Origin of the sequence: Micromonospora sp. Mcm103 (genome assembly GCF_024519755.1) — a bacterium.
GTDB lineage: Bacteria > Actinomycetota > Actinomycetes > Mycobacteriales > Micromonosporaceae > Micromonospora > Micromonospora aurantiaca.
Genome location: NZ_JALJRJ010000003.1, coordinates 370,641 through 428,311, shown reverse-complemented (window position 1 = coordinate 428,311; position 57,671 = coordinate 370,641). Strand labels below are relative to the sequence as shown.

Here is a 57,671-nt window from a genome sequence, read left to right as displayed (position 1 = left end):
AAGGTGAGCAGGTCGACGGCGGTCATGACGCGGTGCCCGGGTGGCCGCCGGCGCGCGGGTGCGCGGCGGACGGGCGGGTGTCGCGCGGGTGGGCGACGGGAAGGCCGGCGGTGCTCATGCGACGGCGGCGAGGTAGGCGCGGGCGCGCTGGCGCAGGGCGTCGAGGTCGCCGCCGGAGGCGGCGTCACCGACCAGCGGGCCGCCGAGGCCGACGGCGATCGCGCCGGCGGCGAAGTAGCCGGGCAGGTCGGCCAGGCCGACACCGCCGACCGCCACGAAGGGGATGTCGGGGAACGGGTCGCGCACCGCCTTCAGGTACGCGGGGCCACCCACCGACGCCGGGAACAGCTTGATCGCCGACGCGCCCAGCCGCATCGCCGTGTACGCCTCGGTCGGGGTGAACGCCCCGGCGGCGACGGGCAGGCCGCGCCGCGCCGCCTCGGCGATCGACTCGACCACCGCGGGCGTCACCACGAACTGCGCGCCGGCCGCCGCCACCTCGGCGACGTCCGCGACGGTGAGCACCGTGCCGGCGCCGACCAGGGAGCCGGCCGGTGCGACCGCGCGCAGGGCCTCGACGGCCCGCGCCGCGTCCGGCGTGGTCAGGGCCACCTCCACGATCCGTACGCCCTCCTCCAGCAGGGCGGTGCCGGCGGCGATCGCGCCGGCCGTGTCGGTGCCCCGGATGACCGCGAGCATCCGGGCGGCGGCGAGTTCGGCGACGAGATTGACAGTCATGTTTTCACCATTCCGCATAGGAGCCGTCGGCGTGCCGCCAGGTGGGGCTGCGCCAGGCGTGTCCGCGCTTGTCCGCCGTCCGCACCGCGTGTTCGTCGATCTCGATGCCGAGGCCCGGCGCGGTGAGCCGCTCGACGTAGCCGTCGACGAAGGTCAGCGGGGTCTTGTCGAGGCAGTAGTCGAGCACCTCGGCGCCGAGGTTGTAGTGGATGCCGATGCTCTGTTCCTGGATCAGGTAGTTGGGCGTGGCGAAGCCGACCTGCAGGCAGGACGCCAGGGCGATCGGGCCGAGCGGGCAGTGCGGGGCGAGCTGGACGTCGTACACGTCGGCCAGCGCGGCGATCTTGCGGACCTCGGTGATGCCGCCGGCGTGCGACAGGTCCGGCTGGGCGACCGCGATGCCGGCCTGCAGAACCGGCAGGAACTCCTGCCGGTTGTAGAGCCGTTCCCCGGTGGACACCGGGGTGGTCGTGGTGCGTACGAACTCGCCGATCAGGTGCGAGTTCTCCGGCACCACCGGCTCCTCCAGGAAGAACGGCCGGTACGGCTCGAGTAGCGGGGCGACCCGCCGGGCGGTGGCCAGGCTGAACCGGCCGTGGAAGTCGACGGCGACGTCCCGCTCGTCGCCGAGCACCTCCCGGGCGGCGGCCACCCGCTGGACCACGCCGTCGAGCTCGGCGACCGAGGCGACCGGGCTCATCCGCCCGGACGCGTTCATCTTCACGGCGGTCAACCCAGTCTCGACGGCGGCGCTGATCTGGTCGCGTACCTCGGCGGGCTCGTCGCCGCCGACCCAGCCGTAGACCCGGATCCGGTCGCGGACCGGGCCGCCGAGCAGCTGGTGCACCGGGGCGCCGAAGTGCTTGCCGGCGATGTCCCACAGTGCCTGGTCGAGCCCGGCGACGGCGCTGGCCAGGATCGGCCCGCCCCGGTAGAACGAGGCCTTCGTCAGCACCTGCCAGTGGTCCTCGATCCGCAGCGCGTCCCGGCCGACCAGCAGCTCGCTGAGCTGCTCGACGGCGGTGCGGACGGTCTCGGAGCGGCCCTCGCAGGTCGCCTCGCCCCAGCCGACGATCCCGTCGACGGTCTCGACCCGGACGAACAGCCACCGTGGCGCGACGAGGAACGTCTCCACCCGTGCGATCGTTGTCATGGCGTCCTCAGCCCTTCGTGGCGCCGGCGGTGAGCCCGGAGACGATGTACTTCTGCACGAACAGGGCGATCACCATGATCGGCAGAGTGACCACGGTGGCCGCGGCCATCAGGCCGCCCCAGTCGATGCTGGCGTAGCCGACGAAGTCGAAGATCGCCACGGGCAGGGTCTTCGTGTCCGCGCCGGAGAGCACCAGGGCGAACATGAAGTTGTTCCAGGAGAAGATGAAGGACAGGATGCCGGCGGTCGCCACGCCGGGCACGGACAGCGGCAGGGTGATCCGCCGGAACGCGCCGATGTGGGTCAGTCCGTCGACCAGCGCCGCCTCTTCCAGGTCCTCCGGCAGGCTGTCGAAGAAGCCCATCATGATGTAGACGATCAGCGGCAGCGACACGAACATGTGGCTGAGGATCAGCACGGTGTACCCGCCGACCATCTGCAGGTTCGAGAAGACGTAGTACCAGGGCACCAGGAGCGACACGCCCGGGATGATCCGGGCCATGAGCACCACGAGCGCTGACTTCTTCATGCTGAACCGGCTCATCGAGTAGGCGGCCGGTACCCCGAGGATGAGCGAGAAGAGCGTGGCGGCGAACGCCACCCACAGGCTGTTGCCGATGAACTGGACGTAGTTGGCTTGCTGGAGCACGTTGCCGTAGTTGTCCAGGGTGGGCGAGAAGACGAAGGCCTTGCCGGTGTCGTAGATGTCGACGTTGGTCTTGAACGACGCGGCGATCATCCACAGCAGCGGCGCGATCAGCGCCAGCACCACGACGGCCAGGGCCACCGCCCGGAAGACCTTGAACGGCTTGCCCGGCTTCATCGGTCCAGCCCCTTCTTGCGGTAGGTCAGGGCCCACATCACCCCGATGATGATCAGGAAGAAGATGATCAGGACCGTCGATGAGACGCCGTAGTCGTTGTAGTCGAAGCTCAGCCCGTACGCGTAGACGTTGAGCGTCTCGACCTCGTGGAACGACCCTCCGCCGCGACCCTTCGTGGCGTAGAGGATGTCGAAGGTCTTCAGCGCATCGATGCCGCGCAGCAGGATCGCGACGATCACCGTGGGCATCAGCAGCGGCAGCGTGACGTGCCGGAACCGCTGCCAGGTGCTGGCGCCGTCGATGAGGGCGGCCTCCTGCGGCTCGTCCGACAGCGACGTGAGGCCGGCGAGCAGGATCAGCACGACCATCGGGGTCCACTGCCAGATGTCGATGAACATCGTCGTCGGCAGGGCGCTGTTCTGGCCGGACAGCCAGGGCTGCGGACCGATGCCGACCCAGCTGAGCACCTGGTTGGCCATGCCGATGGTGGGGTCGAAGATCAGCCGCCACATCATGCCGACCGCCACCGGGGTGGCGACCAGCGGAAGCAGGATGGCGACCCGGACCCAGCGCTCACCGCGGAACGGCCGCCACAGCAGCAGGGCGATCGCCATGCCGAGCGCCACCTCGACGGCGAGCACGACGCCGGTGAACAGAACGGTTCGCCACACCGCCGGCCAGAACCGGTCGGTGTCGGCGAGCACGTCGAGGTAGTTCTGGAACCCGATGAACTCGCTCTCGGCGCGGACCGAACCCTCGGCGTCGGTGAGGCTGAGGTATCCGGTCCACGCCACCGGAAAGATGATCAGCACGGCGACGAACGCCATGGCGGGGGCCGCGAAGAGCCATTTGCGGTGCGCGTTGGCCCAGCGCGACCAGCCCGACTCCGCCGGGGCCGGGCCGGCCTGCGACGGTCTGGTGACTGGTGTGGTGACGGCTGACATGAGGTCTCCGAGTGGTCAGGGCCGGGACCCGGTGCGGGGACGGCGGGGCCGGTCGGCCCCGCCGTCCCGCGGTCGGGTTACTTCGCCTCGTCGTCGAGGAACTTCTGGAACGCCTCGTTCGCCGCGTCCGCCGAGGCGGCCGGGTCCTTGCCGGTGATCGCGTCGACGATCGGCTGGCCGACGATCTCGCGCGCCTGGGCGACCTTCACGACCAGCGGGCGGTCGTGACCGACGCCGTTGGCGGTGCTGGCCGTGGTGGCCTCGGCGAGGTCCTTCGGGTAGGTGGCGATTGCCTGCGGGTTGGCCCAGACCGAGGCGCGTGCGCCGGGGACGCCGGCCTCCTGCTGCGCCAGCGACTGCTCCTTGCCGGCCGCCCACTGGATGAACTTCCAGGCGTTGTCCTTGTTCTTCGACTGGTCGTTGATGCCCAGCGCCCAGGACGGGATGTTGTAGGGCTTCGAGCCGGCCGGGCCGGCCGGGAAGGGCGCGAAGCCGACGGTGTCGGAGACCTTCGACTTGGCCGGGTCGGTGGCGTTCTTGTAGAGCGAGTTGGCCTCGGTGTAGAAGGCCGCCTTGCCCTGGGTGAAGATCGCCATGGCCTCGGACCAGCTCATGTCGGTGCTGACGTTGTTCGGGCCGTGCTCGCGCAGCAGCCCGCCGTAGTAGGCGTACGCCTGCTTGGCCTGTTCGGTGTTGACCGCGGCCTTGCCGTTGGCGTCGACGAAGTCACCGCCGAAGCTGAACAGGAAGCTGGAGAACTGGGTGACGGCGGCGGCCTTGCCGGTGCGGGAGACGAAGCCCGCGACGCCCGGGTTGTCGGCCTCGACCTTCGCGGCCTGCGCCTTGAGCTCGTCCAGGCTCTTCGGCGGGGCGTCGAAGCCGGACTTCTTCAGCAGGTCCTTGCGGTAGTACAGCACCTCCGACTCGGTGATGATCGGCACGCCGACCACCTTGTCGTCGTACGTGGTGGCCTGCACCGGGGCGGCCTGGAAGTCGCTGAAGTCGAAGGCACTGTCCGACTTGGACCGCTCGGTCAGGTCGGCCAGGTACTTGTTCTTGCCGAACTGCTTGCCCTCCTGCAGGGGCCGGTACATCATCACGTCGAGGTCGCTGGATCCCGCGTTCAGCTTGACGTTGTACTGATCGGACAGCTGGTCCTCACCGAGCTGGGTGACCTCGACCTTCAGGCCCGTCTGCTTCTCGAACTCCGGCAGCGCCTTCTTGACGTTCTCCGTCCAGACGTGGTTCACCAGCGTCACGCGCACGGTCTTCGACCCGCCGCTGTCCTCTCCACCGCCGCACGCGGCCAAGCCCATGGCGACCACCACGGCCAGAGACGTACCGATTATCGATCGACGTTGCACGTCATCTCTCCATTTCTCGTGGTCGCCGCCCCGGGGGAAGAGCGCCACAACGCTGTAACGTCCGCTTAACCACGGGATGCTAGGTCGAAAAAGCTGATTTATTCAAGGGGTTGACCGAACTGATATGATCCTTAGCGTGGAATCGCACTCCTCCGGGGGCGTCGGCACCCAGCCCGCTCCGCCCGAGGTCGGGCTGCACGCCCGCGTCCTCGAGCACCTCGGCACCGCCATCTGCGGCGGAGAGTTCGCCCCCGGGGCGGTCCTCAACATCGACGACCTGGTCGACCGGTACGAGGTCTCCCGCTCGGTGGTGCGCGAGGTGCTGCGTGTCCTGGCGTCGATCGGGTTCATCGAGACCCGCCGACGGGTCGGGGTGACGATCCGGTCCGCGCACGACTGGAACGTCTTCGATCCGCAGGTGATCCGGTGGCGGCTGGCCTCGGCCAGCCGGCTCGCCCAGCTCCGGTCCATCACCGAGCTGCGCACCGCCATCGAGCCGCACGCCGCCCTGCTGGCCGCCGACCGGGCCGGTCACGACGAGGCCAGCGACCTCGTCGGCCTGGCGGCGAAGATGTGGGCCGCCGGCAAGGCCGGCGACGAGGAGCGCTTCCTGCGCCTGGACATCGAGTTCCACCGCCGGGTGCTGCTCGCCTCCGGCAACGAGATGTTCGTCCGGCTGCAGGACCTGGTCGCCGAGGTGCTGACCGGCCGGCACAAGCACCACCTCATGCCGCACCATCCGCACGAGGAGGCGCTGCGCCTGCACGCCGAGGTGGCCCAGGCGATCCAGCGGCACGAGGGCGAGCGCGCCCGGCTGGCGATGGTGCAGCTCATGGAGCAGGCGTTCGAGGAGATGCGTTCCCTCTGGGAGCGGACCGCCGAGCCCGTGCGATCGAGCTGATCGGTCGCTCGCCCACCCCGCTGGCCTGGTGGAGCGCGGACGTGCGGTGGCGGGGCGTCAGCGGCGTTCTACCCCGGGGTAACGGCGTGGAGCGGGTCCGCCGTCAATAGGCGGCCGTGCATTGTATTCGGGGCGAACGCATTCCTGATCGTCCCTGTCGGTGGAGGTATGACATCGACAGCGATGCAACCATGAGGCGCGTAACACCTGTTGCCCCCTCGCGCGGCATCGTCGCCGCGTACCTCTGGAGCTTCCGTCGTGACCCCGCCCGTCCTGCCCGGCGGCCACCCTGCCGAGGCGGACCACCCCGCCACCGTTCCCGCCGCCGTACTGCGCCGCGCCGAGGAGGACCCCGACCGGCCGGCGCTGACCGACCGGCACGGGACCATGACGTACGGCCGGCTGGTCACCGCCGCCCGGGAGCTGGCGGCGGTCCTGCGACCGCGGTTGACCGGGGCGGAACCGGTGGTCGCCGTGCTGCAGCCGCGCACCTCGGCGGCACCGGTGGCCCAGTTCGCAACCTGGCTGGCCGGGGCCGCCTTCCTGCCGCTCGACCCGGCCCTGCCGGCCGCCCGGATCGCCCAGGTGCTCGCCGAGGCGGACTGCCGGCTGGCCGTCGCGGCCGACGACCTGGCCGACCGGCTGCCGCCGGAACTCACCGTCGTCCGGTCCCGAGCGACCGAACCAGGCGGGGAACTGCTGACGCCGCCGGACGACCCGACGCGGCTCGCGTACCTGGTCTCCACCTCCGGCTCCACCGGCCGGCCGCGCCAGGTCGAAGTCGAACACGGGTCGCTGCGCGCCGTCCTCGACTGGTACGGCGAGTTCTTCCGCCTCGGTCCCGGCGTGCGCACCGCAGCCTTCGCCGGCCTGGCCTTCGACGCCAGCCTGCTCGACCTCTGGGCGCCGCTGTCGCACGGTGCGACGGTGCTGCTCGCCGACGAGACGGTGCTGCGCGAACCGGAGCGGATCGTCGACGTCCTGCGCCGGGCCGACCACGCCTTCCTCGCCACCCCGCTGGCCGAACAGCTGCTCCGCGCGGACCCGCCCACCGGCCGGCTGCGCAGTCTCGCCACCGGCGGTGACCGGCTGCGGGTGTGGCCGCCGGCGGACTTCGGCGCGGCGGTGCACAACCTGTACGGCCCGACCGAGGCGACCATCCTGGTCACCGCCACCGACGACCTGCGCCGGCACGTCGAGCGCACCGGGCCGCCCCCGATCGGCCGGCCCGTCGCCGGCGCCCGGCTCAGCCTCGCCCCCGTCGACGGCGGAGATGAGTTGCTCGTCGCCGGGCCGCTGCTGGCCCGCGGCTACCGCAACGCGCCGGAGAGCACTGCAGCCGTCTTCCGCTCCACTCCGGGCGGACGCCACTACCGCACCGGAGACCTGTGCCGCTCCGACGGCACCGGGCAGCTGCACTTCGTCGGGCGTAGCGACGGGCAGGTCAAGATCAGAGGCAACCGGATCGAGTTGCGTGAGGTGGAGTTCGCGCTGCTCGCGGTGCCCGGGGTGACCCAGGCCGTAGCCGACGTGCTGGACCGGGCCGGTGAGGCGGTCCTCGCCGCCTGGGTGGTCGGCCCGGTCGACGCGGACGCCGTACGGGCCGGGCTGCGCGAGCGGCTGCCGGCGTCGATGGTGCCGCACCTGGTCGAGGTCCGGCCCGAGCTGCCACTGACCGTCAACGGCAAACTCGACCGCCGGGCCCTGCGGGACAGCGCCACGGACGACGTGCCGACGGCGCCGCAGGCCGAGGACGGTACGGTCGCGTCCACTGTGGCCGCTGCCTGGCAGGCGGTGCTGGGCCGCGCGGCCGAACCGGACGACGACTTCTTCGGCGCGGGCGGGGACTCCCTGCTGGCGGTCCGGTTCAGCGCCGAGGTGCGACGCGGCTCGGGACTCGACGTCCGGGCGGCCCTGCTCTACGAGCACCGCCGGTTCGCCGACTACCTGCGCGCCGTCGAGGCCCTGGACCCGGACCGGATGGGAGCCACGCGGTGAGCGGCACCCTCCTCGCCGCCGTCCTCGCCGCCGCCGCACACCATCCGGAGCGCACCGCAGTACGGGCCGACGACGCCACCCTCAGCTGGGCCGGCCTGCTCGCCCTCGCCGGTCGCTACCTCACCGGCTACCGCGAACACGGGGTGACCGCCGGGGACCGGGTCGCGGTGCTCCGGGAGCCGGGCGCGCACGCCGTCGCCGCGGCGCTCGCCGCCTTCGCGCTGCGTGCCGCGTACGTGCCGCTGGACCCACGCCAGCCGGCGGCCCGGATCGCCACCCTGCTCGCCGCGGCCGACCCGCGCCTGGTCACCGGTGACGACCCCGCCGGCCCGCACCGTCGCCATCTGGCAGCCGACGCCGTCGCGCTGCGGCCGGTCGCGTCGCTGGACGACACCGGCGAGCCGACCGACGTGGCGTACGTGGTGCACACCTCCGGCTCGACCGGCACGCCCAAGGCGGTGCAGGTGGAGCACCGGAATCTGGGCAACCTCCTGGCCGACCTGGACGAGTTGGCGCCGGTGCCGCGGTCGCCGGTCGGCACCTGGTGGACCCGCCCCTCCTTCGACGTGGCGGTCTGGGAGTGCTTCGCTCCGCTGCACCGCGGCGGGACGCTGGTGGTGGTGCCCGAGGCGGCCCGGCACGACGGCGCCGCGCTGGCCGCCTTCCTCGACCGCTCGGGGGCGCACAGCGGGTACGTGCCACCGGCCTTCCTGCCCGACCTGCTGGCGCTGCTGCGCGCCGACCCCGCGGCCCTGGCCGGGCTGCGCCGGCTTCTGGTCGGCGTCGAGCCGATCCCGCGCACCCTGCTCGAGGACATCGCCCGCAGCCGCCCCGAGCTGAACGTGGTCAACGGGTACGGGCCGGCCGAGGCGACCGTCTGCTGCACCCGATACGTGGTGCCGCGCGACGGCGCCGTGCCGGGGGAGCGGACCCCGATCGGCACCCCGGTCCGGGGCACCCGGATCCACCTGCGCCGCACCGACGGCACGTACGCCACCACCGGTGCCGGGGAGCTGGTCGTCTCGGGCGCTGCGGTTGCCCGGGGCTACCTTCGCCCGCCCGCCGGGCCGTCCCCGTTCATGCCGATGGCCGACGGCGAGCCCGGCTACGCCACCGGGGACCTGGTCCGTGCCCTGCCCGACGGCAACCTGCTCTTCCTCGGCCGGGTGGACCGGCAACTCAAGGTACGCGGCTTCCGGATCGAACCGGCCGAGGTGGAGGCGGTGCTGGGCGAGCTGCCCGGCGTACACGACGTGGTGGTGGGCGGGCGGACCGTCGACGGGCTGGGACAGGTGGTCGCCGCGTACGTCGTCCCCACGCCCGGCGCGGAGCTGACCGAGCGGACGGTCCGCGAGCACGCCGCGCGGCGGCTGCCCGGCCACGCGGTGCCCGCTGTCGTGACGCTCCTGCCCGAGCTGCCGCTGACCCCGCACGGCAAGTACGACCACGACCACCTGGCCGCCCTGCCGCTGCCCGTGGCCACGACCACCGAGGACGACTCCGACCTGGTGCGGACGGCCTGGCGGCGGGTGCTTCCGGTCGCCGACATCCGCGACGGCGACGACTTCGTCTCCCTGGGCGGCACCTCGCTCGCCGCCGCCCGCGCCGCCGCCTGGCTGCGTGAACGCACCGGGGTGCCGCTGACCGGCGCCGACATTCTCCAGGCGCCCTCCGTGGCGGCGCTCGCCGGCCGGATCGCCGCCGCCGGTCCCGGCACCACGCCGGCCGGGGACGAGCGGTCCACCGGTGCCCGCCGCGCACCCCTCACCGACGAGCAGCTGGGCCTCTGGCTGCACGACGAGATGCAGCCCGGCTCGCCCCTGTACGTCGAGCCGGTCTGCTTCGGCACCGACGACCCGGTCGACCACCGTCGGCTGGTCGACGCGCTGCGCCGGGCGATCGCCGGCCACCCGGCCTTCGGCGCGGGACTGGACTCGGCCGACGGGCTGCCGGAACTGGTCCTCTACCGGCACGACCCACCGGTGGAGCTGGTCGAGCTGCCCGACGGCGCGGCCCTCGACGCGGCGGTGGCGGCGCGGGCGTACCGGCCCTTCGACACCGCCGCCGAGCCGCTGCTACGGGCCACGGTGCTGCACGCCGGCCCGCGTACCGAGCTGCTGCTGGTCTGGCACCACCTGGTGGTGGACGCCTGGTCGGTGCGGCTGCTGCTCGACGACCTCGACCGGACCTGGACCGACCCGGCCTGGTCGCCGTCGCCCGCACCGGCCACGGTCTGCGACCTGGCGCGGCGCCGGGCCGCCCGGATCGCCACGCCGTCCGGCCGGGCCGCCGTCGACGCCGCCGTCGCCCGGATCCGCGACGTCCCGGTGCCCGCACCCCGCCGCACAGGCGACCGTACGGTGCGGGAACGGGCCGTCGGGGTGACCGCCGGGGCGCTGCTGGCCGCCGGCGGCGGGACCGTCACCGAGCTGACCGCGGCGGCGTACGCCCGGGCGCTGGGCGCGCTGTGCGGACCCGACAGCGTGGTTCTCGGCTGCGCCAGCGCCACCCGGGAGGACGCCGACGAGTTCGCCGTCGCCGGGTACGCGGTGAACAGCGTGCTGCTGCGCGCCGACGACCTGCACGACGGCTGGCCGGAGACCCTCACCCGGGTTCGCCGGGAGCTGCGCCGAGCCGTCGCCGAGCAGGCCCCGTTCACCGCCGTCGCACGCGAAGTGCTCCGCGGCACCGGCACCCGGCCGGGCGACTTCCCGGCGTTCTACCTCGATTCGGTGGCGGAACCGGATCTCGTCACCGGGGCGCTGCGCTGGCGGCGCCGGGAGCTGCACCGGCCGGTGAACCGCTTCCCGGTCTGCCTGACCCTGCGCCAGCACGCCGACGGCACCCTCACCGTGCTCGTCGAGAGCGACGGCCGGCTGCTGGACGCCGCCGCCACCGCCGCGCTCGCCACCGACGTCACGGACCAGCTCGAAGCTCACGTCCAGGGGGAACCAGATGTCAGCCACGCTCGCGCTGCGGCAGGTCAGCCAGGGACCGACCGATTCGCTGCTGACGGTCGAGTTCTCCGGTGACTCCGCCGGCCCCGGGCTGGCCGCCGCCCTCGCGGCCGCCGACCCGGACCGGTCGGTCTGGCGGTTCGACCCGGTGACCACGCTGGAACGCGCCGGTACGCCGCTGGACCACCCGGCGCTCGCCCGGGCCTGCGCCGAGGAACTGCTGCGGCGCCGGCCCGGCGGGGCACCGGTGACCGTCCTCGGGTACTGCAGCGCCGCGCCGCTGGCTCGGCACGTCGCCCGCGCCCTGGCCGACGCCGGCGCCACCCCGCGGCGGGTGCTGCTGGTCGCCGCCGCGCGGCCCACAGTGGCCACCGCGCGCGCCGAGTACGCCGCCCTGCTCGGCAAGCTGGGCCGGGCCACCCCGGTCGCCGACGACCCGCCCGGCGACGGCGACCCGACGGCCCTCGCCGCCAGGTGGGGCGCCGAGCTGACCGGCCAGGCCCGCACCTTCGTCGCCGAGCAGGGCTTCCCGTCCGAGGAGTCGGCCGCCGCTGCCGACGAGATCGCCGGACGGTACCGGGCCTGGCTGTGGTTCCTGCTCGACGCCGCGTACCGCGCGGACGCGCGGCTGCCCTGCCCGCATGCCGAACTGGCCGACGAGCGGGCCGCCCTGGACGCGCTGGCCGCCGAGCCGGCCGCCGGTTCGGGCTGACGACCGCGGCCCGGCCGGCGACCACACCGCCGACGCGGGTCGACGACCACCCGGCCGGCGGCGGATTCGCGAAAAGCACCACGCACGGGGGACACCGCGCACCGTCGCCCACGCCGGACCGATGCTGGGCAATTCACCTGGGGGACGAATGAGCACGCAGGATCCGGCCGGGCGCGGCGACGCCCTGCACGAGGTGGTGGCCGCCGCGTGGAGTGCGGTGCTGCCCGGCGGGCCGGCGGAGCCGGCCGACTTCTTCGCGGCGGGCGGCACCTCGCTGGACGCCGCGCGGATGGCCGCACAGCTACGCGTCGCGCTGGGCGTACGGGTGCCGCTGAGCGCCGTGTTCGAGCACCCGGTGCTCGGTGAGTTCGTGGCCGCGCTGCGAGCCGCGCACGGACCCGACGCGGACGCCGCCGCCGAGACGTACCTGCGGTTGCTGACCTGCTCGGACGACGAAGCCGAGGCGATGCTCGGGGCGCACCGTGACTGATCTGCTCCCGCCCCGCCGGGCCGCCCTGCTCGCGGCGCTGCGGGCCGGTCGGGCCGCTGACCCGGACAGCATCACCGCCGGCAGCGGGGAGCCGGTGGCCTCCGCCGCGCAGCGGCAGATGTGGCTGCTCGAGCGGGCCGCCCCGGGCGACGCCGCCTACCTGGCCCCGGTGGCCTGGCGGCTGCGCGGCCCGCTCGACGTGCCGGCCCTGACCGCCGCGCTGGACGCGCTGGTGGCCCGGCACGAGCCGCTGCGCACCACGCTGCACGACGCCGGGGAGCAGGTGGTCCCGGTGGTCGCCGAACCGCCGGCCGGGCTGCTGCGCACCGTGGACCTGACCGGGCTGGCCCGGGCCGGCCGGGAGGCCGAGCTGACCGGCCACCTCGCCGCCGAGGCGGCCACCCCGATCGACCTGGCCCGCGGCCCGCTGCTGCGGGCCACCCTGTTCCGGCTGGACGACGCCACCCACGTGCTCGCGCTGACCTTCCACCACGCCGCGGTGGACGAATGGTCGCTGGGCATCGTCACCGCCGAGCTCGCCGAGCTGTACGCCGCCGCCCGGGACTCCCGGCCCGCCGCGCTGGACCCGCTGCCGGTGTCGTACGGCGACTACGCCGCCTGGCAGCGACGCCGGCTGGGCGGGCCGGACGCGGCCGCCGACGTGGAGTTCTGGCGGCAGCGGCTCGCCGACCCGCCACCGCCGGTGCAGCTGCCCGGCGCCCGGCCCGGCCCGGCCACGCCGTCGCGCGCCGGGGCGCTGCGCCGGCACCCGCTCGACGTGCCGCCCGAGGCACTGCGGGAGCTCTGCGGTCGGCTGCGGGTCACCCCCTACATGGTGCTGCTCGGCGCCTTCCAGGTGCTGCTGGCCCGCCTCACCGGCCGGTACGACGTGGCGGTGGGCACGCCCGTGGCGAACCGGGACCGCCCGGAGACCGCACCGCTGGTCGGGCTCCTCGTCAACACCGTCGTCGTCCGCACCGACCTCGGCGACGGCCCCTCCTTCGAGACGGTGCTGGGCCGGGTACGTGCCGCGGTGCTGGCCGCCCAGGATCACCGGGAGCTGCCCTTCGACCGGGTCGTCGAAGCGGTACGGCCGCCCCGGCACCCCGCCGGGAGCCCGCTGTTCCAGGTCATGTTCGTGCAGGCCGACGCCCCGGCACCGCTGCGCCTGGACGGGGTGGCGGCCGAAGCCGTCGAGCTGCCCACCCGGACCGCGAAGTTCGATCTCACAGTGGCCGTACGCCCCGCCGGGAGCGGCTCGGAGGTGCTGCTGGAGTACCGGACCGACCTGCTCGACACGGCCACCGTGGACCGGATCGCCGACCAGTTCCGCGTCCTGCTGGGCGACCTGCTCGCCGACCCGGCGACCCGGGTGCGTGACGCCCGCCTGCTCAGCGACGCCGAGCGGGACCGGATCCTCGTCGACTGGAACGACACCGGCACCGACGCCGCGCCTTCGACGGTGGTGCACGCGCTGATCGAGCGGCGGGCCCGGGCCGTACCGGAGGCGGTGGCCGCCACCGACGGCCGGCACGCGCTGACCTACCGGGAGCTGGACCGCCGCGCCGAGGCGCTGGCCGCCGTGCTGCGCGGGCACCGCATCGGCGTCGGTGACCTGGTCGGCGTGCTGCTCGACCGGGACGTGACGCTGCCCGTCGCGCTGCTCGGTGTGCTCAAGGCCGGCGCGGCGTACCTGCCGTTGGATCCGGCCAACCCGGCCGCCCGGCTGCGTCACCTGCTGGACGACGCCGCCGCCCCGGTGGTGCTCACCCGCGCCGAGCTGCGTCACCTGCTGCCGTCCACCGGTGCCGCCGTGGTCGAGCTGGCGGCGGACGGCACCACCACCGACACCGGCTCGGCCGGGGACGGCACCACCACCCGGCCCGGCCCGGACGACCTGGCGTACGTCATCCACACCTCCGGCTCCACCGGCCGTCCCAAGGGTGTCCAGGTCACCCACCGCGGGGTGGTGAACTATCTGCGCTGGGCCGCGGCGGCGTACCGGGTCGGGGTGGGTGACGTGGTGCCGACGCACTCGTCCGTCGGCTTCGACCTGACCGTCACCAGCCTGCTGGTGCCGCTGGTCGCCGGCGCCACCGTCGAGCTGATCGGTGCCGACGCCGGTCCGCAGGGGCTCGGCGAGGCGCTGCGCGCCCGGACCACCCCGTACGCCCTGGTCAAGCTCACGCCCACCCAGTTGGAGCTGGTCAGCCGGCAGCTCGGCCCGGCCGCCGCGGCGGGCCGCACCCGCTGCCTCGTCATCGGCGGCGAGAACCTGCGCGCCGACCAGCTGACCTTGTGGCGGCAGCACGCGCGCGCCACCCGGCTGTTCAACGAGTACGGCCCGACCGAGACGGTGGTCGGCTGCGTGGTGTACGAGGTCGGCCCGGACGACCCGGGCACCGGCAACGTGCCGATCGGCCGGCCGATCGCCGGCACCACGCGGTACGTGCTCGACGACCGCGGTGCTCCGGTCCCGGTCGGCGTCACCGGGGAGCTGTACGTCGGCGGGGCCGGCGTGGCCCGTGGCTACCTCGGCCGGCCCGGCCTCACCGCCGAACGCTTCGTGCCCGACCCGTACGGCACCGGTCGGCTCTACCGCACCGGTGACCTGGTCCGCTACCGGCCCGACGGGATCCTGGAGTACCTGGGCCGCCGCGACGGGCAGGTGAAGCTGCGGGGCTACCGGATCGAGCGGGGCGAGATCGAGGCGGCGCTGCGCCGGGCGCGGCCGGACGCCGACGTGGCTGCCGTACTGCGCCACGACGACCCGGACGATCCGCGGCTGGTGGCCTACCTGACCGGGGTGGTGGACGCGGCGGCGCTGCGTACGGCGCTGGCGGCGGAGCTGCCCGCCTGGATGGTTCCCGCCGCGTTCGTCGGCGTCGCCGCGTTGCCGCTGACCGGCAACGGCAAGCTCGACGAGGCCGCCCTGCCCGCCCCGGAGGACGGCTCGCCGCCGGCCATCGGGCAACCGGCGGCAGCCGGCTCGCGACCGGCCACCGTGGAGCAGGCGGCAGGTGCGCCGACCGGCGGTGCCGCGCTCGGTCTCGCCGAGGCCGAGCGGCTGGTGACCGACGTGTGGCGGGAGGTGCTCGGGGTCGACCGGATCGACGCCGGGGACAACTTCTTCCACCTCGGTGGGCACTCGATGAAGCTGCTCGCGGTGCACACCCGGCTCGTCGAGCGGCTCGGCGACGTGGCCACCGTGACCGACCTGTTCCGACACACCACTGTGGCCGCGCTGGCCCGGTTCCTCGCCGCCGACGTCGAGCCCGCGCCGACCCGCCGGGCCCCGGCCCGCACCGGCGTGCCCGGCGACGCGGTCGCCGTGGTCGGCATGGCGCTGCGCTTCCCCGGCGCGACCACTCCGGAGGAGTACTGGCGCACCATCCGCGACGGCATCGAAGCGGTCCGCGAGTTCAGCACCGAGGAACTGCTCGCCGCCGGAGCCGACCCGGCGCTGGTCCACGACCCCGCGTACGTTCGCCGGGGTACCGAGCTGGCCGACATCGACCGCTTCGACGCCGCCTTCTTCGGCTTCACCCCGCGCGAGGCGCAGGTCCTCGACCCGCAGCACCGGCTGCTGCTCGAGATCGCCTGGGAGGCCCTCGAACGGGCCGGGCACGACCCGGAGAACTTCGCCGGGCCGGTCGGCCTCTTCGCCGGCTCCGGACGCACCACCTATCTGCTGGAGCACCTGCGCAGCAACCCGGACGTGGTCCGCGCGGTCGGCGAGTACCAGCTCGCGGTCAGCAACGACAAGGACTTCCTGGCCAGCCGGGCGTCGTACCAGCTGAATCTGACCGGGCCCAGCGTCAGCGTCAGCACGGCCTGCTCCACCTCACTGGTCGCCGTGCACATGGCCCGGCGCAGCCTGCTGGCCGGCGAGTGCGACCTGGCCCTGGCCGGTGGCGTCACCGTCTTCCCGGCCCAGCGCCAGGGCTACCTGCACTCCGACGGGCTCTTCTCACCCGACGGGCACTGCCGGCCCTTCGACGCCGACGCCCGCGGCACCATCGCCTCCAGCGGCGCCGGGGTGGTGGTGCTGCGCCGGCTGGCCGACGCGCTCGCCGACGGCGACGAGATCCACGCGGTGATCCGCGGCTCCGCCACAAACAACGACGGCGCCCGCCGGGCCGGTTACTCCGCGCCCGGGGTGGCCGGTCAGGTCGAGGTGGTCACCCGGGCGCTCGCCGACGCCGGCGTGCACCCCCGCGACATCGGCCTGCTGGAGGCGCACGGTACCGGCACCCTGCTCGGCGACCCGATCGAGGTGGCCGCGCTGACCGAGGCGTTCCGGCGGGGCACCGACGACCGGCAGTTCTGCGCGCTCGGCTCGGTGAAGGCCAACATCGGCCACACCGACGCGGCGGCCGGCGTCGCCGGCCTGATCAAGGCGGTGCTGGCGCTGCGCCACCGCACCCTGCCCCCGGCGGTCAACGTCACCCGGCCCAACCCGGCCCTGGAGCTGGCCACCGGCCCGTTCCGGCTCCTCGGCACCAGCCGCGACTGGCCGGCCGACCGGGGACCCCGCCGCGCCGGGGTCAGCTCCTTCGGAATGGGCGGCACCAACGCCCACGTGGTGCTGGAGGAGCCCCCGGCCCGGCCCGCCCCGCCGGCCGCACCGACGGCGCCGGGCCCGCGGCTGCTGCTGCTCTCCGCGCGTACGCCGGCCGCCCTGGACCGGGCCACCGCACGGCTGCGGGAGCACCTGGCCGCGTACCCCGATCTGCCGTTGGCGGACGTCGCCGCCGGCCTGGCCCGCCGGCAGCCGATGCCGCACCGGCGGACCCTGGTCTGCGCGGACGTCGCCGACGCCCTCGACGGCCTGGCCGCTCCGGAGCGGCTGCCCACCGCGCACGCCGACCGGCGCGACCGCCGGCTGGCGTTCGTCTTCCCCGGCCACGGCCCCGAACACGTCGGCATGGGCGCCGGCCTGTACGCGGCGGACCCCGGCTACCGGGCCGTGGTCGACGAGTGCACCGACCTGCTGCGCGAGCGGTACGGGGTGGACCTGCGCCCGGTGCTGCTGCCCGACCCCGCCGAACGGGCCGACGCCGAGCGGGCCCTCGCCGACCCGACCGTCTTCCAGACCGCGCTCTTCGTCACCGGCTACGCCCTCGGCCGCACCCTGATCGACCGGGGCGTACGCCCCGACGTGCTGGCCGGACACAGCCTCGGCGAGTACGTCGCGGCCTGCCTGGCCGGCGTCTTCGACGTCGCCGACGCGCTGCGGCTGGTCTGCGCCCGTAGCCGCCTCTCCGGCCGCACCGAAACCGGCGCGATGCTGGCCGTGTCACTGCCGGAGGCCGAACTGGCCGGGCTGCTCGGCGACGATCTCGGTCTGGCCGCCGTCAACGGGCCCGGGCTCTGCGTACTGGCCGGCCGTCCCGCCGCCGTCGACCGGGCCGAGGAGCGGCTGCGCCGCGACGGGGTGGAGTGCCGCCGGCTGCGGGCCGACCGTGGCTACCACTCGCCGCTGCTGGAACCGGTGCTCGACGAGTTCCGCACCGAGGCGCGGCAGGTCCGGTACCGCACGCCGCGACTGCCGTACCTGTCCAACGTGACCGGTGCGCCGGTCACCGACGCCGAGGCCACCGACCCCGAGCACTGGGTGCGGCACCTGCGCCGCACGGTCCGTTTCGCCGACTGCGCGGCGTGGCTGGTCGACCAGGACCTGGTGGTCGCCGAGGCCGGGCCCGGGCACACCCTCGGCGGCCTGGTCCGCCAGGCCGGTGCCCGACCCGGCCAGGTGGTGCAGCTGATGCGGCACCCGAAGGCCGACGCCGACGACCTGCTCACCGCACTGGACGGAATCGGGCGGCTCTGGCTGGCCGGCGTCCGGATCGACCAGGCGGCGTTCCACGGCGACGCCTACCGGCGCCGGGTGCCGCTGCCCACCTACCCGTTCGAGCGGACCCGGCACTGGATCGACCGCCCGGCCTCCGGGCCGTCGGCACCGCCGGTCACCGGCGCCGCCGTCCTGCCGGAGGCGGTCGGGCCGGCCGACGACGCGGGCACCCCGCAGGCCGGGAACCGGCCGGCGCTGAGCATCGCCTACCAGGCGCCGCGCGACGACGCCGAACGGCAGGTCACCGCGATCGTCGAGGAGTTGCTCGGCATCGCCCCGGTCGGCGTGCACGACAGCTTCTTCGACCTGGGCGGGCACTCGCTGCTCGCCACCCAGCTGGTGGCCCGGCTGCACACCCAGCTCGGCGTGGCGCTGCCGATCGACGCGGTCTTCGCCCGGCCCACCGCAGCCGGCATCGCCGCCGCCCTGCCGGACGCCCCGGTGCCGGCGGCCACCCCGATCCCGCGCGTCGACGACGACGGGCCGGCGCCGGTCTCCTCGGGGCAGCGCCGGCTGTGGTTCCTGGAGCAGGTCCACGACCAGGTCGCGTACGCCGTGGCCACCGGTCTGCGGCTGCACGGCGAGCTGGACGTCACAGTGCTCACCGACGCGCTGACCGAGCTGGTCCGCCGGCACGACGCGCTGCGTACCGTCTTCCGCCCCGGTCCCGACGGCGGCGACCCGGTGCAGCTGGTGCTCCCCGCCGAACGCGTCGCCCCGGCGGTGGTGGACCTGACCGGCCCGGACCCCGCACCGGTCGGCGGCCGGGCGGGCGAGGAGGCCGGCGATGCCGCGCTCGCCGAGCGGGAACGGGTGGCCGTGGTGGCCGAGGCCCGCCGGCCGTTCGACCTCGCCGCCGGGCCGCTGCTCCGGGCCGTGCTGTTCCGTACCGGCCCCCGGCGGCACCTGCTCTGCCTGACCATGCACCACATCGTCTCCGACGGCTGGTCGCTCGGCGTCATCCGGGCCGAGCTGGGCGCCCTGTACCCCGCGTTCCTGGCCGGCCGGCCGTCGCCCCTGCCCGAGCTGCCCGTGCGGTACGCCGACTACGCCCGCTGGCAGCGGGACCGGGCCGCGAGCGGTGCGGACGATCTGGCGTACTGGACGCGGCGGCTGGCCGGGGCGCCGACCGCGCTGGACCTGCCGACGGACCGGCCCCGCCCGCCGGTGCAGACCTTCGACGGCGCGGTCGCCCGGCTGACCCTGCCGGTGGACCTGACCGAGCGGCTGCGCCGGCTCGGCCGGGAGCACAACGCCACCCTCTACATGACCCTGCTGGCCGCGGTGCAGACCCTGCTGTTCCGCTACACCGGCCAGCCCGACGTCTGCGTCGGCTCCCCGGTGGCCGGCCGGGTCCGGTCCGAGCTGGAACCCCTGGTCGGCTTCTTCCTCAACAGCATCGTGCTGCGCACCACCCTGGACGGCGACTGGACCGTCACCCGGCTGCTGGAGGAGACCCGGCGCACCGCGCTGGAGGCGTACGAGCACCAGGAGGCGCCGTTCGAGCGGGTGGTGGACGCGCTCAAGGTGCCCCGGGACCTCAGCCGCAACGCCCTCTTCCAGGTGATGGTCAACCTGCTCAACCTGCCCGACCAGCGGCTTGAGCTGCCCGGCCTGCGGGTCGAGCAGCTGCCCGTCGACTCCGGCACCGCCCAGGTCGACCTGGCCCTCTACGCGTACGACAACCCCGACGGGCTGCTCTGCTGTCTGGAGTACAACACCGCGCTCTTCGACGAGGCCACCGCGGCGCGGATGCTGGCCCACCTGGAGACCCTGCTGGCCGGCTTCGTCGCCGACCCGACGCGCCGGCTGGCCGAGCTGGAGCTGCTCACCGAGGCGGAGCGACGGCGGCAGCTGCACGACTGGAACGACACCGCCCGCCCGCTGCCCCCGGTGGGCCTGGCCGAGCTGATCCGGGCCCAGGTGGCCCGTGGTCCCCAGCGGCCGGCCGTCACCTTCGAGGGGACCACGCTCAGCTACGCCGAACTCGACGTGCGGGCCAACCGGCTCGCGCACCGGCTGCGCCGGGTCGGCGTCGAACCGGACGCCACAGTGGCGGTCAGCCTGGAACGCTCGGCCGACCTGCTGGTGGCGCTGCTCGCCGTGCTCAAGGCCGGCGGCGCGTACGTCCCGCTGGACCCGTCGTACCCGCTGGACCGGCAGCGCTACGTGCTGGAGCACAGCCGGGCCGGGGTGCTGATCGCCGAGCCCGCGCTGGCCGGACGGTTCGCCGACTTCGCCGGCCCGGTGCTCCGGGTCGACGACCCCGGGCTGGCCGTCGAGCCGGCCACCGCCCCGGAGCCGGTCACCACCCCGCAGCAGCTGGCCTACGTGCTCTACACCTCCGGCTCCACCGGCCGGCCCAAGGGGGTCCGGGTCAGCCACGCCAGCGTGGTGAACCTGCTGCTCGCGATGGCCGACGACCCCGGCCTGGGCCCGGACGACACCCTGGTCGCGTTGACCACCTTCGCCTTCGACATCTCGGTGCTGGAGCTGTTCCTGCCGCTGGTGGTGGGCGCACGGGTGGTGATCGCCGGCCGGGACGTCGGCTACGACGCGACCGCGCTGGCCGCGCTGCTCGCCGCCGAGCGGGCCACGGTGCTCCAGGCCACCCCGGCGACGTGGCGGCTGCTCCTCGGCTCCGGCTGGCCGGGCATGCCCGGCCTGACCGCGCTCTGCGGCGGGGAGGCGCTGCCCGAGCCGCTGGCCCGGGACCTCGCGCCCCGGGTGGCCCGGCTGGTCAATGTGTACGGACCCACCGAGGCCACCATCTGGTCCACGATGGAGACCATCGACCCGGAGCACGTCGACGTCACCATCGGCCGGCCGATCGCCAACACCCGGGCGTACGTCCTCGACGCCGCCCTGCGGCCGGTCCCGGTGGGCGTGGTCGGCGAGCTGTACCTCGGCGGCGCCGGCGTGGCCCGCGACTACCTCGGCCAGCCGGAGCTCACCGCGCAACGGTTCCTCGACGACCCGTACGCCGAGCAGCCCGGTGCCCGGATGTACCGCACCGGCGACCTGGCCCGGTTCCGCCCCGACGGGCGCATCGAGTTCCTCGGTCGCAACGACTCGCAGGTGAAGCTGCGCGGTTACCGGATCGAGCTGGGCGAGATCGAGGCCGCCCTGCAACGGCACCCCGCGGTACGGGAGAGCGCGGTGCTGGTCCGCGACACCGACGGCGAGCCGGCGCTGGTGGCGTACCTGGCGCTGCGGCCGGGGGAGGAGGACCCGGGCGCCGGGGGCTGGCGGGCGGCACTGCGCGAGTGGCTGCCGGACTACATGGTCCCGTCGGCGTACGTGCTGCTGGACGCGCTGCCGCTCACCGCGAACGGCAAGCTGGACCGGGCCGCCCTGCCGGCGCCGGAACGCGGTGGGCGGGTGGTCGGCTCGGCCGAGCCGACCACCCCGGTGCAGCAGGCCCTCGCCGAGCGGTGGGCCGAGGTGCTCGGCTACGACCGGGTCGGCATCGACGACGACTTCTTCGACCTGGGTGGCGACTCGTTCACCGCGATCCGGGCGCTGAGCGGCATCGACCCGCCGATCAGCGTGCTCGACCTGTTCCGGCACCCCACCATCCGCGGCCTGACCGGCAACGCCGAGGCGACCGCCGGTCAGCCCCGGCGGCTGCTGCACGAGCTGACCCCGGCCCGGTCGGCGCCGCCGGCGGTGACGCTGGTCTGCGTACCGTTCGCCGGGGCCGGCGCGGTCACCTTCCAGCAGCTCGCGGCGGCCCTGCCCGACCACGTCGCGCTCTACGCGCTGCAACGCCCCGGGCACGACGTGAACCGGGCCGACGAGCCGACGCCCCCGCTGGACGAGCTGGTCGACCGTTGCGTGGCCGAGGTGACCGAACGGATCACCGGGCCGGTCATCGTCTACGGGCACTGCATCGGTGGCGCGATCGCGGTCGAGCTGGCCCGGCGGCTGGAGGAGGCCGGGGTGGACCTGCGCCGGCTGGTGGTCGGCGGCCACTTTCCGGCACCCCGGCTGCCCGGCCGGGCGGCCCGCTGGTTCCGCCGGGTCTTCCCGATGGAGCGGTGGACCTCGAAGCGGCACGCGCTGGAGATGCTGCGCGCCATGGGCTTCTTCACCGACGTGCTGGACCAGCGGGAGAAGGACTTCCTGATGGGCGTCTTCCTCAGCGACACCCGCATCGGCGAGGACTACTACACCGACGTCTACGCCGACCCGCCCGCCCGCCGCCTCGCCGCGCCGATCGTCTGCGTGGTGGGCACCGGCGACCGCACCACCGAGCTGTACGAGGAGCGCTACCGGGAGTGGACCTACTTCGCCGACGACGTCTCCCTGCGCACCATCGACGGTGCCGGCCACTACTTCCAGAAGCACCAGGCCGGCGAGCTGGCCGACATCATCCTCACCGAGCCCGAGCCCGAGCCCGAGCCCGAGCCCGAGCCCGAGCCCGAGCCCGAGGCCGCGCCGGCCACCTCGGTCGAGCCGGCTGTCCCGGTGGCGGCCGGGTCGGCGACGGCGCCCCCAGGCCGGGCACGACCTGCGACGCCGCCACCCCGGGACGGGCGGGCGGCCCCGGCCGGCCCGGGACGGGGTGACCTGCGCACCTTCCTCCTGGTCGCCTTCGGGCAGCTGATCTCCCTGGTCGGCACCGGCCTGACCAACTTCGCCGTGTCGCTCTGGGTCTACCAGCGCACCGGCTCGATCTCCTGGTTCGCGCTGGCCGCGATGCTGGCGCTGCTGCCGGCGGCGGTGCTCGCCCCGGTGGCCGGGGCGGTGGCCGACCGGTTCGACCGGCGGCTGGTCATGATCGGCGCGGACTGCCTCGCCGCCACCGGCACGGTCACCCTGGCCGGACTGCTCTGGCTGGACCGGTTGCAGATCTGGCACGTCTTCGCCGCGGTCACTGTCAGCGCCGTCGCCAACGCCTTCCAGCAACCCGCGTACCTGGCGGCGGTGACCCAGCTGGTGCCGAAGCGGTACTACGGCCGGGCCAACGGCATCGTGTCGCTGGGCAGCGCCACCGGCACCGTCCTCGCCCCGCTGCTCGGCGGCGCGCTGGTGGTCGCCGTCGGGCTGCGCGGGGTGGTCCTGATCGACCTGGTGAGCTTCCTGGTCGCGGTGGGCATCACGCTCTCCGTACGCTTCCCGGCGACCATGTTCAAGCGCCGTGAGGAGTCCTTCGGCCGGGAGCTGCTCGGCGGCTGGCGGTTCGTCTCCCGGCGGCACGGCCTGCTCTCGCTGATCCTGCTCGCCGCGGCGCTGAACTACTTCTTCGCCGTGGTGGAGGTGCTGGCCACCCCGCTGACCCTCGCCCTCGGCGACCCGTCGGTGCTCGGCATGGTGCTCGCCGCCAGCGGTATCGGCATGCTGCTGGGCAGCGTGCTGATGGGGGTGTGGGGCGGCACGTCGCGGCGTACCACCGGGGTGCTTGTCGGAATCCTGCTGCTGGGCGTGGCGATGATCGTGGCGGGGCTGCGGCCGAACCCGGTCTTCCCGGCCATCGGCCTGTTCGGTCTCGGCCTGACGTCGGCGCTGGTAAACACCCATCTGCTGGCGCTGGTGCAGGCCAAGGTCGGGCTGGAGCTGCAGGGGCGGGTGCTCGCCACCAACCTGATGCTCACCTGGCTGATGGTCCCGGTCGGCTTCCTCACCGCCGCACCGCTGGCCGAGCGGGTCTTCACCCCTCTGGTCTCCGGCACCGGGCCGGTCGCCGACCTGGCAGCCGTCCTGGTCGGCCACGGCCCTGGACGGGGCATCGCGCTCACCGCGGTGGCCGCCGGCCTGTGCAGCCTGCTGCTGGCCGCCGTCGGCTGGTCGTACCGGCCGATCCGGCGGCTGGAGGACGAGCTGCCCGACGCCGACCCGGGAACGGTCATCGTGGCGGACAAGGATCGCATCCAGGACGAGGCCGACCGCCGGCTGGCCGAACTGGCCGGCACCGGCCACGGCTGACCCGCGCACCGGGGCCCGGCCGGCACCGGCCGGGCCCCGTCCCCGCCGGCCGAGGGCGTCGAGGGCTTCGCGTCCCCGTGCCTCCGGTCGGAGCGTCCGCGTCGCCAGGCACGCCTGGTGTCTCTTCCCCGGAGGGGCGACGCTCTCAGCGCAGGCCACCCGGTCTCAGCGCAGGCCGCCCGGTCCGACCAAGCCCGTTTCATAGGCGACGATGACCAGTTGCGCCCGATCACGTACCGCCAGTTTGGTCAGCAACCGCCCGACGTGCGTCTTCACGGTGGCCAGGCTGAGACCGAGGTGCCCGGCCAACTCCGCGTTGGACAGGCCCCGGCCGATCAGCGTGAGCACTTCCCGTTCCCGCTCGGTCACCCCGTCCAGCCGTCGTGGCAGCGGCCGGGCCGGCTCGGGCCGACGGGCGAACTCGTCGATGAGCCGGCGGGTCACCGTCGGCGCGAGCAGCCCCTCACCGGCGGCCACCACCCGGATGCCGGCCAGCAGTTCCGCCGGCGGGGTGTCCTTGAGCAGGAACCCGCTGGCTCCGGCCCGCAGTGCCCCGTAGACGTACTCGTCCAGGTCGAACGTGGTCAGGATGACGACCCGGGTGCCGGCGGTGGCGGGTTCGCCGCAGATCCGCCGGGTCGCCTCGATGCCGTCCATCTCCGGCATCCGCACGTCCATCAGCACCACGTCCGGCCGGTGCTCGGCGGCCAGCGCCACAGCCTCCACGCCGGTGCCCGCCTCGCCGACAGTGGTGAGGCCCGGGGTGGAATCGACCAACAGCCGGAAACTGCCGCGCAGCAGCGCCTGGTCGTCGGCGATCAGCACCCGGATCACGCGGCCACCCGGTAGGGCACACTCGCCGTCACCGCGTAGCCGCCGCCGGAGCACGGCCCGGCGTGGAACTCGCCTCCGTGCGACGTCACCCGTTCCCGCATGCCGATCAGCCCGTGCCCCTCCCCGCCGGGCAGCACAGGCCGGCGGCCGTCGTCGGTCACCTCGACCCGGACCTCGCGAGGCGTGACGGTCACCGTCGCCCGGCAGGCCGCCGGCGCCGCGTGTTTCACCACGTTGGTCACCGCCTCCTGCACGATCCGGTAGACCGTCAGTCCCACCGACTCCGGCACCGCGCCGGCCGGTTCCTCCCGCCGTACGTCGAGCCGAACGTCCACACCACCGATCGCCGCCTGCCGGGCGAGCACGGGCAACTCGTCCAGCCCGGGCGCCGGGGCGTACGGGGTGTCCTCGCGCAGTACCCCGAGCACCCGGCGTACATCGGTCAGCGCGTTGCGGCCGGTCTCCTCGATCACCCGTAGCGCGGCCCCCGCCTCGCGGGGATCGGTCTCGGCGACGTGATTGGCGACTGCCGCCTTCACCACGATGAGGCTCAAGGTGTGGGCGACCACGTCGTGCAGCTCCCTCGCCACCCGTAACCGCTCCTCGGCGACGGCTTGCCGGACCACATGCTCGCCCTGCCGGGCGGCGAGGGCGCGGCGCTCACGGACCAACCAGCCGATCACCCAGGCAGGAGCGATCATGACGGCGGCGTAGACGACGGCACCGGTCCGCGACCAGAGATCACCAGCGGTCAGCGCCAGCGCGACGCTCACCAGAGCGAGACAACCGGTGGCACTGAGCAGCGACCGGCGGGTGGCCGTCGACGCGCCCACCGTGTAGAAGGACAGACCGACGGCGACCGCCGGCGCGGCGGCGGCGAAGTTGGGGATCACGCCGGTGACCAGGGCTGCTGCGGTGCTGCCGCTGATCATGACAGAAACGGGGACCGGCCACCGTCGCCGGACGGCCAACGGCAGCCCGAGAGACATCCCGACGAGCACGGACACCCAGAGCGGCTCGCGTACGCCACCGTGCAGCGGCGACTCCAGGGCCGCGTACGGGCAGAGCAGCCCGCCGACCGCCACGGCGAGCACGGCGTCCACGACGTACAGGTCCACCGGCCGCAGCCGCCGGGTCAGCAGGGGAGCGGTCACCCGCACGACGGTATCGGCCGGCCGGGTCCGCCGCGTCCACCTGCGGGCGGTCATCCCGGAGGACGACGTACCGGCGATTCCGGCCCTCCGCCTCCACCCGGCGGAGGGCCGGAAAGTGTCCACGCCGGCACGACGCGCGGCACCCCGCACACCGGGCACCGTGGCGGCCATGACCACACACACGGTGACCCTGACGGGGCTACGCGCGGTGTACGGCACCGGGACCCGGCGGGTGACGGCGCTCGACGGCGTGACGACCGGCTTCGCGAGCGGCACGTTCACGGCGGTGATGGGCCCCTCGGGCTCGGGCAAGTCCACCCTGCTGCACTGTGCGGCGGGGCTGGACCGCCCGACCGAGGGGACCGTCACCATCGACGGCACCCGCCTCGACGACCTGGGTGAGGACGAGCTGACCCGGCTGCGCCGCGATCGGATCGGATTCGTGTTCCAGGCGTTCAACCTGGTGTCCACGCTGACCGCGGCGCAGAACGTCGAGTTGCCGCTGCGCCTGGCCGGCCGCCGCCCGCCGGCTCGGGACGTCGCCGCCGCGCTCGACGCCGTGGGTCTGGCCGGCCGGGCCGGGCACCGGCCGGGCGAGCTGTCCGGCGGCGAGCAGCAGCGCGTCGCCGTGGCCCGGGCGTTGATCACCCGCCCGGCGGTGGTCTTCGCCGACGAGCCGACCGGGGCGCTGGACAGCGCGGCGTCCCGACAGGTGCTCCGACTGCTGCGCGCACTCGTCGACGACCAGGGGCAGACCGTCGTGATGGTGACCCACGATCCCGCCGCCGCCGCGTACGCCGATCGGGTCCTGCTGCTCGCCGACGGCCGCGTCGTCGACGAGCTGGACGGCGAGATCACCGCGGCGGTTGTCGCCGCGCGGATCGCCGAGCGTGCGGCCCGCCCGTCCGAGCACGAGGCGACGCCGGCGGGGCCGGCGTGCTGAGCATCCGGCGGTCGGTCAGTGCGTTCGTGGCCGTGTCCATCGGGGTCACGCTGATCGCGGCGGCCACCCTGCTCCTCGCCTCCGGACGCCCGCAGGTGCCGGATCGGCTCGCGCGGGCGGCGGTCGTGGTGCAGAGCCCCGAAGCGGGCGCATCGCCCGACTCGTTCGTGCCGACGCGGCCCTGGTCCGCCACGACGACGGCGGAGCTCGCCGGCCGGCTGGCCGCCCTGCCCGGTGTCGCGGCGGTCGTGCCGGACCGGACCTTCTACGCGCAGCCGCTCGTCGCCGGTCGCCCCGCGGGCACCGATGGACGGCGGGAGGACGCCCACCAGGGGCACGGCTGGGCCAGCGCCCGACTCGGTGGACTGCGCCTCACCGCCGGCGAGCCGCCCCGCAGGCCCGGCGAGGTGGTGGTGGACCGTGCGCTCGGGCTGCGCCCCGGCGTGCCGGTCACCCTGCTGACGGCGGCAGGCCCGGAGTCGTACACCGTCACCGGTCTGGTCGACGAACCCGGCGTCCATGTCGCCGACGACGTGGCCGCCACGCTCGCGCCCGGCGTCCGGGCCATCGGGCTGGTGCTCGCGGCGGGCGCGGACCCCGAGCGGGTCGCCACGGCGGCTCGCGGAATCGTCGGCGCGGACGGATCGGTTCTCACCGGTGACGCGCGTGGCGCGTTGGAGCCCCGCAACGACGCCCGCACCCGCTGGATCGGCATGCAGGTGCTCACCGCCACGGCGGCCCTCGCCGGCTTCGTCACGGTGTTCGTGGTCGCCTCCACCTTCGCGTTCACCGTCGCCCAGCGCCGCCGTGAGCTGGGCCTGCTGCGCGCCGTCGGCGCCACCGGGCGTCAGGTCCGCCGCATGGTGTACGGCGAGGCGCTCGTCGTCGGCGCCGTGGGCGGGATCGCCGGCCTGCTGGTGGGCGGCGGGCTCGCGCCGCTGCTGGGTCGGCTTCTCGTCGACGCCGGCTTCGAACCGTCGACCTTCCGGGTCGGGTACGAGCACTGGCCGGTCGCTCTCTCGCTCGTCGCCGGTCCGGTGATCTCGCTGCCGGCCGTCTGGTCGGCGTCGCGGCAGGCGGCCCGGGTCCGACCGCTTGAGGCGTTGCGCGAAGCGGCGGTGGAGCAGCGGCCGATCGGGAAGCTGCGCATCGCCACCGGTGCGCTGCTCGTCGCGGTGGGGGTCGCGCTCAGCATCGGGACGGCGACCGCCGACGAGGCCCGCGTCGCGGCGCAGTACGCCCTGTACGCGGTGATGGCGCTGGTGGCCGGTGCCACAGTCCTGGCTCCGGCGGTCGTCGGCCCGCTGGTGCGGATGTTGCGGTGGCCGGTGCGCCGACCGGGTGGCGCGATCGGGCTGCTGGTCCGGGCCGGGGCGTCGACCGCGACCCGGCGGACCGCTTCGATCGCCGCCCCGGTGCTGCTCACCGTCGCGTTCGCGGTGCTGGTCGCCGGAATGGTGCGGACGACCACGGCTGCCTACGCGGCGGGCCGGGCCGACGACGTCAACGCCGGCTGGATCGTCGTGCCCGACCGCGCACCAGGCCTGTCGGACCAGGCCGTAGCGGCGACCGGGGGCACCGCCCTCCTCCCGACGACGGTCTACGAGAGCGACCCGAACTCGCCGCCGGCGAACCGGCCACTGACCGCGCTCGGCGTGGACCCGGCGGGCTTCGCCGCCGCGAACCGGGCGCTCACCGTCGTCGCCGGCTCACTGGACGACCTGAGCGGCGACGACACGGTGGTCCTCCCCGCCTCGGCGAACCGGCGGCCGGTCGAGCCGTACGAGCTGGTCTTCGCCGATGGGGAGTCGGTGTCGCTGCGCGTCGTCGCCGTCGTCACCGACGACTCGATCCCCGGCGACCTGCTCCTGCCACGATCAGTGGTGCGGGCACACGACCCCTCGGCGCTCACCTCCACGGTGTACGTCCAGGATCGGATCGATCCTCCAACCGGAGCACGGATCGTCGACGTGGCCGGGTGGGCGGCCGAGGCGGACCGCGCCGAGGACCGCCTCGTCTGGCTGTTCACGCTGCTACTGATCGGTGTCTCGGCGGGCTACGGGTCTGTCGCGGTGGCGAACACGTTGCTGATGGCCGCTTCCGGCCGGGTGGCCGACCTGCGGCTGATCCGGTTGGCCGGTGCCACCCGACGGCAGGTCATCTGGCTGGTCACGGCCGAGTCCGCCCTGGTGGTGCTGATCGGCGCGCTGCTCGGCGGGGCCGTCGCGTTCGTCGGTCTGCTGAGTATCCGTGCCGGCCTGGCCGAGCAGACCGGCGTACCGGTCGACCTGGTGGTGCCGTGGTCCGCCGTCGGCGGGGTGGTGGGGCTCTGCCTGCTCCTGGCGGTGCTGGCGAGCGCACTGCCGACCTGGCGGTCACTGGGTCGCCGGTGCCGTGGGGTGAACCGTATTGCCGCCTCCTCCAGACGTATCGACATCACAGCGCGGCCATCCTGATGACCGTCGGCCAGGAAATCTAGGCTGGGAGAGCTAGACATCTTCTGCGGTGTGGCATACTGTTCTTCGAGTCGAGAGGAAAGATCCGTCAAGACGCAGACGGACCGTCCGGCCGTGAGGACACGACGGGCGGCTGGGAGAGGAACACGCTTCACCGTTCCTCCCGAGAGGCGGTAAGAGCACGTCAGTTCCGGCGTGGCATACGCCGGGGTGCAGGTGGGGCCAAAGTTCTTTCAGGGCTCCAGCTGATGTTCGCCGCACGTGTCGGGGCTGTGAAGTCGCGTGGGCTCCGGCGCCGGCAGAACGTACGACAGCAAGGGAAAGAAGTAGCAGAGGAAAGGGAGGGTCGTACACCGTTGGATCGCCCGCCGTCGGTCGTCATGTCAGGCCGGGCGGACACCGCAGGTTCCATCGAACGAGAGGTGGTCTCCGGTCACGCATATGCGGTCCTCGCACCCGAAGCCGTCGATGACGGCTGGTGCGGATACGACAAGCCGATGTTCCTGTCGGTAGATGGTGTTCTGACTCGTGACCCTGGGCCCCGGCGCGCAAGCGCCGGGGCCCTCGACGTGGAGGTGACATGGGGCGAAACCCCGAAGACATGTTCGGCGATGAGAACTACCCGGCCTACACCATCGGGCAGGCCGCGGAGATGCTCGGCACCACGCAGGACTTCCTGCGTCGCCTGGACGAGGCGAAACTGATCAACCCGCACCGCTCCAGCGGCGGGCACCGCCGCTACTCCCGCTACCAGCTGCGCCTGGCCGCCCGGGCACGCGAAATGGTCGACGGCGGCACCGCCCTGGAGGCCGCCTGCCGGATCATCATTCTCGAAGACCAACTCGAGGAAGCTCTCCGGCAGAACGAGAAGCAGTAGCGGGGGCCGCGACGACCGGACTGACCAGCCCACCCTTCGTGCGAGGTCGTCGGCGGGCTGGTAAGCCGGCCGGCCCACCAGGCGAACGTCCAGGTTCCCGCCTCGGTCCGACGGCCCGTCGAGGACGGTGAGGAAGTCGCGCATCTCGGCGAGGGGTGCGGTGCCACCCAGGGTGAGCGCGTCCACGATCGCCGGGTCGCCCAGCGCGGCGTGGATCCGGCGCGCCTCCGCAGGGAAGCAAGCTCAGTTGACCAGGTCCACTCACCGCCATCGGTTGAACAACGGATCATGTGCTACGGTGTCCCAGTTGCAGTTTTGATTTCCAGTAGACGTTTTCCGGCGCCTGATGGGGCATCTGAAACCCATCCAGGCGCTTTTCGTTTTTCGTGTCGTTTCGACGCGGGTGATCAACGCGGCGGCGTAAGGGTCCGCACAGTGCGGCCTCTGACAGCCTGCGAAGGAGCAGACATGACTACAGGTACCGTGAAGTGGTTCAACGCCGACAAGGGCTTCGGCTTCATCAGCCCGGACGGCGGCGGCGCTGACGTCTTCGCCCACTTCTCCGCGATCTCGGCGAGCGGCTTCCGCAGCCTCGACGAGAATCAGAAGGTGGAGTTCGACATCACTCAGGGCCAGAAGGGCCCGCAGGCGGAGAACATCCGCCCGCTCTGATCCAGATTCTCTGAACGGCGGCCCGACTGGTTCAGCGGGTCGCCGTTTGGCGTTTCATGCGCTCACCACGCCATCGCGAAAATCATCTGATCGGCTGAAGGCCGGCCGTCTCGGTGTGGGGCCGGCCCAGCAGTGTCCCCGTGCTCTCCCCACTGGATCGATTCGGACCTCGGGCGCTCGTCTGCCAAGCATCGCCCCTTGTCCCGCCGCGCGTTAGCCGTGGCCAGCTTGAGGCGGCTGAGCGCTTGCGGTCCCCGTAGTCCGGCCGCGTCGAACACCGCGACAGCGTCGGTGAGGTGGTCGATGACGTCGGTGGTGTCGCCGAGGACCAGGTAGGCCGTCGCCGCGTTGGCGGCGGCCCGTGTCGGGCAGTACGGGCCGAGGGTGAGGCTAGCTTGAGCTTTAACCCGCTGGGCGGCGGCATCGACCCCGGCTGATCATGAGGATCCTTCCTCGTCGTCGAGCAGTTCGCGGCGCCACTCCGCGAATCGGCTTCGGAGATCGTCCAGCGCAGTGCCGGTGACGCCGTACTGGGCGAAGTCGTCGGGATCGAGCTGGGTGGCTTGTCCGAGGGCGTCGGCGAAGATGCGCGGGTCGAAACCACGATCGGCGCGCTGCGCGAGGGCGAGGAGGGCGTCGCGGGTGTAGCGGCCGGATCGGAGCGTGGCGTCGATGTCGATGAAGTCGCGGGCGAACGCTCGTCCGTAGAGGGCGCTCATCTTGTTTGCTACTGCGTCGTCGGGGTGGAGGACGGGTCCGATCGCCATGAGGATCGGTTCGTTGGCGCGCCAGTCCACGCCGAGTTCGACCTTGGAAACCCGTACGCCGTCGGTGACTGCGAGCCGGGCGAAGGTGTCGTACTGCCGCTCGGTCTCGACGGTGAGGCCGTCGTCTCGGTAGGCGTGTACGACGGCGGCGACTGCGGCGGTGAATTCGTCGCGGCGGTCCCAGGCGGTGAACAGGTCGACGTCCTCGCTGGCCGCTCCAGGAGCCCAGCGGCCTGGACCGCGTAACCGCCGGCCAGCGCGAAGCCGTATCGGTCGGCCGCCGCGAGCCCGGTACGGGCGAGGCGTTCGTGGAAGGGGTCCACCGCTATGCCGCGTTGCTGCGGGTGGCGGCGAGTTCGGGGAAGGCGTCCTCCCAGCGTTGGCGGAGCTGGGATGGCAGCCAGAGAGTGGGCCAGAGCCGCCGGAGGAGTTCGGCATCGAGCCAGGTGTGCAGGTCCTCGACGGTGCTGGCTTCGGTGAGCACCACCTTGTACATGCTGGCCAGGCGTGCGGGCCGGTTCAGGTCGTACTCGGCATGCCCGGACCAGTCGAGGTGACGCGGAAGCGTCACCGTCCCTTCGGTGGGACCATGCAGTGCGGCGAGGGTTTCGGCCACCACGTAAGGCTTCCGGTCGCCGTAGGGCCGGTAGTCCGCTGGCGGCTGGGGTGACATCCTGCGCCGGCTGAGGTTCGTCGCCCGCCGGACTTCCGGTCGTAGCGCCTGACGGATCGTCTCCCGGCTGTACCCGGTGACCCGCTGCAGATCCACCGGCCGCCATCCGGCCGCGTGAAACGCCCGCAGCTGCTCGTCCCGCTCGATCAACGCGGCCGCCCGCGTCGCCTCATACCGGGAGACAACCGCCTGCAACTCATCCTCGGAGAACCGGCCCATGGCCGTTAGCCTACCAGGCTAGGCCCAGCACGCTTGGCGTACGTCATTCTTTGGGAGCCGGCGGACCAGTCATGATGATCGCGATGGGATGTACTCATGTTCTGGTGAAGCCGAGGGCCCGGTATCCGGGCATGCGGCGTGGGAGTGAGGCGGCGAGGATGGGTGTGGCCGGGTCGTGGTAGTCGTGGACCTCGGCAAGGTCCTTGCCGGGCGCGGCGCGGATGACGCGGCCGGCGCATTGGACGAGTAGGCCGTCGTAGGAGATCGGGCCGGCGAGGAAGAGGGTGTCGAGGGCGGGGGCGTCGAAGCCTTCACCGATGAACGGTGTGGTGCCGATGACGAGCAGGCCGTCGCCGGCCTTCGCGCCGTCGAGCCGGTCAACGATGGCCCGCCGGTCGCGGGTGCTCACCGCGCCTTGGAGCACAAGCGCCTGATGTCCGCGTGCGGCGAGCAGGGCGGTGAGTGCCTCGACCTGGGCGACCCGTCGGGTCAGCACGAGACAGTTGCGACCGCGGGTCAGGGCCGCGGCGACGTCGTCGGCGATCTGGGTGTTGCGGGGTTCGTCGAGGGCCAGCCTTCGGTGCACCTCGGCGAGCGCGCCGGGCGCGTCAAGGTCGACGTCGCCGGGTTGGAAAGTGGTCTCGTGGATGAACAGCGCTCGACGGGGGCCGGCATCGGTGTGCATCGCAGCCGCGAGGGTGCCCTGTTCCTCGTCGGTCAGGGTGTGGCGGACGGGGCCGAGTTGCCAGGTGACGAGTTGGCCGAGGCCGTCGCGTCGGGTAGGGGTGGCGGTGAGGCCGAGCCAGAACTGCGCGGCGATCCGTTTGACCAAGTGCTCGTACGCGGCGGCGCCGAGGTGGTGGCATTCATCGACGATGACGTGCCCGTACCCCTGGGTCAGGGTGGCGACGTCGTCGCGCCGGGCGAGGGAGGGCAGCAGTGCGATGTCCACCGTGCCGGTGAGCTTGCGTCGGCCGCCACCGAGTTGGCCAGGCTTGATGTCGAGGAACTGTTGGATGCGGGTGCGCCACTGGTCGGCGAGAGCTTTGCGGTCGACGAGGACGAGGGTGGAGGTGTTGCGTTCGGCGATCACGGCGCAGGCCATGACGGTCTTGCCGGAGCCCGGTGGGGCGACCAGGATTCCGTCGTCGTGGGCGAGGAGTGCGCCGACCGCGACGGCCTGCTGGCCAGTGAGTTCGGCGGTGAACGCGGTGTCGATCTCGGTCCCGGAGTTTCGTACGTCGGCGACGGCCAGCCGTGACCCGGTGCGCTCGACGATCGTGGTGATGGTGTGCCGTAGGCCCCGCGGAAGGATCAGGCGACCATCGAGGGTGAGGTCATAGCCCTGGATGAAGCGTGGCGTATCCCAGGTGGACTTGCGGAGTCGTTGCAGCTCGTAGAACTTCGGGTTGGCCATGGCGGCGGCGTGTTTGAACGTGGCGAGTGCGGCGGGGGTGAGCTGTCCGGCGTCGATGCTCAGCCCGGCACCGGCCTCCGCGTGGACCACCGGAGGCAGTGGAGGGTGGACCTGCGTCGCGGCGGACCGGCTGATCGTTGCGATGTCGGCACCGGTGACGGATTGTTTGGCCTGCCGGGCGATCTGTTCGGCGTCGCCGGGGCTGAGCCGGTCCAGTGTCGACAGGAATGCCCACTGGTCGGCGTACGGCTCGAGGGTGCCGAGGTCGAGGAAGGTGGTCAGTCCGTCCTTGCGGCGGCGGCCCTGTAGCGGCGCGGCGATGAGGTTGCCGAAGCCACCCTCAGGAAGGACGTCCTGGTTGGGGAAGAGACGGTCGTACGACCGCAGATCCATCGACCCGCGCAGCACCATCGCCTCGCGCAGCAGGACCGTACCCACGGCCCGCGCGGTGGCCGCGGGAACAGCGCCGGTGAAGAAGACCCACACGTGGGCTCCGCGGCCCGACTGGGAGATCTCCAACGCGGCGGGCACCGCGCTGGCCCGTGCCGCCTTCACGTATGCGAGGGCGTCGAGCATCGCCGTCGGGCCGTCGAAATCGGCCACGACGAAGTGGCAGGTGTTGCCGGGCATCAGCGGGTACAGGCCCATGAACACGTCGCCGACCAGATGTGCCGCGACGACCTCCGTCGTGCGGGGCAGGTAGGTGGCACCCCGCCGGTCCATACCCTTGCGCCAGCCGCCCGCGACCGCGGGCATCCATCCGGCTGCGCCGGTACGGGCGTTGTCCCACCGCACGGCGTACACGTCGGCCCGGGCCCGGAACCGGTCGGTGAACAACGTCAGCTTGTCCCGGGTCGGCGAAGCCATGGTGACCAGCCCTGGCGGCTCAACCGGAGCGGACAACTGCTCCGGCGCCGCAGTCGTGTCCTGGCCGCGCAGCTCCAGCAGACGCCCCAGCCGGGCGTTCTCCGCCCGTAACCGCTCCACCTCCCGCCGAAGATCGACGAACTCGGCCACCGAACCCATGCCGACCATCCTCGCGCATCGGGCTCCGAACACCCCGACACCGGTCCGCTATCCTCCGCCGATGGCATCGAAGGGGACCGCCGCGTTGGAGGCGATGATCGAGGAAGCCACCGTCGACACGGACGGTCACGAGGACCAGCGTGCCGGCCTGTTCGCCATGATCGAGGAGCATCTGGCGGTGCCGTTCACCACCACCGTCCTCGGCGTCGAGGTCACCATAGGCAAGATCGAGCTGGCCGCGGACAGCATCGTCGCGGTCTGCGCCCGAGGCCGCCACCGGCAACGGGTCGGTCTTCTCGACCTTCCGCTACCCACCCCTATGCCGGACGGTGCCGCGTGGATCGACGCCTACCGGCACTGGGCCGGGAGGTAGGCCACGATGAGCGAGTACCAGTACTACGAATTCACCGCCGTCGACCGTCCCCTCACCGTCCGCGAGCGGGCCGAGCTGCGGTCGCTGTCCACCCGGGCCGACATCACTGCCACCAGCTTCGTCAACACCTACGAGTGGGGCAACTTCAAGGGCAACCCGCGCACGCTGATGGAACGGTACTTCGACGCGCACCTGTACCTGGCGAACTGGGGCACCCGCCAGCTCATGCTGCGACTACCGAAACACGTGCTCGACCCCGCCACCGTCTCCCAGTACTGCCAAGGTGACAGTGCATCCGCGTGGACCGCCGGCAAGCACGTCATCATCGACCTCCACGACGAGGACGAGGACGGCACCGATGAGTGGGACCTCGACGGTCACGGCCTCCTCGCCTCCATCATCCCGGTCCGGGCCCGCCTCGCCGCCGGCGACCTGCGCCTGCTCTACCTGGCCTGGCTGCGCTGCGTACAGTCCGCCGAGATCGCCGACGACGAGCCTGAACCGCCCGTCCCCGCCCGGCTGGGGACCCTCGACGCGTCCCTCACCGCCGTCGCCGAGTTCCTACGCATCGACCCCGACCTGATCGCGGCCGCGGCGGCCGGATCGGCGCCGGCCACCTCCGGCGAACCGACCGCTGCGCAACTACGCACCTGGGTCGTCGGGCTGTCCGCGCGGGACAAGGACGCCATCTTGACCGACCTGATCACCGGCGGCGACAGCCAACTGCGCAACCGGCTGCTGCGCCGCTACCGCGACGCACACCGCACTGATACGCCCACCCCGGCAGCCGCCCGTACCGCCGGGGAACTGCTCGCCACCGCCGCGGAGTTGCGCGCCGAACGGGAACGACGGGACGCCGAGCAACGCGAACGCGACCGGATTCGCCGCGAACGGTCCGCCGCAGCAGCCCGGCAACGGCACCTCGACACCCTCGCAGTCGACCAACCCGCCGCCTGGCAGCGAGTCGACGAGCTCATCGCCACGAAGAAACCCCGCGAGTACGACACCGCCGTGCAACTCCTCGTCGACCTGCGCGAACTCAGCGAACGCGACGGGGACAGTTCGTCGTTCCAGCACCAGCTGGCCGAGCTACGGGTGGCGCACGCCCGCAAGCCCAGTTTGCTCGAACGCCTCAACCTCGCAGGCCTCGACAGCTGACGCATGGTTCCCCGCTGACCGTCGCCAAGGTGTGGCGAGGATCGTGGATGGCCGGTGCGGCGTGCCAGCGTGACGCCCCAGACAGTCGACGCCGGCGGCGGTCCGCTCCCCGACGCGACCCCATCGCGCCGGACACTTCATTCTGCCCGCCAAGATCAACCGGGGTCACCTGGAGACTCCTCCAGCGGATGCCGACCGGGGTGAACCGGTGCCAACGTGGGTCACCATGGCCGACCGCCGGTCGCGAACCGGGGTTCGTGTGCGCCGGGTGTGGTCCTGGGCTGGGAGAACGGCGGTCCGGGTGACGTGGGTGAACGGGGGCCACTCCCTGCCACCCCAGGTGAACCCCCACGTCGCTAGACTAGGCGCTCGCGCCCTCGTAGCTCAGGGGATAGAGCATCGGTTTCCTAAACCGTGTGTCGCAGGTTCGAATCCTGCCGGGGGCACCACATTCCGCCTACGGGCTGACCGTTCCGGACAGGTTGCTGACCCGGCCCATCGCGTCGAAGTCGACACGCAGGACCGACCCGTCCCGATCCTGCGCCGTCACCGACATCGGCGCCCGATCCAGCCGCCACCCCTGCTGGTGCAGGAACGACTCGACGGCGACGCGGTGCTCCACCGGGAACGACTGAAGGACCTGGGTCAGGACGGTCAGCGCCCGCTCCGGCCGGACCGGCGCGGTGATCTGCGGCGGGGCGTCGTCGAGGTGGAAGAAGACGGCGCCGCCGTCGTACGGCCCGCGGTAGTAGCAGCGGCCGGTGAGGCCGGACGCCAGCAGGGCGAGGCGGTGACCGTCGGTGCGCTGGAGCGGGAACGTGGGCTCGGTGAGTTCGGCGACCCCTTGGCGGTGTCCGTACTCGCGAAGCCAGCCGGCCAGATGCAGCACCGACGGCGGGAGGTTGCTGGCCTCGTTGGCCCAGGCCCACAGCCAGGTGCCGTCGTCGTGGCTCTCGGTGCCGAGGACCTGGACGCGGTACCGCAGGTCGGTCCCGAACGTAGCGATGCCGCCGGGCACGTCGAGTTGCCAGTCACGTTCGCCGAGCAGGTCGGCCAGCGCCATCTGGCGGGCCAGGCCGGTGCCGACATGTTCGGCGAAGAGTCGATCAAACGTCGGCATCGCCGCAGTGTGCCAGACCTTTCAGCGCGGGGCGGCCCCGCGTCCGGCCGGAGCCGGAGCGCGGGGCCGGCGGGTCAGCGGACCAGCGCTGCCACCAGCGTCCCGATGCAGGCGACGACGGCGGCGATGATCGGACTGAGCGTCTTGATGTACGCCAGGATGAGCCGGTGCCGGTCGGTCGGCTCGGCAACGGTTTCGTCCTCGTCCTCTGGTGTCTCGAAGTCTGACCCGTGAGGGATTACAGTCAACGTGACTCCTTCCGTTGCAGCGGTGGAGTCGAATGCGGCGTCCGGTGGCAGCCGGGCGCCGCCCTCTGTGTGAGGCGACGCAGTGCCGTTCGACGGTTCGAGCATCCTCCCGGCGGACAGCTAGCACAAGAGTGGTCAATTCACTGTCGGGTACCTGACAAGCAGATGCATCGCATCGAGAAAATTTCGGTGCCATCTCTTGCCAAATGCAATTTTCCGTGAAGCAGTTCAACCCAGCGTGACCACACCAAAGCGCATGGTGAGCAGTCGTGTCACCAGGCGCGCCGACTACGACACGACGAAGCCGGTCGAAGGGCGGGTCAGGACGCCGGTCATCGGGAAGCGGGTGGAGCCGTTCCACCAGTGCCACACCACGCGCTCGCTGCCGTCGGCGGCGGCGAAGACGTCCATCCCGCCGGGGCCCTGGTGGTTGCCGGGCAGGCCGCTGATCGGGTTGAGTCCGGCGCTGCCGGTGTAGCCGAAGAAGGGCCGCGACACGCCCTCGCGGATGGGAGTGCATCGGGAGCCGGGCAGGGGACTGGCGCCGCAGCGAGCGATGCCGGTGGCGTAGCGGGCGCTGTCCCAGTTGTTGCCCGAGTACATGAGGTACCAGTCGCCGTCGGCGGCCTTCCACATCGACGGGTTCTCCACCACGTGCGTACCGCCGCTGGTCTTGGCGGTGTCCCAGGTGATGTCGGTGCTCTTGAGCATGTCCCGGCGGGTGTCCCAGATCGCACGGCCCTCGCCGTCGGTGTGGACGGTGGAGATGCCGGTCTCGGCGCCGGAGGCGATGGCGTCGTCCCGGTAGGTGACGTACAGGTTCCCGCCGGCCACGAAGGGGTTGGCGTCGAGTGCCCACCGGCCGGCGTCCGGGCAGGCCCACTCGCCCTGGTTCTGGAAGGGGCCGCGGGCGCTGTCGGAGATCGCTCGTCCGATGCACTTCTGGCCGGTGCCCTTGCGGGAGGCGGTGTAGAACATGAAGAACCGGCTGCCGAAGCGGGCGACGCCCGGTGCCCAGACCGCGCCGCCGGGCTCCGCCCAGGCTCCTGGACCGGACGGCAGGGCGTCGTGCGAGGCGCAGTCGGCCATGCCGACGCTGTTGCCGGAGCCGTGGACGAGGACCGGTACGTACAGCCTGCCGGTCGCGCCGCAGCGCGCGCCGGTCCCGGCGCCGACCGTGGTGCCGTAGGTGACGTACGAGCCGTCCTTCGCTAGCAGGGTGTCGGGGTCGGCCAGCGGGAAGGTGGACGAGCTCGCCAGGGCGGACAGGTCGCCCTCGGCGGCCGCCGTGGCGGGCGTCGCTGCCGTGCCGGCGACCAGGACGGTCGCCGCGAGGGCGGCGAGCGCCCCGCGCATTGGAAAGAAAATCACCGGACAGCCTCCCCTGATGAAGGTGGTTGCCGGTCGGAGGCTATAGATGGGTGGCGATCCCGTCAATGAGCCGGAGGTGGCAGGTGCCCGACGCGAGTATGTCGGTCAGGTTGGGAGGGACGTATCCGCCGACGACTGGGCCGTGACGGGGTCTGTCGATCCCCTCCGCGCTCCAGGCGAGCAGTCGTCAGCCCGCGAGGTGGACTTGTACGTCGCGGTGCAGGCTCGGGTTCGCGACGGCGAGGATCTGGTGTCGTCTGACCTCGCCCCGGCCGAGACCCCTGACGATCTCACCAAAGTCGATCGGTCGGCCGGCGGGATCCGTGACCGTGCCTCCGGCGCGCGCCACCAACTCGTACGCCAAGGTCTCGTAGGACGGCTGACCGAACTGGTGGTCGACGAACCCGTCGACCTCACCCACCGCGATCCGGGCGGCGACGATGGCGCCGTCCACCGTCCCAAGCAGTTTGGGGCCGCCGAGCAGCTTCAGCGGCGGGTCCTGCCGGCGGTTGCGCTTCAGCAGCGACACGACCAGGAACGCGTCCTCGACGCGCTCGGTGGCCGAGCAGGTCGCGGGCGTGGTGCTGCCGTGCATCGACGTGACGTGCACACCGGTGTCCGAGGTGGCCCAGACGACACGTGGGATCTGGATGTCCGCGATGGCACCGCTGAGGAACTCTCCCTCGAGGGTGTACTCGTACACGGCCACCGCCGACTCCCGTACGCCGTGGAAGGTCAGCGTGGTGTTGCAGTAGGGGTCGCACACGATCATTCGCGGCTCGTCGCCGAGGCGCACGAGGCCGGCCTCCTCCGAGAACACCTGTCCTTGGAACCCGTGCCGCCCCAGCGCGTCGAACAGCACCCGCTCGGCGACGTCGTCCACCTTGTGGGCGGTGTGGCCGCCACCCTTGTCTTCGGTGACCTCACCGAGAGTGGTCGTCGCCGCCGCGTCCGAGAGGGCGGGTCGAACCGTTTCGGCGATCTCGGCGGCCAGGTCGAATGTCAGCGGTTCGTGCGCCACGTCCTCAGCCTCTCGCCTGCCCTCGGGCTTCGATGTCCGCGAAGCATGTCTCGCACACCGTACGCCTGCTTGCCCGATGCAGCCTGCTTCGGCGACGCCAGATGAGCCGTGCCGTGCAGACGTCGCAGTAGTGCGGCGGCAGGATCTGCTCCCTTACAGCGAGGAGGATCGCCGTTCCCAGCAGGCCGAGCAGCACACCGAACGCGTAGCAGAGAACCTGGCTCACCCGGCGGAGTTCGGTGAGATCGGTGATCGTGACGATCGCGAACAGGGCGGCGGGCACGTACAGGATGATGGAGATGGTGAAGATCCAGGCTCCAGGGCTGCGGCTGTGGATGTCGGCCGATCGGTAGAAGCCGGTCGACGGTCGTACCGCCTGGAGCACGGGCGGCGCGAGGGCGAGCGCGAGCGTCACCGCGGCCATGTCCGTGTAGCCGCCGTATACGAGTGCGATGGTGAGGGCGGAGGCCAACAGGCCGACGCATCCGGCGAAGGGCAGCATCGCGAGATTGCGGAAACGTGATTCGCTGTGCAGGCCGAAGAGGTAGGAGAGCTCGCCTCGGCCGTACGGGTAGAAGCCGATCTTGCGAACGGTGCCCGGCCCGACTCCTTGCGCCAGTGAGTGGTACTCGGACGTGTCCACCCGGCAGCGCAACGATAGTTCCGGCGAGTGTTCGAGGTTAATGATCATGCGGGAGGCGGACGGCGCCTCGACGGAGAAACCGAGTCGCCAAGTTTGGAGCACGCCGTCGCCACCCATCAGGAAGAACAGGCTGGCGCTCGTGAAACTGACGCGCAGGCTACCGGACAGTCCGCGTAGCTCCCGGGTGGGTGCCTCGACGATCAGGCAGGAGTCGGTAGTGACCTGACGCGCGCCGATAGTGCGGCTGCCGCCGGAGATAGTCAGAGCGGCGACCCGGGGTGGTGCTGTGCCGGTGGCCCGCAGGGAGTCCAGCGGGAGCGGCACCGCGAACTTGACCAGCGGTGTCCAGGCGCTGCGGCCCCGCGCCGGCACCGGTACGTCGATGTCGACATGGACCGTGCCGACGTAGGTTGCCGGTGCGTCGACCACGCGAAGGTGGACCACGGCGGCGCGTCGTTCGGTGTATTCGTGCAGAAGATCGTGTACCCGAATTCCATCGAATCGCTGCAGATTGGCGGTCACGTCGGATGAGGCAGCAGATGACATCGTCGGCTTCCCTCTGGCGCGGATTTCGCCCGGGCGGGTATCGACGACGGTAGCGGGGGACACAACATCTCCATCTCGTCGAACCATTCCAAAGCGGTAGGAGAGGAAAATGGTGCGGGTCCGGTCCGTCGTATTCGCCTCGGCTGCGGATCTCGCGACCCAGGTGGCGCTGGAAATTGCCCGTGGGTTGCGGAGCGCTGCGTCCGAGGATCGTCCCTATCTCCTGGGCTGTCCCTCGGGTCGAAGTGCGACCCAGGCGTTCCGGGCTCTCGCCGGGATCGTGGCGGAACAGGGCGTTCCGGTTGCCGGGCTCGTCGTGGTCTCGCTGGACGCGTATGTCGATTCCGGGGCCGGCGGGTTCACGCCGGTGCCGGCGGATCGCCACCACAGTTGTGAGCGGTACGTCGCAGCGGAGATCGTCGGCCCGCTCAACCGAGGGCTGCCGCCGGGGGGCCGGCTTCCCGCCGATCAGGTGTGGGTGCCCGGGCCGGAGCGGCCCGGTGACTTCGACGTGCGGATTCGAGCGCACGGGGGCATCGACCTGTTGCTGTTGGCGTCCGGATCGGGTGACGGGCACGTGGGCTTCAACGGCCCGGGGGCGCCCCGGGAGAGCGTCACGCGGGTGGTGCAATTGGCGGAGTCGACCAGGCGGGACAACCTTCGTACGTATCCCGATTTCCGCTCGGTCGACGAGGTGCCTACGCACGGCGTCACCATGGGAATCGCCACGATGGCCGATTTGGCTCACCGTGCGTTGCTGCTCCTGCCCGGGAAGGAGAAGGTGGCCGCCTTCCGGCGGGTGAGCCGGTGCCGGGACTATGACCCCGAGTGGCCCGCGTCAGTGGTGGCGGCCTGCGGCGACGGGGTGGTGTACTCCGACATTTCCGCAGCTCGTTCCCACGAGTGAGCGGCGGAGGAGATAGCCTGCGACCGGAAGGTGGCGCGGAGTGACGATCGGGGCGCGCGGACGCCGGGAGTGTCACCGTCGGTACCCTGGCAGGTCCTGGCCTGTCCGCGACGACATGAGGTATTCGTGAACGATCTTCGAGTGGTGGCGTTCGATCTCGACGACACCCTGGCGATTTCCAAGTCCCAGATCGATCGTCGGATGGCGGAGTTGCTCGGCCACCTGCTCACCGAGGTGGACGTGCTGGTCATCTCCGGTGGCCGGTTCGAGCAGTTCCAGTCGCAGGTGCTCGCCCACCTTGACCTCACCGAGGAGCAGCGCGACCGGCTGCACCTGATGCCGACCTGCGGCACCCGCTACTACCGCTGGTCCGACGGGGACTGGCGGCAGGTCTACGCGGAGGATCTGACCGAGGCCGACAAGGCCCGTGTCGTCGCCGCGCTCACCGAGTCGGCGCAGGCGCTGGGCCTGTGGGAGGCGAAGACCTGGGGCGACATCATCGAGGACCGGGGCAGTCAGATCACGTTCTCCGCGCTGGGGCAGTCCGCCCCGGCGGCCGAGAAGTACGGCTGGGACCCGGACGGCGACAAGAAGCGGCGTCTGCGGGACGCGGTCGCGGCGAAGCTGCCCGACCTGGAGGTGCGCGGCGGCGGCTCGACGTCGATCGACGTCACCCGCAAGGGCGTGGACAAGGCGTACGGCATGCGGAAGCTGCTGGAGCACCTGGACCTGAAGATCGACAACGTGCTCTTCGTGGGTGACCGCCTGGACGTGGGCGGCAACGACTACCCGGTCAAGGCGATGGGCATCCGCTGCGTCGCGGTCACCCGCTGGGAGGAGACCGCCGACTACGTCGAGAAGCTGGTCGACGACCTGGTGAAGCAGCGCGCCGAGCGCGCCTGAGCACAGCCCGCAGCAGAGCCCGCCGGTTCCGGAACCGGCGGGCTCTGGCGGTATCGACGGTGATGAGGTAGGAACAGCCGGGAGAGCGCTCTCCCGTCCCATCACCGAACAGGCAGGCAGATGCGATCACCCGACCCCTCCCGCCGCCGTTTCCTCACGCTCACCGCCTCCGCGGCCTCGCTCACCGCCCTCGGCCTCCCGGCCGGCGCCGCCGCCGCGTCCCCGGCCGCATCGCCGGCCGCGCGACCCGCCCGCGAGCCCGACTTCGGCCCGAACGTCTTCGTGTACGACCCCAGCACGCCGGTCGAGGAGATCCAGTCCACGCTGGACGGGCTGTTCACCGCCCAGGAACGCAACGAGATGGGCTTCGACAGGTACGCCGTGCTGTTCAAGCCCGGCCGCTACGAGGTGGACGCCCGGCTCGGCTACTACACGACTGTCGCCGGTCTCGGCGCCCACCCGGACGACGTGGAGATCCACGGCGCGGTCCGGGTGGTCGGGCAGCCCGACCCCAACTCGCCCGCCGGCATCTCCGCGCTCACCAACTTCTGGCGCTCGGCGGAGAACCTCGCTGTCACCCCGACCGACTGGTCGAACCAGTGGGCCGTCTCGCAGGCGTCACCGATGCGGCGGGTGCACGTGAAGGGCGTGCTGTGGCTGGAACCCGGCAACGGCGGCTACTCCAGCGGCGGCTACATCGCCGACTCCAAGGTGGACGGCATCACCATCAACGGTTCCCAGCAGCAGTGGCTCACCCGCGACAGCGAACTCGGCGGCGAGTGGACAAACGGCGTGTGGAACCAGGTCTTCTCCGGCGTGATCGGTGCGCCCGCGCAGGGCTTCCCCGACCCGCCATACACCACGCTGCCGACCAGCCCGGTCACCCGGGAGAAGCCGTACCTGTTCGTCGACGCCAAGGGCGCCTGGCGGGTCGCCGTACCGCGCCTGCGCCGGAACACCGCCGGCACCACCTGGGCCACCGGCGGCGCGCCGGTGCCGTCGCTGCCGCTGTCCGCGTTCTACCTGGCCCGGCCCACCGATTCGGCCAAGCGCATCAACGCCGAACTGGCCCGGGGCCGGCACCTGCTGCTCACCCCCGGCGTCTACCACCTGGACCGGGCCCTGCGGGTACGCCGCCCGGACACCGTCGTGCTCGGCATCGGCATGCCGAGCCTGGTGCCGGACGGTGGGGACGCGGCGCTGCGGATCGAGGACGTGGACGGGGTCCGCATCGCCGGGGTGCTGGTGGACGCCGGGCCGGTCGAGTCGCCGGTGCTGGTGGAGGTCGGTACGCGGCACTGCCACCGGTCGCACGCCACGAACCCGATCTCGCTGCAGGACGTCTTCTTCCGCATCGGCGGCCCGTACGCCGGGCGGGCGGTGACCAGCCTCGTGGTGCACAGCCGGCACACGCTCATCGACAACATCTGGGCCTGGCGCGGCGACCACGGCCGGGCCGGCACGATCGGCTGGACCGTGAACACCGCCGCCACCGGCGTGATCGTCAACGGCGACGACGTGACCGCGTACGGGCTGTTCGTCGAGCACTACCAGCGTTGGCAGACGATCTGGAACGGCGAGCGTGGCCGGACCGTGTTCTACCAGAGCGAGCTGCCCTACGACCCCCCGAGCCAGGCGGCCTGGCGCAGCCCGACCGGCAACGGCTGGGCCTCGTACAAGGTGGCCGACCACGTCCGCACGCACGAGGCGTGGGGGCTCGGCGTCTACTCGTACTTCAACCAGGGCGTCGACATCCGCTGCGACCGGGCTATCGAGGCGCCGCGCCGGGCCGGGGTGCGGTTCCACGACGCGATCACCGTGTTCCTGGACGGCAGCGGCGGCATCGAGCGCACGATCAACGAGATCGGCACACCGGTCGTCGGCTCGTACGGCACCAGCCCGGTGATCAGCTACCCCTGACCGCGAGGCGCGGCCCGGCCGGTGCGGGACCGGCCGGGCCGCGCCCGCTCACGCCGCGAGCTGGTCGACGCGGGTGAGCACCTGGTCGACGAGGCCGTACTCGCGGGCCTGCTCGGCGGTGAACCAGCGGTCGCGGTCCCAGTCGCGCTGGATCTCCTCCAGCGTCCGCCCGCTGTGCCGGGCGATCAGCTCCTGCATGGTGCGCTTCACGTGCAGCATGTTCTCGGCCTGGATGGTGATGTCCGCGGCGGTGCCGCCCATCCCGCCGGACGGCTGGTGCATCATGATCCGCGAGTGCGGCAGCGCGAACCGCTTGCCCGCCGCCCCGGCGCAGAGCAGAAACTGTCCCATCGACCCGGCCATCCCGAGCGCCAGCGTCGCCACGTCGTTCTTGACGTACCGCATGGTGTCGTAGACGGCCATGCCGGCGCTGACCGAGCCGCCCGGCGAGTTGATGTAGAGGAAGATGTCGCGCTCCGCGTCCTCGGCCGCGAGAAGCAGGATCTGCGCGCAGATCTGGTTGGCCGACGCGTCGGTGACCTCGGTGCCGAGGAAGATGATCCGCTCCTTCAGCAGCCGTTCGAAGACCCGGTCGCCGAACGCCGGCTGCCCCTCGTCGAGCATCCAGATGCCACTCATCGCCGCCACCTCCGTGCCGCCGGTGGGCGGGGGACCGCCCGGGAACCCGGCGGTCTCCAGCGTCCGCCGGGCGCACCCGTGCGGCCCAGGCTTTCTGCCCGGGGCAGATTCGCCGTCGGCAGAAGCTACGCGGCGACCGGCCGCCGCCGGCCCGCGCGGGCTCGCCGCCGCGCCAGCGTGACGGAGGTACGCGGACGGGGGCGGACGGCCGGGGCGGAGGGAGCCGGCCAGATCCGGATGCCGCCGCCGAACCCGATCGGCGTGGCGGCGTCGAGGGGCGCACCGAGCGGCGCCGGCACCAGGCCGAAGGGCCGCAGCGCGCCGCCCAGCAGCGGCGTGGCGGTGACCGGCCGGCGGGCGACGTGCGGCCGGAGCGAGACGGCGGGCCGCCGGGTCACGTGCTGCCGGGGCGACACGGCCGGACGGCGCGTGACGGACAGCCGGGGCGGGCCGACCCGCAGCTGCGGCCCGGTGCGGGCGACCGGCACCCGGTCGAAGCGGGCCGCCGAGATCCCGGGACCGACCGGGGCCGGACGCTCCCGGCGCAGCTCGTCGCGGGCCTCTTCGAGCAGGTCGGCGAGGTGGATGCCGAGCGCGCGGCAGATCGCGGCGAGCACCTCGGAGGAGGCCTCCTTGCGGCCGCGTTCGACCTCCGAGAGATAGGGCAGGGAGACGCCGGCGGCCTGGGCCACCTCGCGCAGCGTGCGGCCCTGGCGCAGGCGGATGCGCCGGAGCACCCCGCCGATCACGCGTCGCAGCAACGACATGCCGGCCTCCTCGCGGTCGCCGTCCCGACGTCCCCATCATGCCCTGTCCACGTCGCCGGCAGCGGCCCCGGCGGGTACCGATCGTCACCCGGCGGGCCGGATCCCGGCGTACCCGTTATCTTGTGGGCGTGCAGGTGGCGGAGCAGGACCGACGGTGATCCATTTTCCCGCGCAACGGCGGGGGCCGCTGAGCGCGCTGAGTCTGCGCCTGCTCGCCGCCCTCGGCCTGGTCTTCGCCACGGTCTTCGTGGTCTGGCTGGACCGCGACGGCTACCGCGACGTGGACGAGAGCGGCCTGACCCTGCTCGACTGCTTCTACTACGTGGTGGTCTCGCTCTCCACCACCGGGTACGGCGACATCACGCCGGTCAGTTCGTCGGCGCGGCTGGCGAACGTCCTGTTCATCACCCCCGCCCGGGTGCTGTTCCTGATCATCCTGGTCGGCACCACCCTGGAAGTCCTGACCGAGCAGTACCGCACCGGCCGTCGCCTGTCGCGGTGGAGGAGAACCGTGAAGGACCACGTCATCATCTGCGGCTACGGCACCAAGGGTCGAAGCGCGGTCTCCGCCCTGCTGGAGAACGGCACGGACAAGTCCAAGATCGTGGTGGTCGAGCGGAGCGGGCCGGCGCTGCGGCAGGCCACCTCCAACGGGCTGGTGACGATCGAGGGCTCGGCGACCCGCTCGTCGGTGCTGGAGCAGGCGCACGTGCGTACCGCGAAGTCGGTCATCATCGCGACGGACAGCGACGACGCGTCGGTGCTGGTGGCGCTCACGGTCCGGCAGCTCACCGCCGGCCAGGTACGCATCATCGCGGCGGTCCGGGAGGCGGAGAACGCGCCGCTGCTCAAGCAGAGCGGGGCGCACCACGTGATCGTCTCGTCGGCCACGGCCGGGCGGCTGCTCGGCCTGTCCACCTCGGCCCCGCCCCTGATCGACGTGGTGGAGGACCTGCTCACCCCGGGTCAGGGCATGGCGCTGGCCATGCGGTCGGCCGAGCGCAGCGAGGTGGGCCGCTCGCCGCGCGAGCTGGAGGCGCTGGTCATCGCGCTGGTCCGCCGGGGCAAGGTGGTCACACTCAACGACCGTGCCGCCTCGGTGATCGAGACCGGCGACATGCTCGTCCACGTCCGGGACGACCGGCCGCAGGCCACCACCGCGATCTGACCCGGCCCCGCTGAGCGCCCGCGGTCAGCAGGCGCCCGGGCCGCCCTCCGCGATCACTTCGCCGCAGGTCGACGACCGGCCCTGGGTGGCCCGCCGCAGCAGGTCGTAGAGCAGGTCCCGCTCGCCCGGTGCCAGCGCGCCGAGGACTTCCTCCTCCGCCCCGGCGAGCGCGCACTCCGCCTCGCGCAGCCGCTTCGTGCCCGCCTCGGTGAGGCGTACCTCGTGCCGGCGGCGGTCCTCCGGGGAGCGGCGGCGCTCGGCCAGGCCGTCCGCCTCCAGGTCGTTGAGCAGCCCGACCACGTTCGTGCTGTCGATCTGGAGCGTGCCGGCGAGCGCCTGCTGACTGATTCCGCCGGCGTCGCGCAGCACGGTGAGCGCCACCAGGTGGCGGGGGCGCAGGCCCAGCGGGGCGAGTACCGACTCCGAGCGCAGCCGCATCCGCCGGGCCAGGTGGTCGAGCAGGGGCCCGGAGCGGCGCTCGGACTCCTCGACCGGTGCGGCGGACATGTGACCCAGTTTACGCGGCCCGGGGAACATCGACCTGCTATAAATAGTTGGTCCTACACGAACGATCGTCGGAGGAGGAATCACCAATGGCGCACCTACTGCACATCGACTCCAGCATCACCGGGGAGCGGTCGATCAGCCGGCGGCTCACCGCCCGCGCCGCCGCCGCGTGGCGTGCCGCCCACCCGGACGGCACGGTCACCTACCGCGACCTGGGTCAGAACCCGCTGCCGCACCTCGACACGGCGAGCGGCCTCGCGCGCATGGTGCCGCCGGATCAGCACTCCCCGGAGCAGCAGGCGTCCTGGCGGCTGACCGAGGAGGTGGTGGCCGAGGTGAAGCAGGCCGACACCGTCCTGCTCGGGCTCCCGCTCTACAACTACGGCGCGCCCAGCAGCGTGAAGTCCTGGGTCGACCACCTGATCGCCCCCGGCATCGCGTACGACCCGGTGACGAACGCCGGGCTGCTCGGCGACCGCCAGTTCGTCGTCCTGGTCAGCCGCGGTGGCGGGTACGGCCCGGGCACCCCGCGGGAGGGCTGGGACCACGCCGAGCCGTGGCTGCCGCACGGGCTGTCCCTGACCGGGCTGGAGCCGCGGTTCATCTGCGCCGAGCTGACGCTGGCCCCGGTCAACCCGGCGATGGCCGAGCTGATCCCGCTGTTCGAGCAGAGCCTCGCCGCGGCCGAGCGGGCCGTCGACGAGCTGTGGGTGCCCGCCTCGGCGGCCGCCTGACCGGGCTGTCGCACACGCGAAGGGCGGGCCGTTCCACGGGGGAACGGCCCGCCCTTCGACCGTGACGGGTCAGCGGTGGATCAGAGGATCGTCCAGGTGTCGCCGCTGCCGAGCAGCGCGGCGAGCTGCTGCTCCGGGGTCTTGTCGACGCCGGCCTTGGCAGCCGCGACCTGCTCCTGCACCACGCTGTCGTAGGAGGGGCGGCCGACCGACCGGAACACCCCGATCGGGGTGTTGCTCAGGTCCAGGCCGGGCAGCCGGGACAGTGCGAACGCGTACGCCGGGTCGGCCACGCCCGCGTCGTGCACGACGATCTGGTCGGCCGGCGTGTTCGCGGTCTCCCGGACCTCCAGCCCGAAGCCACCGGGCGGGTGGACGACGCAGAACTGCCCGTCCTTGCCGAACGTGATCGGCTGCCCGTGCTCCAGCCGGATCAGGAAGTCGTCCCGGGTGGCCGGCTCCTTCAGCGGGTCGAACGCGCCGTCGTTGAAGATGTTGCAGTTCTGGTAGATCTCCACGAACGCCGAACCCTCGTGCTGGGCGGCGGCCCGCAGCACCGACTGGAGGTGCTTGCGGTCCGAGTCGATCGTCCGGGCCACGAACGTGGCCTCGGCGCCGAGCGCCAGCGACAGCGGGTTGAACGGGGCGTCCGCCGAGCCCACCGGCGTCGACTTGGTGATCTTGCCGACCTCGGACGTGGGCGAGTACTGGCCCTTGGTGAGACCGTAGATCCGGTTGTTGAACAGCAGGATCTTGAGGTTCACGTTGCGACGCAGCGCGTGGATCAGGTGGTTGCCGCCGATGGAGAGCGCGTCACCGTCACCGGTGACCACCCAGACCGACAGGTCCGGCCGGGACACCGACAGGCCGGTGGCGATCGCCGGGGCGCGGCCGTGGATCGAGTGCATGCCGTACGTGTTCATGTAGTACGGGAAGCGCGACGAGCAGCCGATGCCCGAGACGAAGACGATGTTCTCCCGGGGGATGTTCAGCTCCGGCATGAAGCCCTGTACGGCCGCCAGGATGGCGTAGTCGCCGCAACCGGGGCACCAGCGCACCTCCTGGTCGGACTTGAAGTCCTTGGCGGTGAGCTTGAGGGCGACGGGCTCAGACATTCTTCAGGACCTCTTCCAGCATCGTCTCCAGCTCGGCGGCGGTGAACGGCAGGCCGCGGACCTGGTTGTAGCCGATCGCGTCGACCAGGTACTTCGCCCGGATCACGTGGGCGAGCTGGCCGAGGTTCATCTCCGGCACGACCACCTTGTCGTAGCGGCTCAGCACCTCGCCGAGGTTGGCCGGCATCGGGGCCAGATGCCGCAGGTGGGCCTGGGCCACCGAGAGCCCGCGCTGACGCAGGCCACGGCAGGCGGCACCGATCGGCCCGTACGTCGAGCCCCAGCCCAGCACCAGCACCCGGGCGTCGCCGTCCGGATCCTCCACCTCGACATCCGGCACCGGGATCGTCTCGATGCGGGCGGCCCGGGTCCGCACCATGAAGTCGTGGTTGGCCGGGTCGTACGAGATGTCGCCGGTCTTGTCGGCCTTCTCCAGACCGCCGATCCGGTGCTCCAGGCCGGCCGTGCCGGGCACCGCCCACGGGCGGGCCAGCGTCTGCGGATCCCGCAGGTACGGAAGGAACGTGGTGCCGTCCTCGCCGTTGGGCTCGGTGGCGAACTCGACCCGCAGGTCGGGCAGCGACTCGACGTCGGGCAGCAGCCACGGCTCGGAGCCGTTGGCGACGTAGTTGTCCGACAGCAGGATCACCGGGGTGCGGTAGGTCAGCGCGATCCGGGCCGCCTCCAGCGCCGCGTGGAAGCAGTCCGACGGCGACTTCGGCGCGATCACCGCGACCGGCGCCTCGCCGTGCCGGCCGTACAGGGCCATGTTCAGGTCGGCCTGCTCGGTCTTGGTGGGCATGCCGGTGGACGGACCGGCCCGCTGCACGTCGACGATGACCAGCGGCAGCTCCAGCGCCACCGCCAGGGAGATCGTCTCGCTCTTGAGCGCCACACCCGGGCCGCTGGTGGTGGTGATGCCGAGCGCGCCGCCGTACGACGCACCCAGCGCCGCACCGACCGCGGCGATCTCGTCCTCGGCCTGCATGGTGACCACGCCGAACTTCTTGTGCTTGCTCAGCTCGTGCAGGATGTCCGAGGCCGGCGTGATCGGGTACGCGCCGAGGAACACCGGCAGCCCGGAACGCACGCCTGCCGCCACCAGGCCCAGGGACAGCGCCGCGTTGCCGGTGATGTTCCGGTAGGTGCCCGGCAGCATCTTGGCCGGCTTGACCTCGTACCGGACGGAGAAGTCCTCGGTGGTCTCGCCGAAGTTCCAGCCGGCCCGGAACGCTGCCACGTTCGCCGCCACCAGCTCGGGGCGGGCCGCGAACTTGCGCTCCAGGAAGCGCAGCGTGGACTCGTACGGGCGGGAGTACATCCAGCTCAGCAGCCCGAGCGCGAACATGTTCTTGGCCCGCTCGGCGTCCTTCTTGGACACGTCGAGTTCGGCCAGCGCGCCGATCGTCATCGAGGTGAGCGCCACCGGGTGTACCGCGTACCCGGCGAGCGAGTCGTCGTCGAGCGGGCTGGCCGCGTAGCCCACCTTGGCCAGGTTGCGCCGGGTGAACTCGTCGGTGTTGACGATGATGTCCGCCCCGCGCGGCAGGTCGGCCAGGTTGGCCTTCAGCGCGGCCGGGTTCATCGCCACCAGCACGTTCGGGGCGTCACCCGGGGTCAGGATGTCGTAGTCGGCGAAGTGCACCTGGAAGCTCGACACGCCGGGCAGGGTCCCGGCGGGAGCGCGGATCTCGGCGGGGAAGTTGGGCAACGTGGAGATGTCGTTGCCCAGTTGCGCCGTCTCCGAGGTGAACCGGTCGCCGGTGAGCTGCATGCCGTCGCCGGAGTCACCGGCGAACCGGATGACCACCCGGTCCAGCTGACGGATCTGCTTGGTCACACCCGCACCTCGCTTAACTGAGCGCCGTCGCCCTCGCCGGCCCGGCCCGCTCCGATTCTCACGTCAGAGCCTACGTCGCCACGTTAGGGCCACCTTGGTCGAGGTCCGACGTATGGGACTGGATCGGGCCGCTGTATGCCCTGCTTTGCAGGGTTTAGTACCTGGGCCCGTAACCCAGATCACCACATATCCATGATCACCGGTCGGTGATCGGACGCTCCGGCGCGGTGATGTCGCTGCGGCGGCGCAGCGAACGGGTCGCCAGCGTCAGCGCGAGCACGACCAGGAGACCGGACACGGCGATGAGCGCGATGGCGGTCCCCCGGACCGAGGTGTCGTCGCGGTCCCGTTCGCCGGCCGCGACGAGCACGCCCTGCGAACCGGTCGGAGCCGGCGCTCCGCCGGGCGGGACGGCGTCCGCCGCCGCGGCGCTGATCCGGAAGCTCATCTGCACCTGCCGGTCCCGCCCGCTACGCGGATCCAGCCGGCCGATCACCGCGCCGGACAGCGGCGCCCGCCGCTGCGCCTCCGCCGAGGCGGCGAGCGTCAGCCGTACGGTAGCGGTCCGCCCGGCCGCCAGCGCGCCCAGCTCGCAGCGGGTCCGGTCGGCCGACACCTGGGCGCAGCCGCTCTCGGTGCCGGCCACGGTCACCCCTTCGGGCAGGAGCACCTCGATCCGGCCCGCGGCGTCGACCTTGCCGGTGTTGCCCAGCCGGACGGTGAGCGTGCTGGGCGCGCCGCTGATGTCGAACAGCACCTCCTCGGCGCGCAGCGAGATGCCGGGTACCGGCGGTCCGGGCGGGAACAGCACCGCGAAGCCCTCGTCGTCGTACGCCGCGCCGGTCACCCCGGGCGCGACGGCGGTGACCTGGACCGATCCGGCCAGCGGCATGGTCCGCCAGGCGTCGCCGTCGACCCGGACCCGGATGGTCGCGCTGAACCGGGCACCCGGCTCGGCGTCCCACCCGACGCAGCTGTGGTTGCCGTCGCCGGCCGGCTCGCAACCCGGGGTGCCCGCGTCGGTCAGCCCCGGCGGCAGCGTGTAGGCGAGGCTGATCCGCTCCGTCCGTCCGCCCGTGTTGGCCACCGTCACCAGCAGCGTGGCCACCGTGGCGTCGGCGTTCCAGTAGGCCGGCGGGAGGACCACGTCGCCGGTGGTCACGCGTACCCCCAGGGGCCCGCCGGCCGGCTGCGCCGGCGGTGGCGGCGGGGTCTTGACCGGCGGCACGACCGGCGGGGGCGCCGGTGCCGTGGTGGCCGGCGCGGCGGTGGTCGGCGCCGGCTCGGCGGGCGCGCTCGTCGGCGGCGGGGCCGGCGAGGTGCTGACCGGCGCCGGCGGCGTGGTCGGAGGCGGCGGTGGCTCGGTGGGCGGCGGGGCCGTCGCGGTGTCCGTCGGCTCGCCGGTGGGCGCGGGCTCGGTCGGCTCGCCGCCGGGGTCGCCGCCCGGCTCGACGGGCTCGATCACCCGGAGCGCGGCGGCCGGTCCCGGGTGAGCGACGGCCCCGGCCGGCGCCACCGCCACCAGCGCCGCGACGAGCGCGGGCGCCAGGAGCGCGAGGGTACGGCGGAGCGCGACCCGCCGAACGGGCGCAACGCGGGGGCGGGGCATCTGTCCTCCGGGACGATCAATGAGATCCCATTATTCGGTGATACTTGCCATCAAGCACTAGTCCTGCGAGGAAACGAATTCGTAACGTGTCCGGGACATCTGGACGGGACCGGTACGCTCCGGTCGTGACCGGATACCTCGGCTCGTACGCCACGCTCGGTCTGCTGCTGCTCGCCGCCGTGCTCTTCTTCGTGACGGCGTTCTCGGCGAACCGGGTGTTACGTCCGAGTCGGCCGGCCGAACCGTGGGGCAAGCGGGCCTCGTACGAGTGCGGTCTCGACCCGGTCGGCGGCGACTGGGCCCAGATGCAGATCCGCTACTACGTCTACGCGTACCTCTACGTGCTCTTCGCGGTCGAGGCGGTGTTCCTGTTCCCGTGGGCGCTGGTCTTCGACCGGCCCGGCTTCGGCGCCACCACGGTCGTGGAGATGGGCGTCTTCGTGGCGATCGTCGCGCTCGGCATCCTCTACGCCTGGCGGCGCGGCGTCCTGCGCTGGACCTGACCGCTAGGCGAGCCCGCGGCGGGTCGCCGCCGGCGGCCGGTCGCCCCGGATCGACGCCACCATGTCCAGCACCCGGCGGGTCTCGCGGACCTGGTGGGCGCGGAACACCCGGGCGCCGAGCCAGGCCGAGACCGCCGTGGCGGCGAGCGTGCCCTCCAGCCGCTCGGGCACCGGCAGGTCGAGCGTCTCGCCGATGAAGTCCTTGTTCGACAGGGCCACCAGCAGCGGCCAGCCGGTGCCGGTCAGCTCCGCCAGCCGCCGGGTGATCTCCAGCGAGTGCCGGGTGTTCTTGCCGAAGTCGTGCGCCGGGTCGATCAGGATGCCGTCCCGGCGCACACCCAGCCCGGCCGCGCGTTCGGCCAGCCCGGTCACGGTGCCCACCACGTCGGCCACCACGTCGTCGAAAGCGGCCCGGTGCGGCCGGGTACGCGGGGCGAGCCCGCCCGCGTGCGAGCAGACCAGCCCGGCGCCGGTCGCCGCGGCGACCCGGGCCAGCGCCGGGTCCGCCCCCGACCAGGTGTCGTTTAGCAGGTCCGCGCCGGCCGCTACCGCCTCCACGGCCACCTCGGCCCGCCAGGTGTCGATGGAGATGACCACGTCCGGGAAGGCGGACCGGACCGCCGCGATGGTGTCCACCGTCCGCCGGATCTCCTCGGCCACGTCCACCTCGTCGCCCGGCCCGGCCTTCCCCCCGCCGATGTCGATGATTTCGGCGCCCTCGTCCACCGCGCGTTCCACCGCGCGCAGCGCGCTGTCCTGGGCGAAGGTGGCACCCCGGTCGAAGAACGAGTCCGGCGTGCGGTTGACGATCGCCATCACCACCAGCTCACCGGGGGTGAACGTCCGTCCGCCCAGCCGCAACGCCCCGGTCATACCCGCCTCCTCGCCGCCGGACCGCACCGGCCGGTCCGACGCTATCCGGTCCCGCCCGAGCCGCCCGTGCCGGTCCCGTGCGCCGGACGCATTTACCGACCGGACGTCCCGGAGGGCTCGCCCGATCCCGGCCCGCATGCCACGATCTGTGCATGGGTGAGGTTCTGCTCCTCTTGGTCGTCGCGCTGACCGTCGCGGCTGTGGTGTTCGGGGTGACGGTGCTGGTCTCCGGCAAGGATCCGGGCCTCACACCGGCGGAGCCGGACGGGCGGGCCGTGCCCCTGCCCGGCAGCCGTCCGCTCGACGAGTCGGACGTGTCCGACGTCCGCTTCGACACGGCGCTGCGCGGCTACCGGATGAGCCAGGTCGACGCGGCCCTGCGCCGGGCGGCGTACGACATCGGCTACAAGACCGAGCTGATCGGCGTCCTGGAGGCCGAGAACGCGGCCCTGCGGGACGGCCGTACCGAGGACGCCGACGCGCTGCGCCGGGCGCGCGAGGAGGCCGCCGCGACCCGCCCCGAGACCGAGCAGGCGCCCGACCCGTCCACCCCCGAGCCGGTGGTGATCGACCTGTCCGCGCCGGAGCAGCCGGCCCGTACCGACACCGACCGGCAGTCGGGCCGGACCGACACCGACGCGCAGCCGGGACGCGCCCCGGCCGAGGCGGGCGTGGCGGAGGCCCCCGCCGCCGCGGCGACCGAGGACACCGTCTCCCCGGCGAACGGGATCGCGGCCGGCCCGGCCGACGACGACCGGGAGCGCGGTTCGGTGGTCCGCTCGGAGTCGGCGTGACCGGCACCGGCAGACCGGCCGACGACTTCACCGAGGCGTCCCGCCGGGGTGCCGCCGAGGTCACCGCCACGGTGATCGTCGAGGCGCCGGCCGACCGGGTGTTCGCCGCGCTCACCGCGTGGGAGCGGCAGTCGGACTGGATCCCGCTGACCCGGGTCCGGGTGGTGGAGGGCGACGGCGGCGAGGGCAGCCTGGTCGAGGCGGTCACCGCGCTCGGCCCGGCCGTGCTCCGCGACGAGATGCGTGTGGTCCGGGTCGACGCGCCGTACGAGGTCGGGGTGGTGCACTGCGGCAAGCTGCTGCGCGGCCCCGGCGTGCTGCGCTGCACCCCGATGGACCGCGACCGCACGCAGGTGGTCTGGCACGAGTGGTTCCACCTGCCGGGCGGGAAGGCCGGTCGGGTGGCGTGGCCGGTGCTCTGGCCCGGCTCGAAGTTCAGCCTCACCCAGGCGCTGAAGAAGTTCGCCCGGCTGGTCGAGCAGGGCCGCCTGCCCTGACCGGCGGTCGGCGCGGCAGGGCTGTCGGTGGCCCGGCCTATCGTGGACGCCGTGACTGACCTGGTGACCGGTGCGGACGGGCTGCCGCGCTGCGCGTGGGGGGCGAGCACCCCCGACTACGCCGTCTACCACGACGAGGAGTGGGGCCGGCCGCTGCGCGGCGACGACGCGCTCTACGAGCGGCTGACGCTGGAGGCGTTCCAGTCCGGCCTGTCCTGGCTGACCATCCTGCGCAAACGGCAGGCGTTCCGGGACGCCTTCGCCGGCTTCCGGATCGACTCGGTGGCCCGCTACGGCGAGACCGACGTGACCCGGCTGATGGCCGACGCCGGCATCGTCCGCAACCGGGCCAAGATCGAGGCGGCGATCGCCAACGCCCGGGCCGCGTCGGAGCTGCCCGAGGGCCTGTCCGCGCTGCTCTGGTCGTTCGCGCCCCCGCCCCGGGCCGCGCGTCCCCGGTCCTTCGCCGAGGTGCCGGCCACCAGCCCCGAGTCCGTGGCGATGGCCAAGGCGCTCAAGAAGCGGGGCTTCCGGTTCGTCGGCCCCACGACCGCCTACGCGCTGATGCAGGCCACCGGCATGGTCGACGACCACCTGGCCGAGTGCCACGTGAGCGGTGACCGGGCCGGGGTGTGACGGAGCGCGCCACCTCCGGCGTGATGGGATTGGGGCATGACCGACACCGAGCCGCGTACGAGCGGGACGACAGACGGTGCGACCACTACCGGCGCCTGGGCGGTGCTGCTGCCCGCCGAGCGCTTCGAGGCCGAGCGGCTGGTGCACCACGACCTGCTGGAGCTGACCGGGTTGTCCGAGGCGGCCCGCCCCCGGCCCGGCGACCGGGTGGCGGTGCTGGTCGACGAGCCGCTGCGGCTGGTCGCGCTCGGCCGGGTGGCGCCCGCGTCGTCCGAGACCGCTGAGGACCCGGACGACCCGCAGTCCGACGCGGTGGCCGGGCCGCTCGTGGTCACGTACACCCGGCGGGTGCTGGACGAGCCGGTGCCGGTCGACGGCCCGGCGCCGGACGGTCCGGTCGTGGCGCTCGACCCGGCCCGCTGGCGGTCGCTGGCCGACCGGCTCGGCCCGCCGCCCGCCCGCAGCACCTGGCTGGTCAGCCTGGACCTGCCGATCGAGGCCGCGTCGCGCGCCGAGGCGGTCCGGATCTTCTGGTCCTACGTGCAGGAGCTGGGCCCGCGGGAGCTGCCGGCGTTCGTCTCGCCGTACGGCGACGAGCTGGCCATGCAGGCGTTCGTGCTCGGCGTCGAGGCCAACCAGGATCCGGAAGAGGACGACTGACCTCCCGCCGCGCGCGGTAGCGTCCGGGAAGGGGCCGGCGCCGGCCGGCGTGGTGGAGGGGGTGCCATGCGGTTCCGGGACAAGGTCGTGCTGGTGACCGGTGGGGCGTCCGGCCTGGGCGAGGCGACGGCACGCCGGTTCGCCGCCGAGGGCGGCAAGCTGGTGATCGCCGACATCAACACCGAGGGCGCCGAGCGGGTGGCGGCGAGCCTGCCGGAC

45 protein-coding genes, 1 tRNA gene and 1 pseudogene (2 of these 47 cut by a window edge) are annotated in these 57,671 nt (G+C 72.8%); 24 read left to right on the top strand and 23 right to left on the bottom strand.

The features are described from left to right. The 6 genes from OC439_RS06925 to OC439_RS06900 all read right to left on the bottom strand — a co-directional run. Positions 1-26, bottom strand: the beginning of a protein-coding gene (locus OC439_RS06925; RefSeq protein ID WP_262012705.1) for a sugar kinase. It extends 928 nt beyond the left edge of the window; the window shows 26 of its 954 coding nt (coding positions 1-26); its start codon is at positions 24-26; its stop codon lies off the left edge, out of view. Between the two features lie 88 nt (positions 27-114). Continuing rightward, the gene (locus OC439_RS06920; RefSeq protein WP_262012704.1) at positions 115-738 is read right to left on the bottom strand and encodes a bifunctional 4-hydroxy-2-oxoglutarate aldolase/2-dehydro-3-deoxy-phosphogluconate aldolase; all 624 of its coding nucleotides are present in this window, start codon (positions 736-738) and stop codon (positions 115-117) included. Between the two features lie 4 nt (positions 739-742). Beyond that, the gene (gene dgoD, locus OC439_RS06915) at positions 743-1,891 is read right to left on the bottom strand and encodes a galactonate dehydratase (protein WP_262012703.1); all 1,149 of its coding nucleotides are present in this window, start codon (positions 1,889-1,891) and stop codon (positions 743-745) included. Positions 1,892-1,898: 7 nt separating this feature from the next. Next, complete coding sequence (locus OC439_RS06910; RefSeq protein WP_116506973.1) at positions 1,899-2,714, bottom strand: carbohydrate ABC transporter permease; 816 nt, start codon at positions 2,712-2,714, stop codon at positions 1,899-1,901. Then, a complete protein-coding gene (locus tag OC439_RS06905; RefSeq protein WP_073831681.1) occupies positions 2,711-3,658 on the bottom strand; it encodes a carbohydrate ABC transporter permease in 948 nt (315 codons plus the stop codon). The genes OC439_RS06910 and OC439_RS06905 overlap by 4 nt, the downstream gene beginning before the upstream one ends. 77 nt (positions 3,659-3,735) lie before the next feature. Further along, positions 3,736-4,974 (bottom strand): ABC transporter substrate-binding protein, encoded by a 1,239-nt coding sequence (locus tag OC439_RS06900; protein ID WP_083664864.1) that lies wholly within the window; start codon positions 4,972-4,974, stop codon positions 3,736-3,738. A 184-nt stretch (positions 4,975-5,158) separates the two neighbouring features. Here OC439_RS06900 and OC439_RS06895 point away from each other — a divergent pair, with 184 nt between their 5' ends. The 6 genes from OC439_RS06895 (at position 5,159) to OC439_RS06870 (ending at position 23,862) form a co-directional block, all read left to right on the top strand. After that, positions 5,159-5,923, top strand: a complete 765-nt coding sequence (locus OC439_RS06895) for a FadR/GntR family transcriptional regulator (protein ID WP_262012702.1) — start codon at positions 5,159-5,161, stop codon at positions 5,921-5,923. A gap of 258 nt (positions 5,924-6,181) precedes the next feature. After that, positions 6,182-7,921: a non-ribosomal peptide synthetase gene (locus OC439_RS06890; protein WP_262012701.1), complete on the top strand. Its 1,740-nt coding sequence runs from the start codon at positions 6,182-6,184 to the stop codon at positions 7,919-7,921. Then, complete coding sequence (locus OC439_RS06885) at positions 7,918-10,953, top strand: AMP-binding protein (protein WP_262012700.1); 3,036 nt, start codon at positions 7,918-7,920, stop codon at positions 10,951-10,953. The genes OC439_RS06890 and OC439_RS06885 overlap by 4 nt, the downstream gene beginning before the upstream one ends. Continuing rightward, a complete protein-coding gene (locus OC439_RS06880; RefSeq protein WP_262012699.1) occupies positions 10,877-11,590 on the top strand; it encodes a thioesterase domain-containing protein in 714 nt (237 codons plus the stop codon). Before OC439_RS06885 ends, OC439_RS06880 begins: the two co-directional genes overlap by 77 nt. 148 nt (positions 11,591-11,738) lie before the next feature. Beyond that, positions 11,739-12,080: an acyl carrier protein gene (locus OC439_RS06875; RefSeq protein ID WP_262012698.1), complete on the top strand. Its 342-nt coding sequence runs from the start codon at positions 11,739-11,741 to the stop codon at positions 12,078-12,080. Beyond that, positions 12,073-23,862: a non-ribosomal peptide synthetase/type I polyketide synthase gene (locus OC439_RS06870; RefSeq protein ID WP_262012697.1), complete on the top strand. Its 11,790-nt coding sequence runs from the start codon at positions 12,073-12,075 to the stop codon at positions 23,860-23,862. Before OC439_RS06875 ends, OC439_RS06870 begins: the two co-directional genes overlap by 8 nt. Before the next feature lie 165 nt (positions 23,863-24,027). Here OC439_RS06870 and OC439_RS06865 read toward each other — a convergent pair whose 3' ends face one another. Further along, complete coding sequence (locus OC439_RS06865) at positions 24,028-24,696, bottom strand: response regulator (RefSeq protein ID WP_262012696.1); 669 nt, start codon at positions 24,694-24,696, stop codon at positions 24,028-24,030. Beyond that, positions 24,693-25,850, bottom strand: a complete 1,158-nt coding sequence (locus OC439_RS06860) for a sensor histidine kinase (protein ID WP_262012695.1) — start codon at positions 25,848-25,850, stop codon at positions 24,693-24,695. The genes OC439_RS06865 and OC439_RS06860 overlap by 4 nt, the downstream gene beginning before the upstream one ends. 169 nt (positions 25,851-26,019) lie before the next feature. On the opposite strand from OC439_RS06860, the gene OC439_RS06855 reads away from it, so the two are divergent. From OC439_RS06855 to OC439_RS06840, 4 genes are all read left to right on the top strand, one after another. Continuing rightward, positions 26,020-26,793 (top strand): ABC transporter ATP-binding protein, encoded by a 774-nt coding sequence (locus tag OC439_RS06855; protein WP_262012694.1) that lies wholly within the window; start codon positions 26,020-26,022, stop codon positions 26,791-26,793. Next, a complete protein-coding gene (locus OC439_RS06850; RefSeq protein ID WP_262012693.1) occupies positions 26,787-29,249 on the top strand; it encodes an ABC transporter permease in 2,463 nt (820 codons plus the stop codon). The genes OC439_RS06855 and OC439_RS06850 overlap by 7 nt, the downstream gene beginning before the upstream one ends. A gap of 580 nt (positions 29,250-29,829) precedes the next feature. Further along, the gene (locus tag OC439_RS06845; RefSeq protein WP_262012692.1) at positions 29,830-30,126 is read left to right on the top strand and encodes a helix-turn-helix domain-containing protein; all 297 of its coding nucleotides are present in this window, start codon (positions 29,830-29,832) and stop codon (positions 30,124-30,126) included. 468 nt (positions 30,127-30,594) lie between these two features. Next, the gene (locus OC439_RS06840) at positions 30,595-30,798 is read left to right on the top strand and encodes a cold-shock protein (RefSeq protein ID WP_007074326.1); all 204 of its coding nucleotides are present in this window, start codon (positions 30,595-30,597) and stop codon (positions 30,796-30,798) included. Between the two features lie 437 nt (positions 30,799-31,235). Here the strand turns inward: OC439_RS06840 and OC439_RS06835 are convergent. The 3 genes and pseudogenes from OC439_RS06835 to OC439_RS06825 form a co-directional block, all read right to left on the bottom strand. Further along, positions 31,236-31,888, bottom strand: a pseudogene (locus OC439_RS06835) (hypothetical protein). 2 nt (positions 31,889-31,890) lie between these two features. After that, positions 31,891-32,457, bottom strand: a complete 567-nt coding sequence (locus OC439_RS06830; protein ID WP_262012690.1) for a hypothetical protein — start codon at positions 32,455-32,457, stop codon at positions 31,891-31,893. Positions 32,458-32,551: 94 nt separating this feature from the next. After that, a complete protein-coding gene (locus OC439_RS06825) occupies positions 32,552-34,900 on the bottom strand; it encodes a DEAD/DEAH box helicase (protein WP_262012689.1) in 2,349 nt (782 codons plus the stop codon). A 61-nt stretch (positions 34,901-34,961) separates the two neighbouring features. Here OC439_RS06825 and OC439_RS06820 point away from each other — a divergent pair, with 61 nt between their 5' ends. The 3 genes from OC439_RS06820 (at position 34,962) to OC439_RS06810 (ending at position 36,880) form a co-directional block, all read left to right on the top strand. Continuing rightward, the gene (locus OC439_RS06820) at positions 34,962-35,273 is read left to right on the top strand and encodes a hypothetical protein (RefSeq protein WP_262012688.1); all 312 of its coding nucleotides are present in this window, start codon (positions 34,962-34,964) and stop codon (positions 35,271-35,273) included. A gap of 6 nt (positions 35,274-35,279) precedes the next feature. After that, positions 35,280-36,431, top strand: a complete 1,152-nt coding sequence (locus OC439_RS06815) for a hypothetical protein (protein ID WP_262012687.1) — start codon at positions 35,280-35,282, stop codon at positions 36,429-36,431. Positions 36,432-36,804: 373 nt separating this feature from the next. Next, positions 36,805-36,880, top strand: a tRNA-Arg gene (locus OC439_RS06810). Positions 36,881-36,888: 8 nt separating this feature from the next. Here the strand turns inward: OC439_RS06810 and OC439_RS06805 are convergent. The 5 genes from OC439_RS06805 to OC439_RS06785 all read right to left on the bottom strand — a co-directional run bounded on the left by OC439_RS06805 (position 36,889) and on the right by OC439_RS06785 (position 41,356). Next, entirely contained in the window at positions 36,889-37,551 is a 663-nt protein-coding gene (locus OC439_RS06805) for a DUF6882 domain-containing protein (protein WP_262012686.1), read from the bottom strand. Between the two features lie 74 nt (positions 37,552-37,625). After that, complete coding sequence (locus tag OC439_RS06800; protein WP_013283846.1) at positions 37,626-37,799, bottom strand: hypothetical protein; 174 nt, start codon at positions 37,797-37,799, stop codon at positions 37,626-37,628. Positions 37,800-38,087: 288 nt separating this feature from the next. Next, positions 38,088-39,170 carry a family 43 glycosylhydrolase gene (locus tag OC439_RS06795; RefSeq protein ID WP_262012685.1) on the bottom strand — a complete coding sequence of 361 codons (1,083 nt, stop codon included), beginning with the start codon at positions 39,168-39,170 and terminating at the stop codon, positions 38,088-38,090. Between the two features lie 187 nt (positions 39,171-39,357). Next, a complete protein-coding gene (locus OC439_RS06790) occupies positions 39,358-40,191 on the bottom strand; it encodes an inositol monophosphatase family protein (RefSeq protein WP_262012684.1) in 834 nt (277 codons plus the stop codon). Between the two features lie 4 nt (positions 40,192-40,195). Then, entirely contained in the window at positions 40,196-41,356 is a 1,161-nt protein-coding gene (locus OC439_RS06785; RefSeq protein WP_262012683.1) for a hypothetical protein, read from the bottom strand. Between the two features lie 133 nt (positions 41,357-41,489). On the opposite strand from OC439_RS06785, the gene OC439_RS06780 reads away from it, so the two are divergent. The 3 genes from OC439_RS06780 to OC439_RS06770 all read left to right on the top strand — a co-directional run bounded on the left by OC439_RS06780 (position 41,490) and on the right by OC439_RS06770 (position 45,110). Further along, entirely contained in the window at positions 41,490-42,287 is a 798-nt protein-coding gene (locus OC439_RS06780; RefSeq protein ID WP_262012682.1) for a 6-phosphogluconolactonase, read from the top strand. Positions 42,288-42,413: 126 nt separating this feature from the next. Continuing rightward, positions 42,414-43,190: an HAD-IIB family hydrolase gene (locus OC439_RS06775; RefSeq protein ID WP_262012681.1), complete on the top strand. Its 777-nt coding sequence runs from the start codon at positions 42,414-42,416 to the stop codon at positions 43,188-43,190. 120 nt (positions 43,191-43,310) lie between these two features. Then, positions 43,311-45,110: an adenylyl cyclase gene (locus tag OC439_RS06770; protein ID WP_262012680.1), complete on the top strand. Its 1,800-nt coding sequence runs from the start codon at positions 43,311-43,313 to the stop codon at positions 45,108-45,110. 48 nt (positions 45,111-45,158) lie between these two features. Here OC439_RS06770 and OC439_RS06765 read toward each other — a convergent pair whose 3' ends face one another. Both OC439_RS06765 and OC439_RS06760 read right to left on the bottom strand, forming a co-directional pair. Continuing rightward, positions 45,159-45,749, bottom strand: a complete 591-nt coding sequence (locus OC439_RS06765) for an ATP-dependent Clp protease proteolytic subunit (protein ID WP_194798752.1) — start codon at positions 45,747-45,749, stop codon at positions 45,159-45,161. Positions 45,750-45,874: 125 nt separating this feature from the next. Continuing rightward, positions 45,875-46,516: a helix-turn-helix domain-containing protein gene (locus OC439_RS06760; RefSeq protein ID WP_262012679.1), complete on the bottom strand. Its 642-nt coding sequence runs from the start codon at positions 46,514-46,516 to the stop codon at positions 45,875-45,877. 154 nt (positions 46,517-46,670) lie between these two features. On the opposite strand from OC439_RS06760, the gene OC439_RS06755 reads away from it, so the two are divergent. Continuing rightward, positions 46,671-47,684, top strand: coding sequence for a potassium channel family protein (locus OC439_RS06755; protein WP_135243166.1), 1,014 nt, complete (start codon positions 46,671-46,673; stop codon positions 47,682-47,684). Between the two features lie 24 nt (positions 47,685-47,708). Here OC439_RS06755 and OC439_RS06750 read toward each other — a convergent pair whose 3' ends face one another. After that, the gene (locus OC439_RS06750) at positions 47,709-48,191 is read right to left on the bottom strand and encodes a MarR family winged helix-turn-helix transcriptional regulator (RefSeq protein WP_174361689.1); all 483 of its coding nucleotides are present in this window, start codon (positions 48,189-48,191) and stop codon (positions 47,709-47,711) included. Positions 48,192-48,277: 86 nt separating this feature from the next. Here OC439_RS06750 and OC439_RS06745 point away from each other — a divergent pair, with 86 nt between their 5' ends. Next, entirely contained in the window at positions 48,278-48,925 is a 648-nt protein-coding gene (locus OC439_RS06745; protein ID WP_262012678.1) for an FMN-dependent NADH-azoreductase, read from the top strand. Positions 48,926-49,005: 80 nt separating this feature from the next. On the opposite strand, the gene OC439_RS06740 is transcribed toward OC439_RS06745, so the two are convergent. The 3 genes from OC439_RS06740 to OC439_RS06730 all read right to left on the bottom strand — a co-directional run bounded on the left by OC439_RS06740 (position 49,006) and on the right by OC439_RS06730 (position 53,489). Beyond that, entirely contained in the window at positions 49,006-50,040 is a 1,035-nt protein-coding gene (locus OC439_RS06740; RefSeq protein WP_262012677.1) for a 2-oxoacid:ferredoxin oxidoreductase subunit beta, read from the bottom strand. After that, a complete protein-coding gene (locus OC439_RS06735) occupies positions 50,033-51,880 on the bottom strand; it encodes a 2-oxoacid:acceptor oxidoreductase subunit alpha (RefSeq protein ID WP_194798746.1) in 1,848 nt (615 codons plus the stop codon). Before OC439_RS06735 ends, OC439_RS06740 begins: the two co-directional genes overlap by 8 nt. 196 nt (positions 51,881-52,076) lie before the next feature. After that, positions 52,077-53,489, bottom strand: coding sequence for a hypothetical protein (locus OC439_RS06730; RefSeq protein ID WP_262012676.1), 1,413 nt, complete (start codon positions 53,487-53,489; stop codon positions 52,077-52,079). A gap of 125 nt (positions 53,490-53,614) precedes the next feature. Between OC439_RS06730 and OC439_RS06725 the strand changes: the two genes are divergently transcribed. After that, positions 53,615-53,992 (top strand): NADH-quinone oxidoreductase subunit A, encoded by a 378-nt coding sequence (locus tag OC439_RS06725; protein ID WP_030273665.1) that lies wholly within the window; start codon positions 53,615-53,617, stop codon positions 53,990-53,992. 3 nt (positions 53,993-53,995) lie between these two features. Here OC439_RS06725 and folP read toward each other — a convergent pair whose 3' ends face one another. Then, positions 53,996-54,865, bottom strand: a complete 870-nt coding sequence (gene folP / locus OC439_RS06720; protein WP_262012675.1) for a dihydropteroate synthase — start codon at positions 54,863-54,865, stop codon at positions 53,996-53,998. A gap of 152 nt (positions 54,866-55,017) precedes the next feature. Here folP and OC439_RS06715 point away from each other — a divergent pair, with 152 nt between their 5' ends. From OC439_RS06715 to OC439_RS06695, 5 genes are all read left to right on the top strand, one after another. Then, complete coding sequence (locus tag OC439_RS06715) at positions 55,018-55,659, top strand: DivIVA domain-containing protein (protein ID WP_262012674.1); 642 nt, start codon at positions 55,018-55,020, stop codon at positions 55,657-55,659. Next, the gene (locus tag OC439_RS06710) at positions 55,656-56,156 is read left to right on the top strand and encodes an SRPBCC family protein (RefSeq protein WP_262012673.1); all 501 of its coding nucleotides are present in this window, start codon (positions 55,656-55,658) and stop codon (positions 56,154-56,156) included. The genes OC439_RS06715 and OC439_RS06710 overlap by 4 nt, the downstream gene beginning before the upstream one ends. Before the next feature lie 51 nt (positions 56,157-56,207). Continuing rightward, a complete protein-coding gene (locus tag OC439_RS06705; protein WP_194798741.1) occupies positions 56,208-56,792 on the top strand; it encodes a DNA-3-methyladenine glycosylase I in 585 nt (194 codons plus the stop codon). 36 nt (positions 56,793-56,828) lie between these two features. Further along, on the top strand, positions 56,829-57,452 hold the full coding sequence (locus OC439_RS06700; protein ID WP_262012672.1) for a hypothetical protein: 624 nt from the start codon (positions 56,829-56,831) through the stop codon (positions 57,450-57,452). Between the two features lie 66 nt (positions 57,453-57,518). Then, positions 57,519-57,671: the beginning of an SDR family NAD(P)-dependent oxidoreductase gene (locus OC439_RS06695; protein WP_262012671.1), read on the top strand. 600 nt of this gene lie beyond the right edge of the window; 153 of the gene's 753 nt are visible here — the first part of the coding sequence; the start codon lies at positions 57,519-57,521; the stop codon falls past the right edge of the window.

Excerpts from the sequence above, each read along its gene's own strand:
- OC439_RS06730 (WP_262012676.1), bottom strand. The coding sequence starts at position 53,489 with ATGCCCCGCCCCCGCGTTGCGCCCGTTCGGCGGGTCGCGCTCCGCCGT.
- OC439_RS06910 (WP_116506973.1), bottom strand. The coding sequence starts at position 2,714 with ATGAAGCCGGGCAAGCCGTTCAAGGTCTTCCGGGCGGTGGCCCTGGCC.
- OC439_RS06920 (WP_262012704.1), bottom strand. The coding sequence starts at position 738 with ATGACTGTCAATCTCGTCGCCGAACTCGCCGCCGCCCGGATGCTCGCG.
- OC439_RS06900 (WP_083664864.1), bottom strand. The coding sequence starts at position 4,974 with ATGGGCTTGGCCGCGTGCGGCGGTGGAGAGGACAGCGGCGGGTCGAAG.
- OC439_RS06815 (WP_262012687.1), top strand. The coding sequence starts at position 35,280 with ATGAGCGAGTACCAGTACTACGAATTCACCGCCGTCGACCGTCCCCTC.
- OC439_RS06855 (WP_262012694.1), top strand. The coding sequence starts at position 26,020 with ATGACCACACACACGGTGACCCTGACGGGGCTACGCGCGGTGTACGGC.
- OC439_RS06820 (WP_262012688.1), top strand. The coding sequence starts at position 34,962 with ATGGCATCGAAGGGGACCGCCGCGTTGGAGGCGATGATCGAGGAAGCC.
- OC439_RS06750 (WP_174361689.1), bottom strand. The coding sequence starts at position 48,191 with ATGTCCGCCGCACCGGTCGAGGAGTCCGAGCGCCGCTCCGGGCCCCTG.
- OC439_RS06740 (WP_262012677.1), bottom strand. The coding sequence starts at position 50,040 with ATGTCTGAGCCCGTCGCCCTCAAGCTCACCGCCAAGGACTTCAAGTCC.
- OC439_RS06700 (WP_262012672.1), top strand. The coding sequence starts at position 56,829 with ATGACCGACACCGAGCCGCGTACGAGCGGGACGACAGACGGTGCGACC.
- OC439_RS06805 (WP_262012686.1), bottom strand. The coding sequence starts at position 37,551 with ATGCCGACGTTTGATCGACTCTTCGCCGAACATGTCGGCACCGGCCTG.
- OC439_RS06905 (WP_073831681.1), bottom strand. The coding sequence starts at position 3,658 with ATGTCAGCCGTCACCACACCAGTCACCAGACCGTCGCAGGCCGGCCCG.
- OC439_RS06880 (WP_262012699.1), top strand. The coding sequence starts at position 10,877 with ATGTCAGCCACGCTCGCGCTGCGGCAGGTCAGCCAGGGACCGACCGAT.
- OC439_RS06830 (WP_262012690.1), bottom strand. The coding sequence starts at position 32,457 with ATGGGCCGGTTCTCCGAGGATGAGTTGCAGGCGGTTGTCTCCCGGTAT.
- OC439_RS06745 (WP_262012678.1), top strand. The coding sequence starts at position 48,278 with ATGGCGCACCTACTGCACATCGACTCCAGCATCACCGGGGAGCGGTCG.
- OC439_RS06765 (WP_194798752.1), bottom strand. The coding sequence starts at position 45,749 with ATGAGTGGCATCTGGATGCTCGACGAGGGGCAGCCGGCGTTCGGCGAC.
- OC439_RS06770 (WP_262012680.1), top strand. The coding sequence starts at position 43,311 with ATGCGATCACCCGACCCCTCCCGCCGCCGTTTCCTCACGCTCACCGCC.
- OC439_RS06760 (WP_262012679.1), bottom strand. The coding sequence starts at position 46,516 with ATGTCGTTGCTGCGACGCGTGATCGGCGGGGTGCTCCGGCGCATCCGC.
- dgoD (WP_262012703.1), bottom strand. The coding sequence starts at position 1,891 with ATGACAACGATCGCACGGGTGGAGACGTTCCTCGTCGCGCCACGGTGG.
- OC439_RS06840 (WP_007074326.1), top strand. The coding sequence starts at position 30,595 with ATGACTACAGGTACCGTGAAGTGGTTCAACGCCGACAAGGGCTTCGGC.
- OC439_RS06845 (WP_262012692.1), top strand. The coding sequence starts at position 29,830 with ATGGGGCGAAACCCCGAAGACATGTTCGGCGATGAGAACTACCCGGCC.
- OC439_RS06715 (WP_262012674.1), top strand. The coding sequence starts at position 55,018 with ATGGGTGAGGTTCTGCTCCTCTTGGTCGTCGCGCTGACCGTCGCGGCT.
- OC439_RS06825 (WP_262012689.1), bottom strand. The coding sequence starts at position 34,900 with ATGGGTTCGGTGGCCGAGTTCGTCGATCTTCGGCGGGAGGTGGAGCGG.
- OC439_RS06875 (WP_262012698.1), top strand. The coding sequence starts at position 11,739 with ATGAGCACGCAGGATCCGGCCGGGCGCGGCGACGCCCTGCACGAGGTG.
- folP (WP_262012675.1), bottom strand. The coding sequence starts at position 54,865 with ATGACCGGGGCGTTGCGGCTGGGCGGACGGACGTTCACCCCCGGTGAG.
- OC439_RS06780 (WP_262012682.1), top strand. The coding sequence starts at position 41,490 with ATGGTGCGGGTCCGGTCCGTCGTATTCGCCTCGGCTGCGGATCTCGCG.